This is a genomic window from Citrobacter cronae, assembly GCF_016893685.1.
Classification (GTDB): domain Bacteria; phylum Pseudomonadota; class Gammaproteobacteria; order Enterobacterales; family Enterobacteriaceae; genus Citrobacter; species Citrobacter werkmanii.
On sequence record NZ_CP069763.1, the window covers coordinates 4,843,012 to 4,900,682 of the forward strand.

Genomic DNA, 57,671 nt, shown 5'->3' on the forward strand with positions numbered 1-57,671 from the left:
GTATCTACTGTAAAGGAGAAGGTCTGCGTTGAGGTATTTCCCGCCCGATCCTGCACTTCCAGGATCATTTTATGATTGCCATCCGAAAGTGCCGATGGAGGCGTAAAGCTCCAGTTACCGCTGCCATCCTGCGTCAGCGTAATCGGCACCCCATCAAGCGTAATGACGGCATGCGTCACGTCGCTGTCCATGTTGCTTATCAGGAACGTGGGCTTATTGTTACTCGTCAAATGATCGGTAGCGTCATAACCCGTGTCATCACCCGCGTCGAACGCAATAGTCGGTACGGAAAGCTGGTTATCAAAGGTGATCGTTTTCGTGTCGCTGGTGGTGTTCCCTGCAGCATCTTCAACGGTAACGGTCAGCGTGTAATCTCCAGCGACAGAGAGTATCGGCGAGGTGACGGTCCAGTCACCGTTGGCATTTTTCACCACGGTACAGGCAAGACCGTTAATCGTTGCCGTCAGGCTGACGACATCATCAGAGGTGGTGACGTTAAATATCGGTTGGGCAGCATTCGTGATGCCATCGGAGGACGAATCCCCGGTATCTGTCGTCAGAGTGATGGAATTAATATCCACCGAGGTATCCACGGTGAAATCATATGTCGACGTTCTTTGGTTTCCTGCTTCATCAGTAACGCGTACATCCAGCGTATATTTCCCTTCAACAAGGGCGGTTTCTGGAGTATAGGTCCAACTGCCATCCGCTTGTTTCTTAATGGTTGTCGTCGCGCCGTTCAGCGTCACTTCGATGCTGTAAACATCTGCCGGCACATTGCCTAGTTCAAACGTAGGTTTTGTATCGTTGGTAACATTGTCGCCTACCACACCACTGTCATCCGCCGCCATCATCTTGACGGTGAGCGGCTCCAGGGTGGTGTCAATGGTGAATGTTTGCGCGCGATTCGCCGTATTGCCTGCGTCATCCGTAACGGTCACCGTAAGCGTATATTCACCGTCCGCAAGGGCAGATGGCAGAGTCACCACCCACTTCCCTTCCTGGAAAATGGCATCCTGAGTCAGTGAGCCTATGCTGACAGTGACAGCATGCGCATCAGCAGGCGCGGTGATCGCAAACGTTGGGGTGGAATCGTTGGTCATCCAGTCGTTTTGCACGCCGGTATCACTTTGCAGAGTAATACCGTCCACGCTGGTGGAGGTGTCAATGGTCACGGAGAGTGAGGTCGTCTTTTCATTACCTGCATCATCAACAACCGTCAATTGGGCCTGCCAAACCCCATCCGGCAGATCGGCGGGAACGGTAAAGGTAGCACTGCCATTTTCAACCGTAATAGGCCATGTCTGACCGTTAATCGTCAGTGAAACGCTGACAACGTCGCTATCGATATTGCCGATCACAAACGTTGGGCGCACATCCTGAGTGACATTATCTGAATCACTGTGCCCCGTATCGCTATCGCTTGAAAGCTGCAGCGTCGGCACAGAAAGGGTCGTATCAACCGTAAAATTGAGATCTTTATTACTGGTATTACCCGCTTCATCTGTTACGGTAACCGACACAGTATGTGCTCCATCGGCGAGCACCGCGGTGGAAAAATGCCACTTTCCATCGGTCTGTTTAGAAGCTTCACCAGCCGCTTTACCATCAATCATTATGCTGACATGCGTGACATCATCCGGCACGCCGATCGCAAACTCAGGTGTATTCACATTGGTTTGGTTATCGGTGGTGCTTGAACCGGTATCATCCAGAAGCACGATAGAGTCGATGTGAGTGACAGTATCTATTTCAAACCTGGCAGCGTCAGAGGTGCTCTGATTACCCGCCATGTCTTCAACCGTGACCGTTATCGTATATTGCCCATCGTCCAGCGCAACCGGACAGGCCCAGGCTCCGCTTTCGTAGGTTTCACTGTCCAGTGTCCAACTATCTTTATAGCTGCCATCGCTACTCACAATCGCTATCGTAATCGTATTGACGTCATCAGTATCCACGCCACTAATCTGGAATTGCGGCTTCGTCTCATTAGTCAGCCCATCGGTCTGGCTGTCACCCGAATCAGATACCGTCGCAAGTTCGACTGTCGGTTTATCGACAATGGTATCGATAGTAAAGCTAATCTTACTGTCAGCACTGTTACCTGCCACGTCAGTCACCGTCACAGTTGCAGTGTAACTGCCATCTTGCAACTCATCAGGTAGGGTGAAAGAAGTACTCTTGCTCAGATCTATTGTGTAGTGCTGCCCGGTGCTCAACGTCAGGGTAATAGTGGCGACATCGTCCGGAATATTGCTGAACTTAAACGTCGGTGTTGTGTCCGCAGTATAATTATCTGTCGAGCTCTCTCCCGTGTCAGACGTCTTATCCAGCACAATATTGACTGGCAGAACCTCTGTATCCACCGTGATAGCCAGCGCCGCCGAGGTCGCGGTGTTGCCGGCGTCATCGGTCACCTGCACGCTGATGCTGTAGTCGCCGTCCGCCAGTTCCGGGGCGGTAAAGGTCCACTTGCCCTCAGCCTTCACGGCGTCATAGGCGGTGCCGTTGATAAGAACCTGCACCTTCGTCACRTCCGCATCRATAYTSCCCAGCGTGAASGCYGGCGTGGTGTCGTTCGTGATGTTGTCGCTGTTGAGGCTGCCGCTGTCTGACGCATCCGCCAGRTCGATGGTCGGCACCGACAGCGTGGTGTCCACCGTAAAGGTCAGGGYGGCCGAGTCCGCGGTGTTGCCGGCSAGGTCGGTGACGGTGGCCACRATGGTGTGGTCGCCGTCGGCCAGCGCGGTGCTGTCAATATGCCACTGCCCGTCSGCGGCCTTCGTCGCCGCCACCGGCKTRCCGCCGTCRATGCTCACCATCACGCTGACGGCGTCGTTMTCCGTGGYRATGGYAAAGCCCGGSGTGGYGTCGTTAGTCTGGTTATCCCCYGCCGTRCCGGTGTCGTCRCTCAGGGCGATCACCGGCGCCGCCACGCKGGTGTCCACCGTSATGGCCAGCGCGGTGGAGGTCTGCACGTTCCCCGCGTCGTCAGTSACCTGCACGGTGAYGCTGTAGTCGCCGTCCGCCAGCTCCGGGGCGGTAAAGGTCCACCTGCCCTCTGACTGCACGACGTCATAGGCGGTATCATTGATAAGAACCTGCACCTTCGTCACATCGGCGTCGATACTGCCCAGCGTGAACGCTGGCATGGTGTCGCTGGTGATATTGTCGCTGTTGCTGCTGCCGCTGTCTGACGCATCCGCCAGATCGATGGTCGGCACCGACAGCGTGGTGTCCACCGTAAAGGYCAGTGAGGACGTTGCGGTGTTGCCSGCNAGGTCGGTGACGGTGGCCACRATGGWGTGGTCGCCGTCGGCCAGCGCGGTRCTGTCAATATGCCACTGCCCGTCSGCGKCCTTCGTCGCCGCCACCGGCTTACCGCCGTCGATGCTCACCATCACGCTGACGGCGTCGTTMTCCGTGGYRATGGYAAAGCCCGGGGTGGYGTCGTTGGTCTGGTTGTCGCCGGGGGTGCCGGTGTCGTCGCTCAGGGCGATCACCGGCGCCGCCACGCTGGTGTCCACCGTCACAGCCAGCGCCGTGGAGGTCTGCACGTTCCCCGCGTCATCGGTCACCTGCACCGTGACGCTGTAGTCSCCGTCCGCCAGCTCCGGGGCGGTAAAGGTCCACTTGCCCTCAGACTGCACGGCGTCATAGGCGGTGCCGTTGATAATGACCTGCACCTTCGTCACRTCSGCRTCRATACTGCCCAGCGTGAACGCCGGCGTGGTGTCGTTCGTGATGTTGTCGCTGTTGAGGCTGCCGCTGTCTGACGCATCCGCCAGATCGATGGTCGGCACCGACAGCGTGGTGTCGACGGTGAAGGTCAGTGAGGACGTTGCGGTGTTGCCSGCSAGGTCGGTGACGGTGGCCACRATGGTGTGGTCGCCGTCGGCCAGCGCGGTRCTGTCAATATGCCACTGCCCGTCSGCGKYCTTCGTCGCCGCCASCGGSKTRCCGCCGTCGATGCTCACCATCACGCTGAACGCGTCCGGATCGGTGCTGACAGTGAAGCCCGGCGTGGCGTCGYKRGTCTGGTTATCCCCYGCCGTGCCGGTGTCGTCGCTCAGGGCGATCACCGGCGCCGCCACGCKGGTGTCCACCGTCACAGCCAGCGCSGTGGAGGTCTGCACGTTCCCCGCGTCRTCRGTSACCTGCACCGTGACGCTGTAGTCSCCGTCCGCCAGTTCCGGGGCGGTAAAGGTCCACTTGCCCTCNGACTGCACGGCGTCATAGGCGGTGCCGTTGATAATGACCTGCACCTTCGTCACGTCCGCGTCGATATTCCCCAGCGTGAAGGCCGGGGTGGTATCCCGGGTGATGTTGTCGCTGTTGCTGCTGCCGCTGTCTGACGCATCCGCCAGATCGATGGTCGGCACCGACAGCGTGGTGTCCACCGTAAAGGCCAGTGAGGACGTTGCGGTGTTGCCCGCCAGGTCGGTGACGGTGRCTACAATGGAGTGATCGCCGTCGGCCAGCGCGGYGCTGTCAATATGCCACTGCCCGTCCGCGTCCTTCGTCGCCGCCACCGGGGTGCCGCCGTCAATGCTCACCATCACGCTGATGGCGTCGTTMTCCGTGGYRATGGCAAAGCCCGGGGTGGTGTCGTTRGTCTGGTTGTCGCCGGGGGTACCGGTGTCGTCGCTCAGGGCGATCACCGGTGCCGCCACGCGGGTGTCCACCGTCAYGGCCAGCGCGGTGGAGGTCTGCACGTTCCCCGCGTCGTCGGTSACCTGCACSGTGACGCTGTAGTCSCCGTCCGCCAGYTCCGGGGCGGTAAAGGTCCACTTGCCCTCAGCCTTCACGGCGTCATAGGCGGTGCCGTTGATAATGACCTGCACCTTCGTCACGTCGGCGTCGATAYTSCCCAGCGTGAAGGCCGGGGTGGTATCCCGGGTGATGTTGTCGCTGTTGCTGCTGCCGCTGTCTGACGCATCCGCCAGATCGATGGTCGGCACCGACAGCGTGGTGTCGACGGTGAAGGTCAGTGAGGACGTYGCGGTGTTGCCSGCCAGGTCGGTGACGGTGGCCACRATGGWGTGRTCGCCGTCGGCCAGCGCGGYGCTGTCAATATGCCACTGCCCGTCCGCGKCCTTCGTCGCCGCCACCGGGGTGCCGCCGTCGATGCTCACCATCACGCTGATGGCGTCGTTATCCGTGGCAATGGCAAAGCCCGGGGTGGTGTCGTTAGTCTGGTTGTCGCCGGGGGTACCGGTGTCGTCGCTCAGGGCGATCACCGGCGCCGCCACGCTGGTGTCCACCGTCATGGCCAGTGTGGTCGAGTTAGCGGTATTACCCGCATTGTCGGTGACGATAACACTGATGCTATAGTCGCCATCCGCCAGTTCCGGGGCGGTAAAGGTCCACTTGCCCTCTGACTGCACGGCGTCATAGGCGGTGCCGTTGATAATGACCTGCACGCTGATCACGTCAGCATCGATATTGCCCAGCGAGAATGTTGGCGTGGTGTCCCGGGTGATGTTGTCGCTGTTGAGGCTGCCGGTGTCTGACGCATCCGCCAGATCCAGCGTAGGGATAGAAACCTGGGTATCAATGGTGACCTGAATTTTTTCTGATGTCGCTGAGTTGCCGGCGACATCTGTTGCCGTGATATAAAAAATGTAGCTTCCATCGGTCAACGCCTGCGATCCCGTGAAGCTATAAGACCAATTTCCGTTAGCATCCGCGCTGACTTTCCCGATGGCCTTCCCGTCCTGATAAATAGTGATGCTGGAATAAGCCTCGGCTGAACCAGAGAAAATCGGGGAAGCGTTATTGGTAATGCGATCGGCATCACTTATGCCGCTATCGCTATCAAGATGGATTGTGGGTGTTTCCATCGTACTATCGACCACAATATCCAGCGTGGTCGAGTTTGCGCTGTTGCCGGCGGCATCTGTTGCACGTACAACGACGGCATGCTCGCCATCAGCTAAGCTCGCCTCTTCCGGGATACGATAGTTCCAGACGCCATTTTTATCAGAGACAACCTGACCGACTACGGTACCATCAATAAAGATCTCGATCGTCGCGTTGGCTTCAGCCGTTCCGGTTAACAACGGCTGCGTTTCCTTGGTGATACCATCATCATTCGACGATCCCGTATCTGAACCCGTGTCTAATTTAAGCGACGGCGTGACGGTGACGGTATCAATGACCAGATCGTAACTACTGCTCGATGTGTTCCCCACCTCATCCTGAGCCTGAATAGTCAGCGTATAATCGCCATCGGAAAGCGCCGGATTAGGGTCATATTCGAACTGCCAGTTGCCATTAGCATCAGCCTGGGTAGTGCCCACGGCTTTACCGTCAACCGTCACTGTAATGGTGGCGTATTTTTCAGCGGTCCCGTCAATTGTTAAATTATCATTTTGCCGGGTGATCCAGTCAGTCTGGCTTATCCCCGTATCATCTTCAGCCTGCAACGTGGCAACCGGTGACGTCGTGCTGGTATCGACAGTGAAAGTACAATCGGCAGATGATGGAGAAACGTTTCCCGCAAGGTCAGTCGCATAAGCCACTGCAGTATAGCTACCATCAGCCAGATCGCTTGGCAAGGTAAACGACCAGATACCATCGTGGTTTGCCGTCACCGTGCCACAGGCCTTGCCATCAATATAAATCGTCACCGTACTGCCCGCTTCTGCTGTACCGGTAAAGGCTGGCGTGGCGTCGTTTGTCAGAATATCGCCTGATTTTGAAACGGTGTATTTATCCAGTTCAATATCGGGCGATACGGGAGCAACCGTATCAATAGTATATTCGTAGCTGAAGGTTTGCTGGTTGCCCGCATAATCGGTTACGGTGATTGAGAGTTCGTTCAGCCCTTCTGCAGAGGCCTGCGCCAGGTTAAAGCTGAAATTACCACTCTGTGAAGCATCAATTTCAATCTTTTCCCCGGTCGTCAGGTTAGTGATCACAATATGACTATTTGGGTCAGTTTTACCGGTAAACGCTGGATAAATATCGTTGGTATAATTGTCCCCGGCAACTCCGCTGTCTGACTGGCTAGCCATTGCCAGTGTGAATGCATCAATATCGGTATCGACAGTCACATCTATTTGTGCGGTTGAGGTATTACCCGCACGATCGGAAGAGACCACTTCAAAAGTATAAATACCATCAGCGGTAATTTTATTTTCCGGCAGTGTATATTGCCAGTTCCCCATGGAATCCACGCTGATATCGGCCACTTTGTAGCCATTAAGATATAACTCGAGCGTTGAGTTCGGTTCAGCATTACCATGCAGAGAAGGCGTTTTATCATTAGTCAGGCTATCGGTCGAGGACATCCCCGTATCACTGGATTCATCAAGAATAATAACGGGTGTTTCTGGGGGAATCGTATCCAGCGTAATAACGCCGGTCGTTGATGCCGTGTTTCCCGCTTTATCCGTAGCATCAATCTCAATATTATTAATGCCTTCATTTAATTCTGAACCACTAAACTGATACGACCAGGCGCCATCAGAATCTACGGTGACTGTGGTAAGCAGAACGCCATTGGCATAGATAGCAACCTGCGATCCTGCTTCGGCTTCACCAATAATTTTCGCATCGGTAAAACGGGTAAGATTTTCACCCTCAATGCGATCGGCTGCAGGAATGGCGTACTGATCGTCGAGTTCAAAAGTGGGAGCCGCGATGACGGTATCAATGGTTACGATAATTTTCGCGCTACCGCTTCCCCCCTGCCCGTCCGTCACATCGACCTGGACGTTGTGTTGTCCGTCAGCCATCACCGTGCCGCTATTGAATGAAAAGTTGCCCATCGCATCGGAGGTCGTGACGGCGACAACCACACCATCAATGCGCAGTGAAACTGTCAATCCGGGATCGGTAGAACCAACAAACTGCGGCGTGGTGACGTTGGTAATATTATCGTTTTTTACCCCAGAATCACTGCCGTCATCAAGCTTAAGAGCCACATCAATAGGTTTTACGTCGATGGGCGTTTCATCAGATTCTGATGAACTTGAAGAACTGGACGAACTGGATGAGTAATCAGAGAAAACGAGTCGACTGGCCTCAGCCACAGAGTCATCGTCATATTTCTTATGGTAAAGGCTGGCATCCAGCTGCTCTTCTCCCTGGTTCTGAGAGGCTGCGCCATTTTGGCCATTGCTCTGCGCTTTATCATTGAGGAACTCCTCAAGCTGCTTTTGAACTTCTGCAGAAGCTTTTTGCGCCTCTTCAGCTTCAGCACGCATTTTTTCTGCTTCATGCTTCAGATCAGCAGCCTCTTTTTTAGCTTCCTCAAGGTCTTTCGCATTAATCTCGCTGATTTTATTAATATTATCTTTCAGCACGCGATCCTGACGCTGATCTGATAGTGCAGAGTCAAGCCGTTCAAGTTGAAGATTGCTTAAGTCGATCGTTTTCAGCAGTTGCTGACCTGAAACATCCTGCCCCTGGAATTTGAAGTGAACGTGGTTATTTTCAAGGCTTGAATAAAGAGCACCGTTAATAACGTTAACTACCACATTACCCGGAAAAATAAATTTAAAGTCGGTCCCACTAATGACGACTTTGGCACTATCCATAGCACCATACTGCTGTAAGTCGACAATTGAATCATTGCTTGCAAAAATAGTATTACTCATATTATCACCCTGAATTAATGAGTTGATTTACTGTCAGTGATGACCGGCTCACTGAAAACTTGTTGAAGGCCACGCAGCAATGGCGAGGCAAGGTATTTTAATATGCTGTGGTTGCCTGTAATAATGAAAGCATCTACCGTCATTCCAGGTTTGATAACATCACGTTCTTTTGTACCGATAGTGAACTCTACGATAGCTTTGTAATACCTCACTGTATTTCCATTAACCGTATCTTCGTAGGAGTCAGGACTGATTTGCTCGACTACACCGGTATAAGGTTTTGAACCCGAGAGAATAAATGAGAGAATTTTCACGTTAACCGAACCACCAACATAAATTTGATCGCGATCTTTAGGTTGAATTTTTACTTCCGCGAGCATTTTGGTTGACATTGGTTTAATCTCAAACAGCGAGTCAGCAGCCTGTATCACACCGCCTTTGGTGAAGGCATTTTTGTTAATTTGATAAATCACGCCATCAATGGGCGATCGGACGCGAGATTCTTTCATCTGCTTTTGTAATACACTCATGGCAGAGTCATTAAGCGCAGCTTCATGTTGAGCATCGACCAGGTTTTTCGACAAGGTATTACGAAAAGTAAAGACATCATCATTAATTTCGCTATGGATCACCTTTATCTCTTCTGATTTCGCTACTACCTGGCTTTCAAGATCGATAAGCTCAGACTTGAGACGCTCTGCTGCCTGTTTTTTTGCCAACAGAGTGGTATAAGAACTGATACCCTTTTTAACCAAAGGAGAAAGAAGATTAACCTCTTCCTGAACAAGCATTAGCTCGCTGTTCTTGCTGATTTTAGAAATACCTAAACGCTCAATTTCAGAATTGAGGCTGTTGATTTTATTATCCTTCGTTTTGGTCTGGCTAATTAACAATTGTATATTACCAATCAAGTCCTGATTCGTGATATTGCTAATATCAAAGAGAGTATAATCTTGCCTCCAGGCCAAAATGGACATCATTTCTTTGATATATAAGGCAAGATAGCGGTGCTGAGCTTGGGTACGTTCGTTTTCTTTCTGAATATCAAAGTTTGATGTTTCGGCAAGGACCTGGCCTTTGGTAACAAAATCCCCTTCCGCGACATGAATCGCATCAATCGTTCCTCCTTTAGAGAGAGAAACGACCTGAGTATTATCCTTGGTGATAATGACACCGCTGCCATGTACGACCGAATTTATCTTTATCAGGCTAAAAAGTAGGAGTATGACGAGGGTCATCACGACGATGACCATCATCAGATGGTCACACTGTTTCCTGTTCATTGCGACATAGAACCGCTTTTAGGCTGTATCTGGCCAGGTTCCAGATACAGTTCATGTAACAGATCGGCGAGTTGAGCCATCTGTTCAAGCTTCGCCTGATAGATAGAGAATTGTGACTCAATCATTGTCAGGTTAGCTTGATAATGTTCATTCCTGCTGGAAATAAAGTCGAGTAGCGATTTTTGACCTAATTTGAACTCTTCTTTATAGAGTTCAATGAGTTTCCCGGCATTTTCATAGGAGCGTTTAGATATTGCTAATGAATCTTTTCCTGTCATATATTTAGAGACAGAAGCATCAACACTATTGCGAGTTTTAAAAATAAAATCATCAAGCCCCAGTTTTGCCTGGGTATATTTTGCACTAAATTTGGCAGCTTCAGATTGGTTCTTAAAGCCATTAAAAATGTTAAAGCCTACTTTAACGCCAACCTGGAGTTCATCCTCATAATCATCCTGCTGCGCATCTTTGGAAGGATTATTGTCCGTGTAGTGGGCGTTGAAATCTACAACCGGATAATTAGCTGATTTTGCCGCCGAATATTCAGCATTTGCTGCAGATATTGCCTTCGTCAAAGAAAGATACGTCGGATTATCCTGCATGATTTTTTTATAAACGGCATCTTTATCAACATTAAAAGGGTATTTATTGAAAAAATCAGGCAGCTTACCCAGGTTTTCAGCGGTGACATTGTCTCCCGTAAGATTACGCAGCATCATTAACTGCGTATCCAGTTGCGCGCGGAAATTCAACTCCTGAGTGCTTAAAGAGTCGATAGATACCTGAACTTTACGAATATCCGATTGCATTGCTGCGCCTGCGGCGATGAGTTCGGAAAAATCATTCAGCATCTGCTTGTAAAAGATTTTCTCGTCGTCGATCACCGCAAGTATCTGCCGGGTTTTTTCCACTGACAAATAGGCATCGGCCGTTTTTTGTGCGGTTGTAAGCAACTCTTGTTGGAAATCGTACTTACTGGCCTCTTCCTGCTGCTCAGACTTAGAAATATTGCTGCTTCTGACGCCAAAATCCGCAATTCGGTAAGCGAGGGTTAATTTATTCTCTACGTTCTGCTCATTATCATGTTCGTCCGTTTTTTTATGGATGGCTTCTGACGAAACGTCCAACGTCGGATAGAGAGAAGCTTTGCTCATGTTTGTCTCCTGGTGACGCATTTCGGTCTCCCAGGATGCAATGGCCACAGAAGGTTGCGTGTTTAACGCATCCACAATTAACGTCCGCAGCGGCAACGTATGGTCTTCCGTTTCTGCATGAGCGCAGATGGCCAACGGCAGCGAACTCCCGAGGATAAGCAAAGCGATGACGGATTTATTCATGGCTTTTTTTCTCCTTAAGGACATTAATTTCTTTTTGCAGATTGCGGTGCATTCCGGCAATTTGTCCAAGCAGGGGTTCAAACGTCTGTGACTGGCTATCCAGCGTGGCGACGGTTTCATGATGGCGATCGAGGTTGACGCGTTCGGCGGTTTCCACAGCGTTGGAGATGCCATCCAGAAGTGAAGCCTGCTCGCAAAAGTGGCGCTCAGCAACGGTATGTAGTTCTCCCACGTTTGCATCAAGGTGTCCCATACCATCATTGACCTCCAGGACGGCATGATGGGTCTGCGCTTGCGCGACCAGTAATTCGTCCAACGTACCGCGCTGAGATTCAACCGTAGCCATCATTTGTAGCTGACTGGTCTGCAGCAAAGATTGACTTTCGGTTAGCGCTGCAAGGTGTGTTCCCTGGTTGACCAGAGCTTGCGTAGATGCGCCGAGCTCTTTCTCAATCCCGAGCAAAGCGGAATGATTCGACGTGATGCACTGGTCTATATGCTGTAACTGTTCAACCTGTTGATGAACCGCAGCAATAAGGGCATCATTAAATTTCTCCGTTTTGCTGGCCCCCTCTACAGTGCAGCTAAGAAGTGAATTCAGCATGTTGTTGCTGGCGTCAAATGCGTTAGTCAGGCGTTCCTGAAAGCCAAACATGCCCGCTTTGAACTCTTTGATCACATCGTCCAGATCGGTTATCAGACGCAGGGTTTTCGTTTTTCCGATCGCAGAGGTTTTACTGCGCTCATGACATTCTCTGACGAAATCAAGGCGCGCATTGCGTAAATCGATGGCTAAACGGGTGAATTCCCCACGCAGGAAAGAACACATCACATTAAGTAAAATAGCGCTCACCACCCCATAGATTGATGAAACGAATGCGGTATTCATTCCTTTCAGTGGTTCAGCAAGCGAGGAGACCACACTGACGATAATCCCTAACGTATCCGCCTCGTTACCGCCGGTGATTTGCGATTTCTCCAGCAACGAGATGACCGAGGCAATCGTCATAGATAAACCCGCGAAGGTTCCCAACAGGCCAATCATGGTAGACAGGTTTGCGCAGGTCATAACCCCTGCCAGACTCTGATTCTGCTTACGATTCACGCTGTTATCCATGCTTTCATACAGCGTGGCTACAGTATCATCATCAAGGCCATGACTTGCTGAGAAAACAATCTTGTTGGCATCACCAAGCAAATAAGAGTGTTTCTGCGCGTTCTTATTACGTAATACGCTTACACACTTACTTATTTCAATAAATGAGAAAATAACAATAAATGTACCGGTCAGATACATAATAATAATGATGGAACTGTAGAATGCCGCGACATGCCATGTTTCAAAAACATAGGCGCGTAAGCCAGGAATACACAGCAAAATAACAGGCAGAAATGCGAACACTAATGCAATAATAAATGCATGATACCGCTTTAAGTTATTCATTATTTATCATTCACTCTTGGTAATGACGGCACTATTCGTCAACGTTGTTGCATCATTAACGACTGAGATAGAAACTTCCGTGTTAGGATATTTGCTTTTGACGACCTTTAGCAGGATCACACCGCGCTCGTAGGCCAGACGCATCGCATCTGAAATAGCGATGGAGGGACTGACATAGGCATAAACCACAATGCTGACCGGCTTATCTTTGCCAAACCATTTAGCCATCTCATCAATGATTTCTTGCGGATAGCCTTGCTCCATTGATTTGAAATGAACAATGAACTGATTGCCCTGAGTCTCCCAGGATGGATTCGCTTTCGAGGTATCGAATTGACCGGAAGTTTGCCCTTTAATCGAGGTGGCAGTTTGGTTGTCGGCCAGTCTAATCACGTCACTTTTTTTATCTTCACGGCCCGCTTGCTCTGACTCGTCTGCAGGAGATGCTGCTGAAGCGGCAGTAGAATCAGAGGCGGTGGCGAAATCTGCACCGGTAGCAGCGCCAGCATCAGTTGAAGTTGAAGTTGAAGTTGAAGTTGAAGCAGAAGCAGAAGCAGAAGAAGCGGCCAACATATCAGCCTCAGCATCCTGGCTACGATTTTTATTATCGTCTGCCGCAGTTGCTTCAACTGGCTGTGTTTGATCACCCGTACGGGTTTGATTGGGTGTTGTGCTGACAGCACCACTGCTGGCTCCGCTACCACTTACCGAGGAGGCTACTGGCTGAACAGTTTGTTCAGCCAGTAAAGGGGCTTCATAACGTTTTTTAGAGCTTTCATACATGATTAACATACTGTTAAGTACGAAAACTAACATCAGAAATATAAAAATACATAAAACCGTTGAAAATGCATCAACGAATGTTGGCCATGGGTTACTCTCTTCCATAAAAGCACCATATAAAATAAATTAATCATTCCTCAGCGGACATTATATTCATCAAAAAATAGAAAAAATACTCGCAAATTATATTTTAAGAAAAAACCAATACACCAAACAATATAAATAAATTCATTTTCATTCATCAAAATAATATCGCCAACAAAAACAATAGCCATCCCCGAGCGACGTCTTTAATTTACCCGCTTGAATTCTAAATAATATAAGACATGCCGCACGCTTGTTTTTTAGATGAAAGAAAATCCGTTCATGTAAAAGCAATTCCAAGAATCATTAATATTATTTATGTAAGAAAACGCAGTTTATGGGGTGTAAAAAAAACGGCTCCTTATTACAGAAGCCGTTGTGGTATCGCCGTTTTAATCTGTTCAGCATTGCCCGCGGGCAATGCTGCTTAATAATAGTGCGACATTACAGTGCCATCAGTCGGTCCAGCGATGGAGCAAAGTAATAACCCCCGGTCACCGGTTTGGTGAAACGCAGCATCGCGTCGCGCTTACCGTCAGTGTCACCGAACATGCTTAGCAGTTGCTGCTCAATATTGTGCAGACGTGCGCAGTAGGCGCAGAAATAGAGACCGTGTGTGCCGCTGGCCGTGCCGTATGGCAGGCTCTGGCGCACAATTTTCAGCCCTTTACCGTCTTCTTTCAGATCGACACGGCTCAGGTGAGAGGTAACCGGACGGTCATCACCGTCGATCTCTTCGTTAGCTTCTTTGGTGCGACCAATCATCATTTCCTGGTCATGAATGCTCATGCGGTTAAGCTGCTTCAGGTTATGTTCCCAACGCTGCACAAACACATAGCTGCCGCCAGCATCCACGCCATCTTTGATCACCGCGACTTCACGGCGCGTTTCTTCACCAGCCGGGTTTTCCGTACCGTCAACAAAGCCGCTGAGATCGCGTTCTTCAACCCAACGGAAACCGTGGATCTCTTCTTTAACGTCAATGCAGTCACCAAATGCTTCCATTGCCGCCTGCGCGACGGAGAAATTCACGTCATGACGCAGAGAGAGTATATGGATCAGCACATCATATTGGGTAGCCGGCGCCAGGCCTTTACCATAAGGGATAAAGTCTTTTAACTCTTCCGCCCCAACGCCGCCGCTTAATGCACGCCAGGTGTTGTTGCCGAAAGCCACAACCGCGCCCAGATGCGCATCCGGGAACTTCGCTTCAAAGGTCGCCAGTTTATCGGCAAAGATTTTGCTGGCCGCACGCAGGGCCTCAACGTCGCCTTTAACATTGGCTTCAATCCAAATCGCCGCACGGCAATGTTCTGGCAAAATGCCACTCTGAACCTGAGACATTGTTCCTCCTGAAAAAAAGATGCCACGACCTCGTGGCATTGATTGGCGCTATTCTACCTGTTTTTTTAGCAAGTCGATTTGTTCAGACGCAAATTAACGCCGCCAGATGATTTTGCTGACTTTCCACGTTTTCAGCGTGTCGTCCGACGGCATTAAGCCCTCAGGCCCGCTCCATTCGCCGGAAAAAATATAGCTAATATGCTGACTTCCTTCAGCTTTACATTCAATGTTCGCGCTGTCATCGCCGGTTGCTTTCTGGCAATTACCAAAGGCTTTGGTGTAAAGGTCGCTAAACGGTGTACCGATTTCGACACCCGCGTCTGATGAAATATCGCTGTCCAGGACATCAATACGGCTGATAGTTCCCTGACTGCCATTGATGACCATTGCCAGCTTGTCATCTTTCATCGCTTCATAGAAGCGCACCACATTACCGTCATCGGTCTTCATCCCGCTGCGCAGGCGGTAATCACCGTCCAGCGCATCAGCAATAGCTTTTTCATCCAGCGGCGTAGCGCCAGTTAACGCGCCGACGCCCTGCTCAGTGACCTGCGTTGAAGAACCGAACCAGTTCCACGGATTGGCGGCAGACCAGTTCACCGACGACAGCGTGGAACACCCGGTCAATAGCAGCGGCATCGCGCATAAAGTCAAACGCAGTGATTTCATTTCACTTCCTTCCTTATTTATCAACGTTGCTTGGAGTCCGGTTTCGCCAAAAAGTGCCGTTATTCTTTCTCAAGGGAAAAACAGGCGCGCAGACGTTGATTGGTTAACAGCCAGACCAGCGCGACGATATCCGCAACCAGCAGCGCCAGTCCGATGCCGTTGACAGGATCGCCTGCCAGCCACATCGCCGGTTGCCAGCAAAGCAGCACCAGTTGCGCGAGAATCAGCAATCCGCGCAGCCAGCGCCACAAAACAGGAAACGCAAAACGCCGCCCGCTGAGTAAAAAAGCCACCACCGCGGGAACGCCGGGAAGCAACCCCAGCCAGAACGCGTTATGGTCGGGATAAAACAGATTCAGTAGCGTATTGCCCTGCTCCCGGGAAGAGCCGGCAATCACAAACAGTACCCAGGTGCGTGCCTGCAGCAGCAGTACGCACCAGAACAGAAAAGGCAGGCGCAGACGTCCGTGACCGTCATAGTCGGCGGGGTGAAATTCAGTACTCTTCATCTTCGATCAAGCGCTTACCGAGATTGAGTACATCCGCATGTTCATAGCCCAGGCGTTCATACATCCCCAACACCAGATCATTATCCTCACGCACCATGATTTGAATCTTCGGACACCCGCGGGCGATGAGTTTTTTCTCCAGTCGGTTAAGCAGCGCATTGGCGATGCCGCGACCGCGAAACTCAGGATGCACGCCCAGGTAATAGGCCGAGCCGCGATGGCCGTCGTAACCGCCCATCACCGTACCGACTACCTCGCCGTTCACTTCAGCGACCAGGAACAAGCTGACGTCATGATTTACTTTACGCTCAATGTCCATTTCCGGGTCATTCCATGGACGCAGCAAATCACAGCGCTCCCAGAGGGTGATCACCTCTTCGAAATCTTCCTGGCGAAAAACGCGTATTTCCATGGTATTGGTTACCTTTTCAGGACGTTAAAAAGCGATTATGGCGCGAACGGCTGATTTAGCCAATATCTGACGCGAAGCGGCGGAAAAAATGGCATAATACGGAATTGTCACGTATTGAAATGAAAAGTAAAACAATTCTTATCCCGATCCGTCGCAACGGACTACGCGATACGATATAACGTCTGGAACCTTTTTTTACAACTCAGGCCGTATGAGCACTTTTAAACCACTAAAAACACTCACATCGCGCCGCCAGGTGCTGAAAGCCGGGCTGGCCGCCCTGACGCTGTCAGGCATGTCGCAAGCCATCGCTAAAGAAGAAGCGCTAAAAACCAATAATGGACACAGCAAACCGAAAGCGAAAAAATCAGGCGCTAAACGCGTGGTTGTCCTTGATCCGGGTCACGGAGGGATAGATACCGGCGCAATTGGACGCAACGGTTCGAAAGAAAAGCACGTGGTACTGGCGATTGCCAAAAACGTGCGCTCTATTCTTCGCAATCAGGGGATTGATGCGCGCCTGACCCGCTCTGGCGATACATTTATTCCGCTTTACGATCGCGTCGAGATCGCCCACAAACACGGGGCCGATCTGTTTATGTCGATCCACGCCGACGGTTTTACCAACCCAAGCGCCGCGGGTGCATCGGTCTTCGCGCTGTCCAATCGCGGCGCCAGTAGCGCTATGGCAAAGTATCTGTCCGATCGCGAAAACCGCGCCGATGAAGTCGCCGGGAAAAAAACCACCGATAAAGATCACTTGTTGCAGCAGGTGCTATTTGATCTGGTGCAAACCGATACCATTAAAAACAGCCTGACGTTAGGCTCGCATATTCTCAAGAAGATCAAACCAGTACACCGTCTGCACAGTCGCAGCACGGAACAGGCCGCCTTCGTGGTGCTAAAATCACCCTCAATTCCTTCGGTACTGGTCGAAACGTCGTTCATTACTAATCCGGAAGAAGAACGTCTGCTGGGTACGGCGGCATTTCGTCAAAAAATTGCTACCGCTATCGCCAATGGCATCATCAGTTATTTCCACTGGTTTGATAACCAGAAAGCACACTCGAAGAAACGTTAATCATGAAGCCCGATGCACAGCGCGTAAAACAGTTCCTGCTTAGCCTGCAGGACGATATTTGCCAGCGATTATCCGCCGTAGACGGCGCCGAGTTCAGTGAAGATAGCTGGCAGCGTGAAGCGGGCGGCGGCGGGCGCAGTCGGGTGCTGCGTAACGGCGGTATTTTCGAGCAAGCGGGCGTCAATTTCTCTCACGTCCACGGCGACGCGATGCCGGCCTCGGCCACCGCCCATCGACCAGAGCTTGCCGGACGCAGCTTTGAAGCCATGGGCGTCTCGCTGGTGGTACATCCACTCAATCCCTACATTCCGACCAGTCATGCCAACGTGCGGTTTTTTATCGCGGAAAAACCGGGTGCCGACCCAGTCTGGTGGTTTGGCGGCGGCTTTGACTTAACGCCCTACTACGGCTTTGAAGAGGATGCGGTACACTGGCACCGTACGGCGCGGGATCTGTGTCAGCCGTTCGGTGATGACGTTTATCCCCGTTACAAAAAGTGGTGCGATGACTACTTCTTCCTTAAACACCGCAACGAGCAGCGCGGCATTGGCGGGTTGTTTTTCGATGATTTGAATACGCCGGGTTTCGACCACTGCTTCGCCTTTATGCAGGCGGTGGGGCAAGGTTACACCGAGGCGTATCTGCCCATTGTTGAGCGACGTAAAGCGATGAACTGGGGCGAGCGCGAGCGTGATTTCCAGCTTTATCGTCGCGGGCGCTATGTCGAATTTAACCTGGTGTGGGATCGCGGCACATTGTTCGGTCTGCAAACCGGTGGGCGCACGGAATCAATTCTGATGTCAATGCCGCCGCTGGTGCGCTGGGAGTATGACTGGCAGCCGGAAGCGAACAGCCCGGAAGCTGCCCTTAGCAAGTTTATTCAGGTCCGCGACTGGGTGTGATTGCCTGATGGCGCGACGCTTATCCGGTCTACAGCCCTTAGGCCGGATAAGACGCAAAGCGTCGCATCCGGCACCATAATCTTATCACGCCCACTGCCGCATACGCTGATGCAGCGTCAACGATGGTTTTTCCGCAAACAACTGCTGGTAGTCGGTAGCAAACTGCCCTAAATGCCAGAATCCCCACTGCATGGCGGCATCTTTCACCGTCGTACTCTGCGACCACGGGCTTATCAACTCGCGACGCACGGCGTTCAGGCGAATACGTTTTAACCAGGCATTCGGACCAATACCCAGTATCGCGTGAAAGGCGTTTTGCAACGTCCGGCGACTAACGTGCAGTTGGTTACACAAATCGAGCACGGTCAGCGGCTCTGACATGTTTTCCAGCACATATTCGCGCGCACGTGACAACAGACGACGATAGCTCTGATGGCTGATGCTCTCAGCGGTTATAATCGGCTGCGCTTCTTCCAGCATAGTCCCCATCGCCAGCAACAGGTTATCGCCCAATACCTTGCGTACCGCAGGTTGACGCAGGTTTTCCGGATTCTCGCTAAACGTCGCCAGCGCCTGCTGCACAAAGCCCCATAGCGCGGCTTTGTGCTGTTCTTTAACTTCCAGTGCCGACTGGTTACGCAGCATATGCAGCACCCTTTCCGGGTTATGCAGGAAGTTGGCCTGACGGGCAATCGCCTCTTCCGAAATGACAACCCCCAGAATGGTGTAATCATCCGGCGTACTCAGTTCAAACTCCGTCCCGCCTGGACGGGTGGCAATTTCAGCACTGCCCAGACATTGGGCGCCAATAAATCCCTGTTCGCCGCGCGTGGCCGGAATACCAAACCAGAACGAGTTCGGCCAGACAAGGCATGACTGGCGCAGCGCGAGTCCGGTGTATTCACGGAAAACCTGAATATCGTCGAGCAGGATTTCCGTGAACTCGCCATGAAATTTTCCCGGATGCAGCTGGTCGTAAATCTGCTGCCAGGCGGTAATCGTCAGCGCGTGTTCATATACATCCGTTGTTCGCCGCTGGTGAACGTTGTCCACCTCTACTTTCGGCGTAAGTTTAACGTCTTCGGGTAGTGCTTCATGATAAAGATGGTGCAAGTTTGCAGTACGGTTCTTTTTCATGATCTTTTAAGCCGGAAGCTTCAGGGAAGCCCCCGGCCCTCCGACAGGTTAATTTTTTAAGCGATAGCGACTACTACGTTTACGCAACGCTCCGTCAGAAAAGAGCTGTTCCAGCGCCTTTCTGGCTTCATCAAGTGACCAGCCAAAGTGGGCAGCCACTTCCCCTGCCGTCATTCCTTGACGGACCGATGCCAACAGTGTCAGAAGTTGTGCAGAGGATTCAGACGTCAACGGGGCGTCCTGCGTCTTCTCTGCTTTTACGTCTGTTTTTACATCTGGCTTCTGTTCTGGTTTCTTCGGCTGGCGCTTAAAACCGCCGATCAGCCACTGGGTGTCATCGTCCGGTCGGCCTATCTCTTTACGGCTGATAACACGGCCCGTACGCGCTGCGGCGGCGCTGCCGGCATCAAGCGCTGCGCGGCACGCCGCCAGATCGCCTTCCACCACCAGCGTCAGCCTGCCAGGATCGAGCACTTCGTGGCTCAGCAGGCGTACGTTCGCGGCTTTCAGCATGGCATCCGCCGCGTCTACGGCAGCCACCATGCCATCCACTTCCAGTAATCCCAGTGCATTGATCATCACAACCTCTCTTACGCGCGCTGGATTGGATTACGGGCAATATCCAGAACGGCATCGGCAAAGGCGTTACATGCGGCTTTACAAGCGGCCTGGCTACCGGTCAAAAACGCTGCTGAATAGTTGGTTTCTGACGGCGGCGGCACGTAGGTCACCAGTTGTACATCGGCAGATTTCAGCGCCGCATCAATACCAAATGTTGCTTCCAGCGGCGGCGCCACCAGATACGCCATCGGATCGCCAAGTCGGCATCCCGCCGTCGCGGAAAGATACGAACCGGTACGCGAAACCACGTGCGCCAGGAAAGCGGTATCTTCTGCGTCATTCGCCCACTGAAACGCTGCGCCGCTTTCAATGTTGGCCACCATCGCGTCCAGACCCGCGCGAACTTCAGCCGGGTTGGGTCCACCGAGCATAATCAGTACTTCGCCCGAGGTTGGAGAGGGACTATGCGCCGCCCCGGCATACAGCGAGCGGCCATAAACCACTTCCACCATCGCCTGTTTTGTCGCTTCGTCTGCGGCAATATACGCCACGTCATCAGAGTCTGCTGTGATGAGTCCGAGGCTACGGATATGTGGCGGTAACTTAAGCTCGCGGGCAAAACCGTCATTTACCGAGGCAATCACGCGCATTGCGGTGACTGAAGGTCTAATCAAATCTAATGCTGGCATGATGCCTCCTTAACGGGTCATATTGATGCCGGAGGCTTTTTGCTCCAGCATGCGCTTGGCCAAATCCACAATTACCGCCGCTGCTTCAACCGGTGGCGTACCGCCCTGGTGAATGTTCGAGATACAGGTACGGTCAGCTTCTACGGTCGTCGCAACGCGCGGCGAATAGACGGCGTAGCAGGAGAGACTTTCCGACTGACCGAGGCCCGGACGTTCACCCACCAGCAGGATCACCGCTTTCGCGCCCAGCAGCTCGCCAATCTGATCTTCGATTTTCACGCGACCATAGCGAACGAAGAACGGGGTCCCAACCTTCAGTCCGGCCTGTTTTAAGCCCGACAACAATGGCGGCAGAATCTCTTCGTAGTTGGCGGTGATAGCGTCGGTAGACAGGCCATCAGAGATAATCACCTGCACATCCGGGTTCATCACACACTGCGATTTCAGCGCATCAATGGCTTCCGCGCTCAGACGACGGCCAAGATCCGGGCGCGTCAGATACAGGTTTTTGTCGCTGATTTCCGAGCGCACTTCCAACAGTCCCTGCGCTTTTACCCACTCTTCCGGCACTTCTTTTAATACCGTATCTTTTGAACGCGAGTGGTCGGCCAGGAAGCGCAGTAACGCCTGGGTGCGCGGACGAGGGCCGGCGCGACCGGTACATACACGCGCCGCGGTACTGCGCCGCAGTTCAGTCAACACCTCTGCTCGGTGCGGATTCTCAACGCCTATCCACGCTTTGGCTTCGGCTGAACCTAAGTCCATCGCACAACTTTCACCAGTCGGCGCGGCGCACTGCGTGGTGCTGCATTTTGCTGGTGCTGACGATTCTTGAGCCTGCGGCTGCGACTCCCCCATTGACGCCATTACGCTGCGTACAATTTCTTCAATCTGTTTTTGATCCATCGTGTTTCATCCCCGCATCATCAAAAGAACAGTGACGGATCGCCCGCCCGTTTGGTCAGGCGACCGTTTGCCATAATGCCCATGGTTTCCAGCCAGCGTTCAAATTCCGGCGACGGGCGCAGGTTCAGCAACTGGCGGACGGTCGCGGTATCGTGGAATGCGGTGGTCTGATAGTTGAGCATGATGTCGTCGCCGAGCGGCATGCCCATGATGTAGTTGCAGCCAGCGGTGGCGAGCAGAATCATCAGGTTTTCGTTAAGGTTCTGGTCAGCATCAGCATGGTTGGTGTAGCAGCAGTCGCAGCCCATTGAGATGCCGCTCAGCTTGCCCATAAAGTGATCTTCCAGACCGGCGCGAATGATCTGACGGTCGTTGTAGAGATACTCCGGCCCGATAAAGCCCACGACGGTATTCACCAGGAACGGATCGTAGTGGCGCGCCAGCCCGTAGTTACGCGCTTCCATTGTTACCTGATCGGCGCCGAAGTTTGCGCCAGCGGAGAGCGCCGACCCTTGTCCGGTTTCGAAGTAAAGGCAATTTTCCCCGGCGATACGGTTGAATTCAGCGCCAACTGCGCGCGCTTCGTCGAGCATTGCCAGCTCAACACCGAACTCTTTTAAGCCTTTCTCGCTGCCGCAGATACTCTGGAAGATCAATCCACCCGGCGCGCCGCGACGAATCGCTTCAATCTGGGTGGTAACGTGCGCCAGTACGCAGCCCTGGGTCGGAATATTGAATTTATCGATAACGCCGTACACGGTATCGAGCACGCGGCTTAAGTTTTCCACGTCATCCGTTACCGGGTTTACGCCGATCACCGCATCGCCCGCCCCGAAAGACAGCCCTTCATAGATTTGCGCCGCAATACTCTGCACGTCGTCACGGGTGTCGTTCGGCTGCAAACGGCAGCTAAAGGTGCCCGGCAGACCGATGGTGGTGTTAGCCTTTTTGATCACCGGCATTTTCTTGCCGCCGTAGATCAGGTCCGCGTTGGAGCAGATTTTTGCTACCGCAGCGACCACCTCCGACGTTAACCCTTTGCGCGTAAACGCGATGTCATCAACGGAGGTTTCATCGCTCAGCACGTACTCGCGCAGCTCGCTGATACTCCAGTTTTTGATGCGGTTATAGGCCGTTTCATTGACGTCATCCTGAATCAGACGCGTCACGCAGTCCTCTTCATAGGAAATCACCGGGTTATTGCGGATATCCGCTACCGTCATTTCCGACAATACCTGCTTGGCCGCCACGCGTTCCTGTGAACTGGTTGCAGCTACCCCTGCCAGCACATCCCCCGAACGCAGTTCGTTGGCTTTGGCCAGCACCTCTTTAACATCCTTAAACTGATAAACATTGCCGAACAATGTGGTCTTTAGTTTCATAAGTCGTTCCCTCAGGAAGGAAATGCGAGTGATTTCACCGTCACCGGCACAACCGATCCGCCAAAAAGAGGCGTACCAATGTCGATATAGTCCCCCGCCCGGACAACCACCTCATCGATGACCGCCAGCGGGTGTTGCTGTAACTGTGGGCGTAACAGCATGCCCAGGGCTTTACCAAAATCCTGCTCGGCTACCACCAGCAGGGGATGCGGATTTGGATAACGCGCGACAAAAGCCAGCAGCGCATCAATTACCGTTAACAGCGCGGCGTAGCGCACCGGCAGAGAACCGGGCAACGCCAGCACGTAGGCGTCCGTTTGCGGATCCAGATCGAGCTGCATTAACGCCTGTTGCCAGGCGGCCACCAAATCAGCCTCATCAACCGGAATCGCCACCGGCAGATTGCGCAGCGGAAGCGCCACGCCTTCCAGCCAGATGGTGCTGCCCGAAAGCGACAGCGTATGCGCCCCGGCGCCAATCACCGTGGCGCGCACGGTTTGCGCCGGGAACTGCACGTTCATCTCACGCAGGCGCGGATGTTCATGCAGCGCCGTGGCGAGCAGCGGTCCAATGTCGGAAAAACAGAACGGATCGGCAGGTTGGTTGCGGTAGCACTCGCCTACCCCGCCGGACAACGTAATCACTTCCGGCTTCACGCCCGCAGGCAGCAGACCGGTTTGCATCAGCGCCTGTGCCAGCGGTGAAAGCGTGCCGTCAATCACCTCCACAATCAGCGCCGCCATGCGCCGCGCCACCGCAACCAGTTGCGCCGCATTGAGGGTTCGGGCGTCAAAGCCAGGACCAAATACGTCATCAACAATCATCTGTCCCGGCTGATGCGCGTGCACCACGTGCCCCTGACCGTCGGTTTCCAGCAGTCGCCCGCCGACGTTCAGACAGGCCGAACCACTGACTTTTCCGGCGTCGAACAGCGCATAGTTCGACGTCCCGCCACCGATGTCGATATTCAGTACACGGCACAACTTCTGCTCAGACAGCGTTTGCGCCCCCGCGCCGTGACCGGCGATCACCGACTCCAGATGCGGACCGGCGCTGGCAACCACGAAGTCCCCCAGCGACTGGGAGAGCGTCATTACCGCCGGGCGGGCGTTACGGGTTTTGGCGCTTTCTCCGGTGATGATGATCGCGCCGGAATCAACGGTCTCAGGTGCGATGCCTGCCGCCTGATACTGGGCAAGGATCAGTGCCTTAAGTTCGGCCTCTTTCAACCCGCCCTGCTTATCAACAGGGGTAAAGAACACCGGGCTTTGCCAGCTAATTTCGCGTTTGATGAATTCATAGCGCGGCACCTGCGACACAGCCGCACGGTTAACCAGCTCAAGGCGCGAGAAGATCACCTGAGTCGTGGTGGTGCCGATATCAATACCGACGCTCAGTAGCTGGCGAGTGTTCACGATTGCGCCTCCGGGTTGGTTTCCACTTCTGCTGGCACGTTTTCATCTTTCGGTACCAACAGCATAGCCACGCCAATCGCCGTTACGCCGCCAATCAGCTTGCCGACAATCATCGGGAAGATCATGGCGTTCATGTTGGCGGCAGCGAAACCTAAGTGGTCACCCAGGGCGAAGGCCGCGGAGACCGCAAAGGCGCAGTTGATCACTTTCCCGCGGGTATCCATATTCTTCATCATGCCGAACATTGGGATGTTGTTGGCCAGCGTCGCCACCATGCCAGCAGCCGCAATATTATTAACTTTTAACAGGTTACCGACGCTCATCAGCGGCTTTTCAAACCAGCGGGTCAGCAGCAGCACCATCGGGTATGCTCCAAGCAGCACGCAGGAGATAGAACCGATAACTTCGATGGCGCGCATTACTTCACCCGGCTTGTCGCCCGGCGCCATGAAGATAGGGTCCAGACCCGGGATCAGCTCCCAACCAAGCAGGAATTTGATGACTGCCGCCGCCAGACCGAGGGTGATCAGCGCCACCAGAAATTTCGCGAAGATCTGGAAACCGTTGATCATTTTTTCCGGGATAAATTTCAGCCCCAGCGCCACCAGCACAGCAACGATGATCACCGGGATCATGTTCATCAGGATCAGCGCGAAGGTAAACTCCACCGGCTGCCCGTTGATTTCGACGCCGGAGTACATCGCGACCAATCCCCCCGCGATACAGCCAATCGGAATGGTGACGATACCGGCCAGCACGCCCAGCGCCAGATAACGACGGTCAGACGGTTCAATAATCCCCAGCGCAACCGGAATAGAGAACACCAGAGTCGGCCCCATCATCGCCCCAAGGATCAGGCCAGAGTACAGCCACGCCGCAACGTCGCCGCCCGCCAGTTCTTTCGCCAGGAAGAAGCCGCCCATGTCGCACGCCAGCAGCGTTCCGGCAAACATCGACGGGTTCGCGCCCAGCATTTCGTACAGCGGAATAATCACCGGTCCGAGCAAATGCGCCAGTACCGGCGCCAGTGCGGTCATACCGACCATCGCCAGGCCCAACGCGCCCATCGCCATAAAACCTTCTTCAAACTGACCGCCCGATCCCTCAATACTCTTACCGAATTTACCGAGGAAGCGCGCTGAACCGCCGAACTGCGACAGGATCCTGTCCACGGCGGCAATCAGCATAAAGAACATCATGATGTACATGATGATTTCGTTAATTCCCATAGCCCCTACTCCCTGTCATTTGTGATTTGTAGGCCGGATAAGACGTTTCCGTCGCCTCCGGCATTAACGCCGTGTTATTGCCGGATGGCGGTGCGAGCACCTTATCCGGCCAACAGGCATTACCCGGCAACCGCGTACAGGTCGATAATCTGCGCCTGCGTGGCGGTGCGAGGGTTACTGCGAATACAAATATCCTCCAGCGCGGCGTCAGCCCATGCGCTGTAATGCTCGGGCTTTGCCCCAACGTCAGAGAGCCGTTTGGTCTGGCCCACTTCGCTAATCAGCTCGCTGACGGCGTTGATGGCATCGCGATCGTCCGCCTTCTTGTTGGTTAACGCCCGTCCGATATGGCTGAAACGCTCGCGACACACCATGCGGTTGAACCCCATTACCGTGGGCAGCAACATGGCGTTAGCCTGTCCGTGCGGGATGTGCAGCGTAGCGCCCGGCTGGTGCGCCATCGCATGACACAGGCCCAGCCCGGCGCTGGAAAACGCCATCCCGGCCATACAGGAGGCCAGCAGCATACTCTCCCGCGCCGCCAGATCCTGCCCATAGCCGACGGCCTTCGGCAGCGATTTACCGATCATCGCAATCGCACCAATCGCCAGGCTGTCGGTAAACGGCGTCGCGTTCAGGGCGCTGTACGCTTCAACGGCGTGCGTCAGCGCATCGATACCCGTCATCGCCGTAACGTGCGCGGGTACACCTTCCGTTAGCGCTGCATCAAGAATCGCCACGTCCGGCATCAGAGACGCATGCGCCAGTACTTTTTTAAGTCCGCTCGCGGCGTCGATAATCACCGTGACATTAGTGGTTTCCGACCCCGTTCCGGCGGTAGTCGGTACGGCAATCAGCGGCAAACGCGGGCGTAACGCGCTGTGCTCGGTCATGTCAGCCAGGGTCTGCGTGGGATTAGTCACCAGCAACGCCACTGCCTTAGCGGCATCCAGTACGGAACCTCCGCCAAAGGCCACCACGCCGTTGCACTTCGATTCACGCAGTTGCGCGACCGCGGCGCAGACATCCGTAATGCACGGTTCGCCCACCGGGCACGGCCACAGCGTCATCGCCACACCTTTCATCGCCAGGCTACGCTCCAGCGCGGCGGTCATTCCCGCCTGATGCAGGAAGCTGTCGACCATGACAAACATGTGCGTCAGTCCGCGCGTTTGTGCTTCCTGTCCGCAGGTACTGAGCGCTCCCAGCCCACAAAGGGTGACCGGTGGAACGCTAAACGTTTTTACGCGTTGCAGATTCAGGGTATCGAATGCCTGAAAGAGCGCGGTCTGCAATTCAGCTTGCATAGATTCCTTCCGCTTTTTCTTTTCCGCTGTTGGCAATCGCCAGCGGGGTCATAAACAGGCTGTGCTGAGGTAAATGCACCTGCAGTTCCGGGAAGCGCTTACGGAACAGCTCATCCACGCCCGGCTGCATGCAGGAACCGCCGGCCAGCCATAAATCGGTGACACCCTGCCCGGCAATATGGTGAGCCACGATTTCCGCCATTTTTTCGTAGACTGGCTTCACCACCGGCCAGATCTCCTGACCGTTGCTGCGTTTGTACTGTTCGGCTTCTTCCAGTTGGATACGGCGGTTCCCAGCCAGCGTCAGAGAAATGTGGTGCCCGCCGGTCGCTTCATCGGCGGAATACGTCACTTTGCCCTGCTTAACAATGGCTATCCCGGTGGTGCCACCGCCGATATCCACCACGCCAGCGTTATCGAGCTGCAACAGATCCGCCACGGCGGTCGGCTCGTCGAGCACATGACTCACTTCAAGTCCGGCTGACTCCAGCACGTTGATGGAGATACGTGGGTCCGTTCCCGGTGGAAATGAGGTTGCCGCATGGGTAAATCGACAACCCAGTTGTTGCTCAAGCGTATCGAGATGGCGACGAACAATGGTCACTGCGCCGAAGAAATCCCAGACGATGCCATCGCGCACGACATCGGCCCAGTCGAGGCAAACCGCTACCGGCTGCCCGTCACCGTCGACGACCATCGACACCACATCACACGTCCCCAAATCAACGCCCAGCCATAGCGGTGATTCGCTCTCAGCAGGCGTCTGGTTGCATAGCGTGGCTGCTTTTTGCAGTCTGGGTGTCAGCCAACGTTGTTCGTCGTGCGCCATCTCTTTTACTCCTTATACAATTCTGAAGGCGTCCACCAACACACAGCGACGCAGACGCACAAACGTACGCGCGCTGGTCACCCCTTCCCCGGTTGGCGTGGTAATGGTCATCGTGGTCCAGCCTTCGCCGCCAAGTCCCAGACCGGCAATACACGGCCCGTTCTTAACGAAAATGCTGGTATCAATGGCGTTCGCCATGCGGTTCATGTTGTCGATGTTGCGTGAGTGCATCGCCGCCGTATGGTGACAACCGCCTTCAAGCCTGACCGCCAGTTCAATGGCGTCATCGACGTTAGCGACTCGCACGACCGGTAGAACCGGCATCATCAGTTCGGTGACGGCAAACGGATGCGTCGCGGAGGTTTCGACGAATAACAGCCGGGTTTGCTCCGGTACGTTCAGACCAATCGCCGCAGCGATTTTTCCTGCGTCGCGCCCTACCCAGTCACGACTGACCGTGCCTTTACCGCGCTCATCGATATTTTTCAGCAGCACTGGTTGCAGCTGTTCAGCCTGGGCCGCGGTCAGTTTCACCGCATGCTGGCTTTCCATCAGACGCATCAGCTCATCGGCGACGCTGTCGACCACAATCAGCACTTTTTCGTCGGCGCAGATGATGTTGTTGTCAAACGACGCGCCTTTGACAATCGACTGCGCCGCGCGGGCCAGGTCGGCCGTTTCATCGACCACCACCGGCGGGTTACCCGCACCGGCGGCAATCAGACGTTTGTTGGTGTGTTTACGCGCGGCATCTACTACGGCTTCGCCACCGGTGACGACCAGCAGGCCGATGCCTGGGTACTTGAACAACCGCTGGGCGGTTTCGATGTCCGGGTTAGCAACGGTCACTAGCAGGTTTGCCGGACCGCCTGCAGCGACCACCGCCTGGTTAAGCAGGGTGATCGCGCGCTGAGAGACTTTTTTGGCCGCCGGATGCGGCGCGAAGACCACGCTGTTGCCAGCGGCGATCAGGCTAATGGCGTTGTTAATAACGGTTGCGGCCGGGTTGGTGGACGGTGTCACCGAAGCCACCACGCCCCACGGTGCGTTTTCAATCAGCGTCAGGCCGTTATCGCCGGTCAGGACCTGTGGAGACAGGCATTCCACTCCCGGCGTGCCGCGCGCCTGCGCCACGTTTTTGGCAAATTTATCTTCTACGCGTCCCATGCCGGTTTCTGTAACGGCAAGCTCCGCTAATTCTCTGGCGTGCTTTTCGCCCGCCTCACGTAGCGCCGCGATAGCCAGTTGGCGCATGGCGACGCTTTTCAGCCCTTGCTGGGCCAGTTTTGCTGCCGCCACTGCGTCATCCAGGGAGGCAAAAACGCCCATTTCTTGAACGGCACTGACGGGTTGGCTGCTGTCTTTCATTTTCAGCAGTACCGCTTTCACGACCTGTTCAATATCCTGTTGATTCATGATTTTCTGCCTTATTTATGGAAGATCACCTGACCACCTGCCACCACTTCATCGACAATGCCAATCACGCACAGATCGACAGGTGATGATTCGTTACGGTGCGCCTGACGGGCTGAGCTTCCGCTGACCAGCAGCACCCACTCTCCGGTTCCCGCCCCGATGCTGTCGATAGCAACAGCACATTGCCCGTCGGGATTACCCTGGGCATCAATCATTTCCACCATCAGCAACTTGTCGTGCGCGAGCCCCTGATGGCGTACGGTACAAACAATTTGTCCTGTGACGATTGCCAGTTTCATACGCGCCTCCGTGGCATATTTCAGGTAAAACCTCCCCCTACCCTCCGCAGAAGGTAATGTGAAAAGGAGAGAGGGTGACGCCAGCAATGCAGTCTGTGGCGTCACATGGACGACTTACATGTCGTTGCTGTCGCCTTTAAAGCTGATCGGGAATACTTCTTCCAGATCGCCATGCGGACGCGGGATCACATGTACGGAAACCAGCTCGCCAATACGCTGTGCAGCCGCAGCACCTGCGTCCGTTGCGGCTTTGCATGCCGCTACGTCGCCACGGACCATGGCAGTGACCAGACCGCCACCGATCTGCTTCACGCCAACCAGTTTCACGCGTGCCGCTTTAACCATTGCGTCAGAAGCCTCAATCAGTGCAACCAGGCCCCGGGTTTCAATCATTCCTAATGCTTCCATTATGCTTTCCTCTCATTAAGGGGTCCAGAACGGGACCTATACAACCAGTGTGTGCGAGGCGTTTTCACGACTCACGTCAGTCTGGCGCGGCACTGCTGCCACCAACGCCAGTTCGATAATTTCCTGTACGCTACAGCCGCGAGAGAGGTCATGAAGCGGTGCGGCAAGCCCCTGGATCAGTGGCCCGACTGCACGATAACCTCCCAAACGCTGGGCGATTTTGTAACCAATATTGCCTGCTTCAAGCGACGGGAAGACCATAACATTGGCATTGCCCTTTAACGGACTTGCAGGCGCTTTTTGCGCGGCGACATCCGGAACAAAGGCGGCATCAAATTGCAGTTCGCCATCCACCATAAGCTGCGGCGCACGTTCACGAACGATCTCCGTGGCCTGCTGCACGTTAGCGACGTTGGGATGACGGGCACTGCCATTACTTGAAAACGACAGCATGGCCACGCGCGGTTCTTCCCCCGTAATTGCCTGCCAGGTCTGCGCGCTGGCAATCGCAATATCCGCCAGTTGTGCGGCGGTGGGCTGGGGTACGACGCTGCAATCGGCAAAGCCTAATGACGGTCCGAGATACTGCGGCAGCATCAGGAAAATTGACGACAGCGTTTTACAGCCAGGCTGTAGCCCAATAATGCGTAACCCGGCGCGCAGCACGTTTGCCGTCGACGAAAGATTGCCGGCAATACAGACATCCGCTTTTCCCGCGCTAACCATTGCGGCGGCGAACATTAATGGGTCATTGAGTTTTTCCAGCGCATCGGCTGGCGTTTTATCTCCCGCGCGGGCCAGCCAGCGCAGCGCAAACTCTTCGCGCATTGCCAGATTGCTTTGCGGATCGATAACCTGGATACCATCCATCGCCACCCGATGGCTGAGAGCAAACTGGCGCAAGGCAAATGGACTGGCGACGAGAATGGGGCGCGCCAGACCGTGCTGATGCAGATAATTCGCCGCTTTCAGCACCCGGGCATCCAGCGCATCCGGGAACACCACCCGGGCAGGTGAGCGTTGGGCGAGTTGACGAGCACGTTCAATGATCATGGCTTCTCCCCCAGTCGCTGTTGAATTTGGCTAACCGTCAGCGGATGCTTCGCCACGCTCAGAATCATCATCACGTAGACTGTACTGGAAAGGCGGTTAAGCGCCTGCATGATGTCCGGTCGCATAACGTCAAAACTGCGGGTGATGAAGACCTGCGCCGCCACCGTCTCCGTTTCACGGACTTTGGTACGCAGCAGATTCAGCAGCGCGCAATCACGTCCGTGGCTGGCCTCAGGTACCAGATGATCGTGATCCAGATAACGCAGCGGATGATGTGAAAGCCGGTGTAAATCTTCGTCGCTCAAACCGACGATAGCTTGTGCGGTCAGCGACTCGTCCATAGCATCGGCGCGCATAATATTGCCCAGGCGTGAACGAATATCCGCCAGCCATGGCTGCCACGGTTCCGCCAGCTCGATCTGCAACCACACGGCCAGTGCGATGGTGCTGTCCAGCGCGGCGCGAAATCCCAGACGCGGATCGCTTTTGGCTACCATCTTGTCTGCCGTCAGATGCGTCAGCGTGTCTGGTTTCTTCGCCACCGGTTGATGACACAGTTCGCAGCTGGCCTGGGGATGGGTAGCGCTGCTGGTTAAACCATGCACCGGCTGCGGCTGCTGTTCTTCGTCATCAATAAACAGGCTGCCCTGCTCGTCGATAAACTTAATGCGCAGATGTCGGCTTTCCAGTAATTCCCGGGCAGACGGCGTCAGGCGAGCATCAGCGGGGAGATGAATTTCAGCCCCTTCGCTGAGCGTATGATTCGCTCTGAGCCATGCTTCGGTAATGAAATCCTTCATACATCCGCCTTAGCAGGACTGCCAGTTCGCAGGCCAGGCCACATACAGAAACTTCACCGTCGATGGCGTACCAAATTCAATGCTGGAGCCTTTCGGGATAAACATGACGTCCCCGGCTTTAGCAATCATGGTTTCGCCTTCGTGACGAACGTGCAGCTCGCCTTCCAGAATCATGTCGATTTCGTCGTAGTTCAGCGTCCATGGGAAAAAGGCGTTATCCCACTGCATGAACCCGGCGGCCATGCTGCTACCGTCCTGGTCGGTCACCAGGTCGGTTAAGCCAACGCAGTGCGGTTGCGCGCCGTCAAAACGCCCAAACTTCACGCTGCTACCGTCGATGACTTTGACGCCGCCTTTGCCGGTGACCGATTTAAAGCTCGGCTGCATTCCGCCCTGCTCCAGCGACTGTTTCTCCTTCATGACTTTGTCCATCAGCTGCGCGACCAGGCTTTCGGTAAATTGCCCTTCGGGCAATTGCGCAATGATGGTTTCACGAATGCGCTGGCTCTCCGTTTTGCCATCATCCCCCGCAGCCGGTGCTGCAGCGGCGGCAGTTGGCGCGGATTCGTCGCATTCACGGATAGTGACGCCCAGCAGCTCCGCCACTTCGCGTGCCTCCGGGGTGATGATGCTGGCGCGCAGAACAACCGACATTTCCTGTTCGCCGCGTGCGTGGGCCGCACGAATATCGTTAGCTGTGATGAGTTTTTTCACCTGCCCTTTCCTCCTTTTGGCTGAGCTCAGTCAGATAATCCACCAGGTGCTGCACGCTGCGCGGGTCATGGCTATTGAGCTCGAAAATCGGCTCCTGAAACCCCATCCCGCGAAGTAGTTGTCGCGTTGCGGCGACGTCGGCATCCGGCATGTCCGTTTTGCTGATAACGGCGATTTGTCGTTTACTGGCGCCGATATCCAACAGCCCGGCAGGTAAGCGACTTTCTTTATCATTTGCCGCGTGTATATAAATCAACGTATCGACATCCTGCAGTGTGGTAATTAAGGCGTGGTACCAGCGCGGATGGCTAAAATATTCTCCCGGCGTATCGATATCGCCATTTTCATTAAACTCAACGGCCTGTGTTTTTCTGGCGAGGGAATAATTCCCCTGTAGCGCATTAAAGAGCGTTGTTTTCCCCGCGCCCACCGTACCGACAAACGCAATACGTTTCATCGCCGCCTCTGATTAACTTTTTGTCAGGTTGCACAACGTGAAATTTAATAACCGACCCAGACCGCTCACCGTCTGTAATAGCGCTTCTTCTACCGCGCCTACCGAGCCATAAATCACCAGTGCCCCGCTGAATCTATCGAGAAAGCCGATATGTACATCCGCCGCCTTCATGGCTAAGTCACCGGCAATCATCGCGGTTTCGCCTGGCGTCAGCGTCATAATGCCGATGGCGCCCGCCTCGGGAACGCCGATCTTTTTCGCCAGTTCTTCGCCAGGGTGCGCAATGAGATGCGCCAGCGTGACCTGTTTCCCCGGCACAAATTCCTGAATGATGCGTTCTTTTTCCATTGCTCACCGCCTCCGCTGAAACTGCCCTCATCGTGGCAATTTTTTGTCAGAGTAAATAACAAAATTCGGCAACCAGGTTTAAAAGGTGAAGTGGATCACTAAGAAAAGGAAAATAAAAAGGCGCGGGAGAGACCCGCGCCAGAAATAATTAAAGCGAAATTACAGCGGCTGTGTTTGAGCTTCTACAACGGCCAGCGCCACCATATTAACGATACGACGAACAGAGGCGATCTGCGTTAATACGTGCACCGGTTTCGCTACCCCCATCAACACTGGGCCGACCGTTACGCCTTCGGAGCTGGAAACACGTAGTAAGTTGTAACTAATACGAGCAGCCTCCATATTCGGCATCACCAGAATATTGGCTGAGCCTTTCAGTGGGCTATCCGGCATACGGTCGTTACGGATACTTTCCACCAGCGCGGCATCACCGTGCATTTCACCGTCAATCATCAATTCTGGCGCACGCGCCTTAATCAGCGCCAGTGCTTCACGCATTTTGCTGGCAGACGGACAATTTGATGAGCCAAAGTTGGAATGTGACAGTAATGCCACCTTCGGTTCGATACCAAAGCGACGCACGGTTTCTGCCGCCATCACGGCGATTTCAGCCAGTTGCTCCGGCGTTGGGTCATCGTTGACGTAGGTGTCGGCGATAAAGGTGTTACCGCTTGGCAGCAGCAGTGCGTTCATCGCCCCGGCCGTATGCACGCCATCACGGTGACCAAACACCTCTTTCACCACGCTGAAGTGCTCATGATAGTCACCAATCGTACCGCAGATCATCGCATCGGCTTCACCGCGCTGCACCATGATCGCGCCGATAACCGTAGTGTTGGCAATCACCGCACGCTGCGCCTGCTCCTGGGTAATACCACGGCGCTTCATGATCTGGTAGTACTCGTTCCAGTACTCTTTAAAGCGCGGATCGGACTCATTGTTAACGATTTCAAAATCGACGCCGGCTTTGATCTGCAGTCCCAGTTTCTGGATACGCATTTCGATCACACTCGGACGACCAATCAGGATCGGCTTCGCCAGACCTAAGGTGATCAGCTCCTGAGTCGCATGCAGCACACGCGCCTCTTCCCCTTCCGTCAGCACCACACGCTTCGGCGCTTTACGTGCCTGGGAGAAAATCGGCTTCATGAACAGGTTGGTTTTGTAGACAAATTCGGTCAGCTTATCGATATAAGCGTCAAAGTCAGCAATCGGACGCGTTGCCACACCGGAGTCCATCGCCGCTTTTGCTACCGCCGGGGCGATTTTAACAATCAGACGCGGGTCGAACGGTTTAGGGATGATGTATTCCGGGCCAAAGCTCAGGTCCTGGTCGCCATAGGCGGAGGCCACCACTTCGCTCTGCTCGGCGTGCGCCAGCTCAGCAATGGCGTGTACCGCGGCCAGTTTCATCTCTTCGTTGATGGCGGTAGCGCCGACGTCCAGCGCGCCGCGGAAGATGAACGGGAAGCAGAGAACGTTGTTAACCTGGTTCGGGTAGTCGGAACGACCGGTACAAATGATAGCGTCCGAGCGCACCTCTTTTGCCAGCGGCGGCAGGATTTCCGGTTCCGGGTTGGCAAGTGCCAGGATCATCGGCGCACGCGCCATCTTCTTGACCATTTCCTGGGTCAGCACTTTGGGACCGGAGCAGCCGAGGAAAATGTCTGCGCCGTCAATCACGTCATCCAGCGTACGTTTACCGTCATCCACTACCGCGTAAGCCGCTTTGGTTTCCGCCATGTTCGGTTCGCGGTCTTTGTAAATCACGCCTTTGGAGTCGCAGACCACAATATTGTGTTTCTGCATCCCCAGCGCCACCAGCAGGTTCATACAGGCAATCGCCGCCGCACCAGCGCCGGACACCACCATGCGTACGTCAGAGATATTTTTCTCTACCACCCGCAGACCGTTAAGAATTGCGGCGGTGCTGATGATCGCCGTGCCGTGCTGATCATCATGGAATACCGGTATATTCATACGCTCGCGCAGTTTTTGCTCAATGTAGAAGCATTCCGGCGCTTTGATGTCTTCGAGGTTGATGCCGCCAAACGTTGGCTCAAGGGCCGCCACGACATTGATAAATTTATCCGGATCAAGCTCATCCACTTCGATGTCGAACACGTCAATCCCGGCGAATTTCTTAAACAGAACGCCTTTTCCTTCCATCACCGGTTTGCCAGCCAGTGCGCCGATATTGCCCAGGCCCAGCACCGCTGTACCGTTGGAGATAACCGCAACCAGGTTGCCGCGCGCGGTGTATTTGTAGGCCGCCAGCGGGTCCTTTTCAATTTCCAGACACGGCGCGGCAACGCCTGGCGAGTAGGCCAGAGCAAGATCGCGCTGTGTTGCAAGAGGCTTGGTCGGAGAAACCTGAATTTTACCTGGTACTGGAAATTCGTGGAAATCGAGGGCGCTTTGTTTTAACTGGTCATCCATCTTGTTGTTCCTTTCACGTGTCGATCAAAAAAGTGGCGCGGGTAACCATGCTACGAGCCGCACATTATCACCTCAGTCAGCGGCCCAAACTTTGAAGGTCCCCAAACTCTCGCCATTCAAAGAAAGAATTTGTTATCAACTTATAACAGCCATGTTACCTGCTTAATCCAGCAATGCCATGCTTGTCTGCTATGCTTTTTGCGTGTGCAGCCCGCAATTTTCCCAAAAGTGTGAATTAACACACGCATCTAACGCTTTACTTTTCAAGGAGTATTTCCTATGACCCGTAAAGAGCTTGCCAATGCCATTCGTGCGCTAAGTATGGATGCCGTACAAAAAGCTAACTCAGGCCACCCCGGCGCACCAATGGGAATGGCCGATATCGCCGAAGTACTGTGGAATGATTTCCTCCGCCATAACCCGACCGATCCCACCTGGTACGATCGTGACCGGTTTATTCTGTCCAATGGTCACGCTTCAATGCTGCTTTACAGTCTGCTGCATCTTTCCGGCTACGATTTGCCGTTAGAGGAGTTGAAGAACTTCCGCCAACTGCATTCGAAGACGCCAGGGCACCCGGAAATCGGCTACACGCCGGGTGTGGAAACCACCACCGGCCCGCTGGGTCAGGGTTTAGCCAACGCGGTTGGCCTGGCGATTGCCGAACGCACGCTGGCGGCGCAATTTAACCAGCCGAATCATGAGATTGTTAACCACTATACCTGGGTGTTTATGGGCGACGGCTGCCTGATGGAAGGGATTTCCCACGAGGTTTGTTCCCTGGCGGGAACCCTGGGACTGGGCAAACTGATCGGCTTCTACGATCACAACGGCATCTCGATCGATGGCGAAACCGACGGCTGGTTTACCGACGATACCGCGAAACGCTTTGAGGCCTATCACTGGCATGTGGTGCATGAGATTGACGGTCATGATCCTGAGGCGGTGAAAAAAGCGATTCAGGAAGCGCAGGCTGTTACCGATAAGCCATCGCTGATTATCTGCCGCACGGTGATTGGTTTTGGCTCACCGAATAAAGCCGGGAAAGAAGAAGCGCACGGCGCCGCGCTGGGCGAAGAAGAAGTGGCGCTAACCCGACAGAAGCTGGGGTGGCACCATCCTGCTTTTGAGATCCCCAAAGAGATTTACCGGGCGTGGGATGCACGGGAAAAAGGTGAGAAAGCGCAACAGGCCTGGAACGAGAAATTCGCGGCGTATCAACAAGCACACCCGCAGCTGGCGGCTGAATTTACCCGTCGAATGAGCGGCGGGCTACCGGAACAGTGGGAAGAAACGACCCAGAAGTACATTACCGACTTACAGGCTAATCCGGCCAAAATCGCCACCCGTAAGGCCTCGCAAAATACCCTGAACGCCTACGGTCCGATACTGCCTGAGCTGCTTGGCGGCTCAGCGGATCTGGCGCCGAGCAACCTGACCATTTGGAAAGGATCTACGTCGCTTAAAGAGGATCCAGCCGGAAATTACATCCACTATGGCGTGCGGGAGTTTGGCATGACCGCGATTGCCAACGGTATCGCCCATCACGGTGGCTTTGTGCCGTACACTGCCACGTTCCTGATGTTTGTCGAATATGCCCGTAATGCCGCGCGCATGGCGGCGTTGATGAAGGCCAGACAAATAATGGTTTATACCCACGACTCGATTGGTCTGGGGGAGGATGGTCCTACGCACCAGGCCGTCGAACAGCTCGCCAGCCTGCGTCTGACGCCTAATTTCAGCACCTGGCGACCGTGCGATCAGGTTGAGGCGGCAGTAGGCTGGAAGCTGGCGGTCGAACGCCATGACGGGCCAACGGCGCTAATCCTCTCCAGACAAAATCTGGCGCAGGTTGAGCGTACACCTGAACAGGTGCAGCAGATTGCCCGCGGGGGATATGTGCTGAAGGACAGCGGCGGTAAACCGGATGTTATTTTGATTGCTACCGGTTCAGAAATGGAAATTACGCTGCTGGCGGCGGAAAAACTGACCGGTGAAGGTCGTAACGTGCGTGTGGTTTCTCTGCCCTCAACCGATATTTTTGACGCTCAGGATGAGGCGTACCGGGAATCGGTCTTACCGGCAAACGTCAGCGCCCGGGTGGCGGTGGAAGCAGGCATTGTCGATTACTGGTACAAATATGTCGGTCTAAAGGGGGCAATTGTCGGCATGACCGGTTATGGAGAATCGGCTCCGGCAGATAAATTGTTCCCGTTCTTCGGCTTTACGGTGGATAACATCGTCGCCAAAGCGCATAAAGTGCTTAACGCGTGATCCACAATGTGGGCCAGGCATCTGGCCCATGCCAGTTATCGCAACTTGGTTCCTGGGCATAACGCGCCAGGCGAAACCGCTGTCCGTCGTAGCGCCAGCGCGTCTGGATACCGCAATCAGCCAACCCTCGTCCTTTAGCGAGGGTGACCAGTTCCCGCGACTTCTCGTCAAACGTGGCGTTGGTCAGTTCCATATCCCGACTTTCGGCATCCGTTTTAAATGGCAGACTCAAACGGACGGCACTGGAGGTTAACGGTTTTGCGCGTGAAACAATCCACGCCAGATCGATGGTGTTATACGCCCCGGCTTCACAGCCGATCATCAGTAGCGCTTTGTCATCCGTCAGGGCCGTGACGCGCATCTCGCGACGCAGTGGATCGATCGAGCAGCGAATACCATTGATGCGCCAGTTACCATAATCCAGCAGCTCACTGCGCTCTTGTTGCGTTAAGGGCGTTGGCGTTGGGTTAATGACAGCCACGCCTTTCAGGGCCGGGGCTGGCGGTACGCTGAGCGGCGGCTCATCACCTTTTTCTATCCAGGCGGTTTCGCTCCCCACGCGTTTTTGCTGGGCGTCGATAAACAGTAATGCGGCTTTTAATCCGATCAGTGAAAGATTTTGCGCGCCTTTTTGCAGGGTTATTGCCTTCGCGTCCTGTACGGTTTGTAAAAATGCGCTAATAGTGACCGGATCATCGGTCATCAGTTGCCAGGGCGTAATACGCCAGTGCTCACCGCTAAGCGCAAGCGGTGCGCCATCCAGCAACAGGCGCGGCGCAATTTCGCTCTCTTTAGCATGGGAAGGCTCCAGCCCTCCCAGTTCAATACGCAACACCGCATCGGTGTGCGCCCCGGCGCTGCGGCTGAGGGTCATGACCAGGCCGTGATGTTCTCCGGTATTGCGCGCCACGCAAAAATTCTGGTTATTACACGTCACCTGCCAGTCAGAAAACGCCTGCTGCGCGGGCGCGGCCCACAGCAAACGGACGGGAATCAGCCCGAGCAGAAAAATGAAAATGACGCGATAGCGCATGGACGGTACAACCCCGGAATTAAAACACACAGCCTAAGCGGTATCTTCCTTGCGCGACTGATGTGGCTCAATAAGAATCGTCGGATTGGCCGTCTATTTGTAAAGAAATATTAATACTCAGGGTTAATCCATAAGGTGCGACGACTGCAGGTAGTTCAACAACAGCACCGTTTTGCCGTCACGGATCTCACCCGTTTTAATCATTTCCAGCGCCTGCGTGAAGGGCAACTCCAGAACCTCAATATCTTCATCTTCAACACCGCCGCCTGCATTTGCCCGCTGACTGTCGCTGTATTGCGCGATAAAGAAATGGATCAGCTCCGTCACGCCGCCCGGCGACATGTAGAGTTCGAACAGTTTACGCACTTCCCCCACTTCATAGCCGGTCTCTTCAATCGCCTCTTTACGAATACACGCTTCTGGTTCGTCGTTATCCAGTAGTCCGGCGCAGGTTTCAATCAGTTGGCCGTCTTCGTTACCGTTGACCCAGGTCGCGACGCGGAACTGACGGATGAGCACCACGGTTTTCTTCTCCGCGTTATACAGCAGAATTGTGGCGCCGTTGCCGCGATCGTAAACCTCGCGCTTGTGACGAATCACCTCACCGTTACTTCGGGTCAGATCATAGGTAATATTGCGCAGGATGAAGTAGTTATCAGAAAGGACTTTATCTTTGATGAGGGTAATTTTTTGCGACATACCGGCTCCACGGCGAGAAGTGAGAAATAATACTACGCCGTGAAACCGGGTTTGTCTTGACCTTCGGCTAGTGAGATTTGACTGATTTTACGCCCAGCCAGTCGACGATCCCTTGGGCAGCATGCCGCCCTTCAGCCATCGCCGTGACCACCAGGTCCGCACCGCGTACCGCATCTCCGCCGGCAAAGATTTTCGGGTTACTGGTTTGATAACGGTACGCGCTCTCAACGTTGGCGGCAATGCGTCCCCAGTTATCGACCTTAACGCCATGTGCCTCCAGCCACGGCATACCGTGCGGGTGGAAACCAAACGCCATGATCACCGCGTCTGCGGGCATAACAAACTCACTCCCGGCGATCGGCACCGGGCGTCGACGCCCATTCGCGTCCGGCTCGCCAAGCTGGGTACGTAAGAAACGCACGCCGCTGACTCGTCCATCGGCATTCAACACCAGCTCAACCGGCTGGACGTTAAACTCAAAGTTCGCCCCCTCTTCGCGCGCGTTTTTCACCTCTTTTTTCGAACCCGGCATGTTGGCTTCATCACGACGATAGGCGCAGGTAACCTGGCTTGCCCCGTGACGCAGCGCGGTACGCACGCAGTCCATCGCCGTATCGCCTCCGCCCAGCACCACAACGTTCAGCCCGGCGGTATCGATAAACGGTTCTTCAGGCAGTTCATCCAGCCCCATCACCTGTTTGGTGTTGGCAATCAGGAACGGCAGCGCATCATAAACGCCCGGCGCGTCTTCATTCGGCAGGTCCGCCTTCATGGAACGATAGGTCCCCACGCCCACAAATACGGCATCGAACTCTTCCAGCAGCGTCGCCAGCGCCACATCCCTACCCACTTCACAGTTAAGTTCGAAATGAATGCCCATGGCGCTGAAGATTTCACGGCGACGCGCCAGCAGCGTTTTGTCCAGCTTGAAGGCCGGTATGCCAAACGTCAGCAAACCGCCGATTTCAGGATGGCGATCGTATACGGTGGCGCTAACGCCGTTTCGCGCTAACACATCCGCACAGGCCAGGCCTGCCGGACCCGCGCCGATAATCGCGACGCGCCTATCCACTTTCTGTACGTGGCTTAAGTCCGGTCGCCAACCTTTGCTCAGCGCCCGGTCAGAAATATAACGCTCAATATTACCGATAGTCACCGCGCCATGCTCGTTACGCACCGTGCATGCCCCTTCGCAGAGCCGGTCCTGGGGACACACGCGCCCGGTCACTTCCGGCAGGCAGTTGGTCTGATGAGAAAGCTCAACCGCCGCGTCGATGTTCCCGGCTTTGACCAGTTCTATCCACTGCGGAATATGGTTATGCAGTGGGCAGGTCCATTCGCAAATACTGTGGTCGCCGCATTTCAGACAGCGGGATGCTTCCCGTTCCGCCTGCGCCGTGCGAAACGGCAGATAGATCTCTTCAAAGCTGGTTTTTCGGGCTTCAATCGCCAGCTTATCTGGCTCACCACGCGCAGGCGTCGCCTGCATTTGCTCACGTTTGGTGATGGCATCCTGAACAAAATCGGTAGCGCTACTGTGCCAGGGCTGACTCTCCAGACTGGCTGTACGCAGTCTGCGCGCTTTTGACAGGCCGGTAAGCGCGTTTTCCGTCACCAGCTGTAACGCCTGTGCCGGACAGTTTTCCACGCAGGCGGGGCCTTCTTCACGCCCCTGGCACAAATCGCATTTATGCGCTGTCGCTTTCACCTTTCCTTTAGCCACGGGAGTGAGTACGATCTGCATCGTGCCAAAGGGACAGGCCACGACGCACGATTTGCAGCCAATACACTTTTGCGGGTTCACCTGCACGCTGTCGTTATCATGGCTGATTGCCCCGTTTGGGCAACTTCTGGCGCAGGGAGCATCTTCACAGTGGTGGCAGGTCACCGCACTGCGCTGTTGCTGATGTTTGATGACGGTAATTCGGGGCTGAAAATGCCGCGGGCTCAGGACATGCTGCTCGCCATTGTGGGCCATGACGCAAGCGACCTCACAGGCATGGCAACCCAGGCACTGCTGGCTATTGACCATAATAAAACGATTCATGGCTTCCTTCTTTTTTGGTTGCAAAAACCTTATTCTTTATATGACTGTTGTTATTAACCGACACGGAAGGAAGCGGCAATGTTCATTTGCCCAGGAAGCACAACTATTTATCCAGAACCTGTGGCAGATCAATTTATTTCATCGCATATGAAATTGTGTTTCAGTTACCATCCAGTTTCATGGCGTTTTATTAACATTTATCAAATACACCGCATCGTTCGGGCTGTATCAAGGCGCGACGTGTATTGTGTGAGGATGCACAAGTGACGGTAAAGCGTCCGGTCTCGGCCAGCCTGGCCAAGGCTTTTTTCTACATCGTGCTGTTGTCGATTCTCTCAACGGGTATTGCGTTGCTCACGCTGACCAGCAGCTTGCGGGATGCTGAAGCCATCAACGTTGCTGGCTCATTGCGCATGCAAAGCTACCGTCTGGGTTACGATCTGCAAAGCCAAAGCCCGCAGCTCAACGCCCACCGCCAACTTTTCCAGCAGGCGCTAAACTCGTCGGCATTACAAAATCTGAATGCGTGGTATGTACCGCAAGCGGTGAAAAGTCGCTATGGACGACTGCATGCAAACTGGCTGGAAATGAACGCCCGTCTGATCGATGGCGATTTAAAATGGTACCAGGCCAATATCAATAACTATGTCGATCAAATCGATCTCTTCGTGCTGGCGTTGCAACATTACGCCGAACGCAAAGTGATGCTGGTTTTTGGTATTTCGCTGGCAGGCGGGATTGGCATATTCACGCTCGTCTTCTTTACCCTGCGGCGCATTCGCCAGCAGGTGGTGCGGCCGCTAAATAAGCTGGTAATGGCCAGCCAGCATATTGAACACGGTCAGTTTGATATCCCACCGCTGGATACCGGTTTACCCAACGAACTGGGGCTGCTGGGCAAGACCTTTAGCCAGATGTCGAGTGAATTACACAAGCTGTACCGTTCACTGGAAGCCTCGGTCGCAGAGAAAACCCACGATCTCCACGAAGCCAATCGCCGTCTGGAGGTGCTGTATCAGTGCTCTCAGGCGCTGAATACCAGTCAGATTGATGTGTACTGCTTCCGCCATATTTTACAGATTGTCCGCGAACATGACGCCGCGTATTTCCTGGAGCTTACCGTCGGTGATAACTGGCGGATTAGTGAAGGGAGCAAAAGCCCCGAGCTGCCAATGCAAATCCTGCCGGTCACGATGCAGGAAACCGTCTACGGCGAACTGCACTGGCAAAGTCCAAACGTCAATGCCTCGACCCCGCTGCTCAACAGCGTATCTTCTATGCTGGGACGCGGGTTGTACTTCAACCAGGCGCAAAAACATTTTCAGCAGCTGTTGTTAATGGAAGAGCGCGCGACCATTGCACGCGAACTGCACGACTCGCTGGCGCAGGTGCTCTCTTATCTACGCATTCAGCTCACGCTGCTGAAGCGCTCGATTCCAGAGGATAACGCTCCGGCGCAAAATATTATGGCGGATTTCTCTCAGGCGCTGAATGATGCCTATCGTCAACTGCGCGAGCTGCTGACCACCTTCCGTCTGACCTTACAGCAGGCTGATTTACCCTCCGCCCTGCATGAAATGCTGGAAACGCTGCAAAATCAGACCTCAGCTAAACTGGTGCTCGATTGCCGGTTGCCTACGCTGGCGCTGGATGCGCAAATGCAGGTGCATCTGCTGCAGATTGTTCGTGAAGCGGTGCTGAACGCAATTAAGCATGCTAACGCAACCGAAATTGCCGTCAGTTGCGTCACCGCGCCGGATGGCAATCATACGGTTTATATTCGCGATAACGGCATCGGCATTGGCGAACCGCATGAGCCCACCGGGCACTATGGATTAAATATTATGCGTGAACGAGCGGAAAGACTGAGCGGCACGTTGACCTTCTCGCAGCCCTCCGGCGGGGGAACGCTGGTAAGCATCAGTTTTCGTTCGGCTGAATCCGACAGTAAGCTAACGTAAAGAACCGCAAAGCGCCGTCGGGCCTGGATCCAGGTCTGACGGCGCTGGCACAAAAGGTATGCTGTAAACGGGCATGATAATTTACATTATCTTCTTTTTTTCTCCACGTTTGCCCCGTACCTTGCCGCTAAAGTGAAGCAAGTCATACCCATAACGATACGCAGAAACACGAGGTCCCCTTTTAATGGCGAATTTTTTCATCGATCGCCCCATTTTTGCCTGGGTGTTAGCTATCCTGTTGTGTCTGACAGGAGCCCTGGCTATTTTTTCGCTACCCGTTGAGCAATATCCCGATCTGGCCCCGCCCAACGTGCGGGTAACCGCCAACTATCCTGGTGCATCTGCACAAACGCTGGAAAACACCGTGACCCAGGTCATCGAGCAGAATATGACCGGTCTCGATAATCTGATGTATATGTCATCACAGAGCAGCGGGACAGGCCAGGCGACGGTTACGCTGAGTTTTGTCGCCGGGACCGATCCTGATGAAGCCGTACAGCAGGTGCAAAACCAACTGCAATCGGCAATGCGTAAGCTGCCGCAGGCGGTACAGGATCAAGGGGTCACGGTACGCAAAACCGGGGATACCAATATTCTGACCATCGCCTTCGTCTCTACCGATGGCTCCATGGATAAGCAGGACATCGCCGATTATGTGGCGAGTAATATTCAGGACCCGCTCAGTCGTATAAACGGCGTGGGGGATATCGACGCCTACGGTTCACAATACTCCATGCGTATCTGGCTCGACCCGGCCAAACTTAACAGCTTCCAGATGACCGCCAAAGATGTGACCGACGCTATCGAGTCACAGAATGCGCAGATTGCCGTTGGGCAACTTGGCGGCACGCCTTCAGTGGACAAACAGGCGCTGAATGCGACGATTAATGCCCAGTCGCTGCTGCAGACTCCGGATCAATTCCGCGATATTACTCTGCGCGTTAACCAGGATGGTTCGGAAGTTAAACTGGGCGACGTGGCGACGGTCGAAATGGGGGCTGAAAAGTATGATTATCTCAGCCGCTTTAATGGTAATCCCGCCTCCGGTCTGGGCGTGAAGCTGGCCTCCGGCGCCAATGAAATGGCAACGGCAACGCTGGTTATTAACCGCCTGAACGAGCTGTCGCAATATTTTCCGCACGGGCTGGAATATAAGGTGGCGTATGAAACCACCTCCTTCGTAAAAGCCTCAATTATCGACGTGGTAAAAACGCTGCTGGAAGCGATCGCGCTGGTATTTTTGGTCATGTACCTGTTCCTGCAAAATTTCCGCGCCACGCTGATTCCCACTATCGCCGTTCCCGTCGTGCTGATGGGTACCTTCTCCGTGCTCTACGCCTTTGGCTATAGCGTGAACACGTTAACCATGTTTGCGATGGTGCTGGCGATCGGCCTGCTGGTGGATGACGCCATTGTGGTAGTGGAAAACGTCGAGCGTATTATGAGTGAGGAGGGCCTCTCACCGCGTGAAGCCACGCGAAAATCGATGGGACAAATCCAGGGCGCGCTGGTCGGTATCGCCATGGTACTGTCGGCGGTGTTTATCCCAATGGCCTTCTTCGGCGGCACTACCGGGGCTATTTATCGCCAGTTCTCGATTACCATTGTTTCCGCGATGGTGCTGTCCGTTCTGGTGGCGATGATCCTCACCCCTGCGCTGTGCGCCACGCTGCTTAAACCGCTGCATAAAGGCGAACAACACGGGCAGACCGGTTTCTTCGGTTGGTTTAACCGCATGTTTAACCGCAATGCCGAACGCTACGAAAAAGGCGTTGCCCGGATCCTGCATCGCAGCCTGCGCTGGATCCTGATCTACGTTCTGCTGCTCGGCGGTATGGTCTTCCTGTTCCTGCGTCTGCCGACTTCCTTCCTGCCGCTGGAAGACCGCGGAATGTTTACCACCTCGATACAGCTCCCCAGCGGCTCCACCCAACAACAAACGTTGAAAGTGGTAGAGGAAGTAGAGAAGTATTACTTCACCCACGAAAAAGACAACATCATGTCGGTCTTTTCCACGGTAGGATCCGGCCCCGGCGGGAACGGACAAAACGTGGCGCGTATGTTCGTGCGTTTAAAAGACTGGGATGAGCGTGACACCACCACCGGGACCTCCTTCGCCATCATCGAACGCGCGACCAAAGCGTTTAATAAGATTAAAGAGGCTCGCGTCTTCGCCAGCAGCCCTCCAGCCATTAGCGGCCTCGGAAGTTCGGCTGGTTTTGATATGGAACTGCAGGATCACGCCGGCGCGGGCCATGACGCGTTAATGGCCGCACGCGACAAGCTGATTGAGCTGGCCGGGAAAGACGCGTCCCTCACCCGCGTTCGTCATAACGGACTCGACGACAGTCCACAATTGCAAATTGATATCGATCAGCGCAAAGCCCAGGCGCTGGGCGTGTCCATTGACGACATCAACGACACATTGCAAACGGCCTGGGGCTCCAGCTACGTTAACGACTTTATGGACCGCGGCCGCGTGAAGAAAGTCTACGTCCAGGCGGCGGCAAAATACCGCATGCTCCCGGACGATATCAACCTGTGGTACGTTCGCAATAATAGCGGCGGCATGGTGCCTTTCTCGGCCTTTGCCACCTCGCGCTGGGAAACCGGCTCACCGCGCCTGGAGCGTTATAACGGCTATTCTGCCGTCGAGATTGTCGGTGAAGCCGCGCCCGGCGTCAGTACCGGTACGGCGATGGACGTGATGGAGTCGCTGGTCCGTCAATTGCCGACCGGATTTGGCCTGGAATGGACGGCGATGTCTTATCAGGAACGACTGTCGGGTTCTCAGGCCCCCGCCCTGTACGCCATCTCTCTGCTGGTGGTGTTCCTGTGTCTGGCAGCGCTGTACGAGAGCTGGTCGGTGCCCTTCTCCGTCATGCTGGTCGTGCCGCTGGGGGTTATCGGCGCGCTGCTGGCCACCTGGATGCGCGGTCTGGAAAACGATGTGTATTTCCAGGTCGGGTTATTAACCGTTATCGGACTCTCAGCGAAGAACGCGATATTGATTGTTGAATTCGCCAATGAGATGAACGAGAAAGGACACGATCTGCTTGATGCCACGCTGCATGCCTGTCGCCAGCGCTTACGCCCGATTCTGATGACGTCGCTGGCGTTCATCTTTGGGGTGTTGCCGATGGCCATCAGCAATGGCGCAGGTTCCGGCGGTCAACATGCGGTGGGGACCGGTGTAATGGGCGGGATGATTTCAGCCACAATCCTGGCAATTTACTTCGTTCCCCTGTTCTTTGTGCTGGTCCGTCGACGCTTCCCATTGAAGCCACGCCCAGAATAATCGGACACAAAAAAGGCGACTTACGTTGAGTCGCCTTTTTTTATCCTTTGCAGGATATGAATTTCTTCCAGAAAATTATTTACGAAGCATGACTTCGATAAAGTCTTTCCAGTTCCCCAGTTCACGTTCAATCATAACAACCTCTCTTATTATTATGAGCATTCTACGAAATCATCATCATCAAAAGAAGATCATTTAACCGATGGTTGTGATTACATCCTCCCGTGTTTGGGGTATATGTGATCACTATGCGCTAAACCCATAAATTTTATGTGACTTACTGCAACATTTTGAAATATTCATACATCATCTACTACTTTGACAATTCTGATGGAAAAACAGGCTGATGCAAACAGGCAAATTCTGATTTTCATTTATACGATAGTTTTGGAACTTTCAGGAATCATTATTCACCCTTGTTCAACAATGTTATATTTCTCTATAACGCCTGAATGACAATATGTATTATTCATGTTCACAAAACATAGGCATAAATATTCAAATTCCATCAATAAGGATTCAGATGATTACTCTCTACGGCATTAAGAATTGCGATACGATTAAAAAAGCCAGACGCTGGTTAGAAGAACGAGGGATCGACTACCGCTTCCATGATTATCGCGTCGACGGCCTGGACAACACGCTATTACAGTCCTTTATCAGCGAATTAGGTTGGGAGCCGCTGCTCAATACGCGTGGAACCACCTGGCGGAAACTGGATGAAGCCACGCGTAGCCAAATCACTACTGCGGACGCCGCCGCCGCGTTGATGATTGAAATGCCTGCAATTATCAAACGCCCATTGCTCTGCGCGCCGGGTAAGCCTATGCTGCTTGGTTTCAGTGATTCCAGTTATACGCAGTTTTTTAATGAGGTGTAATCTATGTCGTGCCCGGTTATTGAGCTGACTCAGCAGCTTATTCGCCGTCCTTCTCTGAGCCCGGATGATGCCGGGTGCCAGGCGTTAATGATTGAACGCCTGCGCGCGGTAGGTTTTACCGTTGAGCGAATGGATTTTGGTGACACGCAGAATTTTTGGGCATGGCGCGGTAAAGGTGAGACCCTGGCATTTGCCGGTCACACTGACGTAGTGCCTGCCGGCGATGTCGATCGCTGGATTAATCCGCCGTTTGAACCGACCATTCGCGATGGCATGTTGTTTGGGCGTGGCGCTGCCGATATGAAAGGTTCACTGGCGGCGATGGTCGTGGCCGCAGAACGCTTTGTCGCCCAACATCCTAATCATCAGGGCCGCCTGGCATTCCTGATAACCTCTGACGAAGAGGCCAGCGCCAAAAATGGCACCGTGAAGGTGGTTGAAGCGCTCATGGCGCGGAACGAACGCCTCGATTATTGTCTGGTTGGCGAGCCGTCCAGCACGGAAATCGTTGGCGACGTGGTGAAAAATGGTCGTCGTGGTTCACTGACCTGCAACCTGACCATTCACGGCGTGCAGGGGCACGTAGCCTACCCGCATCTGGCTGATAACCCGGTACACCGCGCAGCGCCTATGCTCAATGAACTGGTGGCGATCGAGTGGGATCAGGGTAACGAGTTCTTCCCGGCGACCAGCATGCAGATTGCCAATATTCAGGCAGGAACCGGCAGCAACAATGTTATCCCGGGTGAGCTCTTTATTCAGTTCAACTTCCGTTTCAGCACCGAATTAACCGATGAAATGATTAAAGCCAGGGTGCTGGAACTGCTGGATAAACACCAATTGCGTTATACCGTCGACTGGTGGCTCTCCGGTCAGCCGTTCCTGACCGCACGCGGTAAACTGGTGGATGCAGTAGTGAACGCCATTGAGCACTATAATGAAATTAAACCGCAGTTACTGACTACAGGCGGGACATCCGACGGGCGTTTTATTGCCCGCATGGGGGCACAGGTAGTAGAGCTTGGGCCGGTCAATGCGACCATTCATAAAATTAATGAATGCGTTAATGCCGCCGACCTGCAACTGCTGGCCCGTATGTATCAACGTATCATGGAGCAACTCGTCGCCTGATGAGTGTTCCTGTAAGAGGAAATGAGCATGGACTGGCTGGCAAAATACTGGTGGATTTTAGTGTTGGTGTTTCTGGTAGGCGTATTGCTGAACGTGATTAAAGATCTCAAGCGTGTCGACCCTAAGAAATATCTCGCCAATAAGCCGGAGCTTCCCCCGCATCGTGACTTTAACGATAAGTGGGACGACGACGACGATTGGCCAAACAAGGATCAACCGAAGAAATAATTTCCAGGCCGATAAATCCCGTAGGCCCGGTAAGCATTAGCGCTACCGGGTATTAAGTGCCGGATGGCAACGCTTCGCGTTTTGTCCGGCCTACTGTGATCAATCAGATCATCTCAATCACATCATCATCGTGAGGCTTACCACCGCTCAGCGCTTCATCAAAGTAGTGTTTCGGTACGGTAAAACGCAGATGATCGAGCGCAAACTGCATGCTGTGTTCATCAATGGCGTGCCCCAGATTTTCGACGATATCCAGCGTCACATCTCCACCGGCGCGAATTAACGCTTCCTGCGCAGCAACGGCGTGAGATAACTCAATCACCCGGTCTTCACCGCCGTGAATCAAATGTACCGTCGTAGCCGTGGTTGCAATCTCTGGTAAGGTGGCGTAGCGACCATTAAAGGCGATGACCCGCGATGCCAGCCCCGGCTCGGCTTTAATACTCTCAAGCGACATAATCGCCCCCTGAGAAAAACCAATCAGCGCGGTAGCCTGCGGTGAAACGCCGCTGTGTTTTTGCCAGTAGCGCACGGTTTCAATAAAGACCGGCATAATGGCGTCAACACGCGCCTGCCGGTTCTCCTCCGTTACACCCTGAACCGAAAACCACTGACGTCCGGAAGGAGAACCATAAGGCTCAGCCCCGCCAATGCTGACGATGAGCGCATCCGGAAACAGCGGTGCAAACCAGGAGCCGATTTCGCCCATGGCAACCGGGTTATCGCCGACGCCATGAAACAGCAGCAGTAGCTGTTGAGCGGGTTTATCAGGACTTTGAACAACAAAATGGTCATGTTTCATGGCGATCTCCTTAACTGATGAGAATCATTCTACGCCGCTTAACCGCAATGACCATGTCAGTAAATTGAAGAAGTTAGTGAAAATTTTGCCATTGCATAATGCGATTTTGTAGCCGCTGTATACGTTCAGCATACAGCTGCTTTAGCGCCTGCGCCGCCTCGGCCCGCTGAACGACCAGCAGTGCTTTACGCCCGGGGATCTTCAACTGCTGGCACAATTCGACATCGCTGCGTTTAGCCTGTAAGCGGCCCCGCAAGGCCGGGAGAGGTAACTCGCTATGCTGAAGCAGACGAGTCAGACAGCCAAGCGACGTCAGTAATGGCCGATGGGCGAAGGCAAATCCCGCCAGATCATTCCAGTCATGCTCATTAAGCGTAGACTCTTTCAACGGGTCCAGCGGAATGCCCTCACCGTTCCACTGCGTAAGTATCTCCGCATCGCGCCGCAGACGCAGGTGTTCGCGCCCGGCGAGGCGTTTTCCCGCTTCGCTAATAGGCAGTAACGCCATGGCGGTATAGCACCCGCTGCTGGCTTCGCGGTGATTGCCCATTCGCACCAGAACAAAACCACAGCGCTGCCAGAAACGCCAGAGTTCGACCGTATACCCAAAACTGACGGACAGATAGTCACATTGCGTGGAGTAACGCCGGGCCTGCATAATCAACTGCTGCCCGATACCTTCTCGCTGGCGAGCAGGATGAACCGCAATTCGGCTTACCCGCCGTCCAATGAGCGTTGCCGCCAACGGATCACCGCCGTGCGCCGCCAGTGACTGTGCAACCAGATTTCCTCGTGGTCGGCGATATCCTGCCCAAACGGCCTGGCTTAATTCCGCAGACAGTCCCCCTTCATCCACCAACCAGACGGCTCCCGCCACCGAGTCTGCACACGATGCCTGAAGGAAATGCTGGCCAGGCGCGTCCATCATTCGCCGGAGATCCAGTGGCGAAGTGCGATAGTGCGCCCCGGAAAGCAGTTGATATACCGCTACCGGCAGCGCCGGGTTGTCATACCAGGATTGTTGTTCAAATGCACTGAAATGGAGATCGCCCGACGGGGCATGCGTAAACGTTTCGTCGTCAAACAGCAGCGCATCGCTGACGATTTTCTCCAGCGGACATCCCAGCGCCCAGCGTACGGGCTGTTGTAACTCAAAACGTCGAAGATGGGGAAAGCGGGCGCAGAACTTCAACAAGAAGCCTCTGCCGGTTCCCTCATAGCCCTGAACGGTGGTGGTTAATAGCGTGCGGGGAAAACGCGCGACTAACTGATGCAGTAGCGGCGCGGGGATTGCGGCGGCTTCATCAACGATAAGCCAGTCTGCGGTTGCAGAACTGCTTAACAACGCGTCCGGGGCCATAAAGCGGTAACGTTCTGCGGCAAATTGCGCCAGCACATCGGTTGCCGCTTTGGCAGGCGCGGTAACAATTGCAGTCCCGTTGATACGTGCAATCAGTTGCCCCGCCAGCGCGGATTTTCCCCGACCACGCGCGGCCGTCACGGCAACCACGCCAGAAGGCATAGTCAGTAACTGCGATAAAATCAGCGCCTGTTCAGGCTGAGGTTCACCGGTTGCCGCGTGCCAGTCGGCGCGAGCAGCAAAGTGGGGATATGTAGCAGGCTGATGCTGCTGCCAGTGCAACGCCTGTCCATCACGGGAAATGACCCGTTTGACGTGTTCAACAAAATGCGGCGTTGGAATCGGGTCAGCGCAGTCACTCCAGCGCAGTGAATCCGCGTCAGGATGCGTGTGCCAGCTATGCCAGGGGGGAGTCAGCAACACCAGCCAACTGCCGGCGATCAGCGTGCCGCTTAAGGCGGCAAACGCCGCAGCGTCAAATCCCTGCCCGGCGTCAAAAACTGCATGATGGAATTCGCGCCCTAGTAATGTTTGCAGCGCCTGCGGCGTACAGTTCGGCTCAGCAGGGGCTTGCGCCCCTACCCATAGCCAGTCACCGGGTAACGCGTTGCGTAGCGCTAAAGCTTGCGCCTGACGCCAGCTATTCTCGCCGCTGATAACCAGCAGACGGCGGATGCCTTCGCGGGTCATCTGTTCAGTTAACGCCCTCAGCGCCGTGTTATCAGACATCCCTGCCTCGGTATTTTAAATGCCTTTTCCAAAAGTATTGCACTGCCCCGGATCGCCGCTGTCAAAGCCGCGTTTGAACCAGGTAAAGCGCTGTTCAGAGGTTCCGTGGGTAAAGCTGTCCGGTACAACGCGGCCTTGTCCTTGCTGCTGCAGGCGATCGTCGCCAATAGCTTGCGCGGCGTTCAGCGCCTCTTCCAGATCGCCGGACTCCAGCACGCCCTGCTGCTGCATACTATGGCCCCAGACGCCGGCAAAGCAATCCGCCTGCAGTTCCATACGCACGGAAAGACGGTTCACTTCAGCCTGTGAGGCATTCTGTTGCATCTGACGAACTTTCGGTTCAATACCCAGCAGTTTCTGCACGTGGTGGCCCACTTCATGGGCGATAACATAGCCCTGAGCAAAATCACCATCGGCGCCCAGCTTGTTTTTCATATCGTCGTAGAAGGAGAGGTCGATGTACACGGTGCCATCCGCCGGGCAGTAAAACGGGCCCATCACGGACTGGCCTGCGCCGCAGCCGGTACGCGTAGCGCCCCGATACATCACCAGCTTCGGCTGTTGATAGGTCCGGCCCATTTTTTCAAACTGCTGTCCCCAGGTATCCTCCGTGGTGGCCAGAATCACCGAGGTAAATTTTGCCGCTTCATCATCATTTGGGCTGATGGAGTGTGATGATTGCTGTTGGGAAACGGGTTGACCGGTCATTAATCCGGTGAGATCCACGCCATAATAACCTGCGACCAGCACCACTATCAGCAGGATGATGCCGCCTTTACCACTGGGCAAACGAAAACCAGGCCCGCCCATAGAAGGGCCGCCGGAGCTGTTTCGTCTGTCTTCTACATTGTCACTTTCACGACGCCCTTGCCAGCGCATAATCACCTCAACTTTTTATTCATTATGATGATGATCGTAGGCGGTTCGGAACAGGATTACCATAAGAAACAGTAATCAAAATCGGCGAGATTGATGAGCCGGTGAGCGATCGCCGGCTCAAAGGGGAATTAGTCTAACTTGACACCCAGGCGATGCGCGACGGCTTCATAGGCTTCGATCAGACCGCCCAGGCTCTGGCGGAAGCGATCTTTGTCCATTTTATCCAGTGTTTCTTTGTCCCACAGACGGCTACCGTCCGGTGAGAATTCATCGCCCAGCACCACTTCACCTTTATACAAGCCAAACTCAAGTTTGAAATCGACCAGAATCAGGCCCGCATCATCAAACATCTTTTTCAGCACGTCGTTCGCTTTGTAGGTCAGCTCTTTCATACGCGCCAGATTCTCTTTGCTCACCCAACCAAAAGTTTCGCAATAGGAATCGTTAATCATTGGATCGTGCATAGCATCGTTTTTCAGGAACAGATCAAACAGCGGCGGATTAAGTTCAATACCTTCCTCAACGCCTAAACGCTTAACCAGTGAGCCCGCCGCGCGGTTACGCACCACACATTCAACCGGTACCATCTCCAGTTTTTTCACCAGACATTCGGTATCGGAAAGCAGTCGCTCCATCTGGGTAGGAATGCCCGCTTCTTGCAGTTTAGTCATAATGAAATGGTTGAACTTATTATTCACCATGCCTTTACGGTCAAACTGTTCAATGCGCGCGCCATCCCCTGCTGACGTATCATTGCGGAATTCGAGCACCAACAGGTCCGGGTTTTCCGTGCTGTATACGGTCTTCGCTTTACCACGATACAACTCAGCTTGCTTTTGCATCTTTATTACTCCTGGGTGTGAATTAACGATAAATATTGCGTTTTTCTGCCGACGCACACGTTTGCGTATCATATCAGAAAAAAAGGGCTGGAGTTATCCAGCCCTTCATTTTTACTTACTGAACGCTGCCTGGAAGACGGCGACCAGCGCGTCGTTCTGGCTTTGCGTCAGGGTATGCCCCTTCGGATCGATAAACTGCATACTACTGCGGTTATCTAAATCACCGACCTGCAGTTTATAGTCGCCAGACACTAAACCTGGATCGCTTGCGCCCAGTTCCTGCCAGCTGCTATCAGACAGTGGTTTGTAGGTCACGGCGATGCTGCCCTGAGAACGGGTGCTGTCGGTCACTTTCATGCCCACTTTCTCAAGCGCTGCCGGCAGACGCTGCCACACCACGTTGAACGGTCCACGCACCACCAGCATTGGTAAACCAGTGTCGTCGGCGGCGCTCTGAACATCCATGGTTGCTGCAGAGCGGTTCTGCGCGGCATTCGCAGCATCTGTGGCGTTCTTATCCAGACCAGCAGAGATGACGTTCATCATCTCAGCGCTGTAACGCTGCATAGATGCCGCATCGGCTACAGGTTTACCCGCCTGCTCGAGGTTAGTCAGTTTCACCGTTACCGCTTGCTGATAGCCCTGCGGTTTAACCGAGATTTGATAACGTCCACGGTACTGCTCGTCTTCATCCAGACGGTTCCAGTCAACCCAGTCGGTGGTCAACGTCTGGCTGGCATCATCACGCTTAGCGATCGTGTAGTTTTTAGACTGAATGACGCTAACGACCTGTGGCCACAGCGTGTTGCCACGACCATTTTCCACCAGTAATGTCGACGTATCACCTGCGATCTGGGTACGAGCGCCAGTGACTAACGCTAACGGCTGGGCCGGTGGGCGAATATCCAGCGCTTTACCCACGGCACCGCTACCGTTGGTTACCGGGATATTATAATCACCTGACATAACCGGCAGAATCATCCCAGCTGGCGCATGAAGCTCAGCAAGCGGTGCGGCCTCCAGATAGGATTCATCACCGCTCACCTGGCGCTTATAGCGCGAGTCAGAACTACAGGCCGCGAGCAACATAACAAGCGAAACACCCGCAACCTTGGCCAGGCGCGACTTTTGTACTGAGTAAGCCATCAAATCTCCCTAAACTTTACAGCAAACCGGCATGCTTAAGCGCCGCCTTGACGATTTCACGAGCATTGTCCGTGATTGGCGTCATCGGCAGACGCAGCGTATCGGTCGCCACAAGTCCCAACTCCTTACATGCCCATTTCACTGGGATAGGATTGGGTTCGACAAAAAGTTTGTTGTGTAACGGCATCAGACGCTGGTTAATTACCCGCGCCTCGGCAAAATGCCCTGCAGCCGCCAGTTTGCACATTTCAGCCATGTCACGCGCCGCAACGTTAGACGTTACGGAAATCACGCCATGACCACCGAGCTGCATAAAATCCAGTCCGGTCGCGTCATCACCGCTGAGCAGAATGAAGTCATCTGAAACCAGCTCTTTGATCTGGTGAACGCGACTTAAGTTCCCCGTGGCCTCTTTAATAGCGATAATATTTTTTACTTTCGCCAGACGGCCAACGGTTTCTGGCAGCATATCGCAGCCAGTACGGGACGGCACATTATACAGAATTTGCGGCAGGTCAGTATGTTCAGCGATGGCTTTGAAATGCTGGAACAAACCTTCCTGGGTTGGGCGGTTGTAATACGGCGTCACCGTCAGGCAGCCGACAACACCGCTATCGTTGAAACGCTGCGTCAGACTAATGGCTTCTGCGGTCGCATTGGCGCCCGTTCCGGCAATTACCGGAATACGCCCGTCGGCCAGCTCCAGCGTCATCATCACCACATCGCCATGTTCATCATGACTCAGGGTGGCAGACTCACCGGTGGTGCCAACCGAAACGATCGCCGAGGTGCCGCTGGCGACATGATAATCAATCAGTTTTTTCAGGCTCGACCGGCAGACTTTACCTTTCTCATCCATCGGCGTAACAAGCGCGACAATACTTCCCGTGAACATGGGCCATCCTCTGTGCAAACAAGTGTCTCAATGGTACGTTTGGTACGACAATAAAAGCAAGCGACCAGAGCCGTTCTGATTGTTGTATGCATGTTTTTTTTATGCTTTCCTTATGATTACCTCACCGCTCAAAGGAAGAACAGGTTTGACATCGTCATCGCAACACTATCTGGTCATTACTGCGCTGGGTGCCGACCGCCCAGGAATTGTGAACACCATCACGCGTCATGTCAGCAGTTGCGGCTGTAATATCGAAGACAGCCGACTGGCGATGCTAGGTGACGAATTCACATTTATCATGCTGCTGTCAGGCACCTGGAATGCCATCACCCTGATTGAATCAACCTTGCCGTTGAAAGGCGCTGAGCTGGATTTATTGATTGTCATGAAGCGCACGACTGCGCGTCCCCGCCCAGCAATGCCCGCCACGGTATGGGTGCAGGTCGATGTCCCCGATTCTCCACATTTGATTGAACGCTTTACCGCCCTGTTTGATAGCCACCAAATGAATATTGCGGAACTGGTTTCACGCACGCAACCGGCTGAGAATGGAAAGACGGCGCAGTTGTTTATTCAAATTACCGCACATAGTCCTGCGTCACATGACGCGGCAAATATTGAAGATGCGTTTAAAGCACTCTGTACAGAACTCAATGCGCAAGGCAGTATTAACGTCGTCAATTACTCACAGCATGATGAACAGGATGGAGTTAAGTAATGAACCCACTGAAAGCCGGTGATATCGCACCGAAATTTAGCTTGCCGGATCAAGACGGAGAACAAGTAAATTTAACCGACTTCCAGGGACAGCGTGTTCTGGTTTATTTTTACCCGAAAGCCATGACACCCGGCTGTACCGTACAGGCCTGCGGCCTGCGCGATAACATGGATGAGTTAAAAAAAGCAGGTGTTGAAGTGCTGGGAATCAGCACCGATAAACCGGAAAAACTTTCCCGATTCGCGGAGAAAGAAGTTCTTAACTTCACGCTCTTGTCCGACGAAGATCATCAGGTTTGCGAGCAGTTCGGCGTCTGGGGTGAGAAGTCATTTATGGGCAAAACCTACGATGGCATCCACCGCATCAGCTTCCTGATTGATGCTGAAGGGAAAATTGAGCATGTGTTTGATAACTTCAAAACCAGCAATCACCACGACGTGGTAATGAACTGGCTGAAAGAGAACGCCTGATTCACGTTTTTCTGAAAAAAGCCTGATGGCGCTTCGCTTATCAGGCCTACAGTTTGCACACTTTGTAGGCCTGATAAGGCGTTTACGCCGCCATCCGGCATCAACCTCGGTTATTCAAACGTCCCTTTGACACAGGCTTTTTTCTCTCTGACTACCGCTTTTCCCTTCGCCCACAGGTGATTCACCTCCAGCGCGTCGGTCAGCACCAGAATATCCGCATCGCATCCCACAGCCAGACGCCCTTTATGCTCCAGCCCTAAAAATTCTGCCACCGTACGCGTCAGCGGACACAGCGCCTGTTCCAGCGGTATAGCATGAACCTTCACCAACTGGCGCACCGTTTCCGCCAGTGATTCAAACCCCGCGACGCCAATCCCGGTGAGATTACCTGACTCATCAAATTCCGGTTGGCTGCCGTTGCCGTCCGAGCTCAGGG

48 protein-coding genes and 1 pseudogene (1 of these 49 running past the window's edge) are annotated in these 57,671 nt (G+C 53.9%); 11 read left to right on the top strand and 38 right to left on the bottom strand.

Annotated features, from left to right (window positions below; translation table 11 throughout):
* The 9 genes from JSN25_RS20990 to JSN25_RS21030 all read right to left on the bottom strand — a co-directional run.
* Positions 1 to 8,606: Ig-like domain-containing protein (locus JSN25_RS20990; RefSeq protein ID WP_204525325.1), on the bottom strand; the 8,606-nt coding region annotated here is incomplete at its 3' end.
* A gap of 14 nt (positions 8,607 to 8,620) precedes the next feature.
* Complete coding sequence (locus JSN25_RS20995; protein ID WP_159121833.1) at positions 8,621 to 9,862, bottom strand: HlyD family type I secretion periplasmic adaptor subunit; 1,242 nt, start codon at positions 9,860 to 9,862, stop codon at positions 8,621 to 8,623.
* A 23-nt stretch (positions 9,863 to 9,885) separates the two neighbouring features.
* Entirely contained in the window at positions 9,886 to 11,226 is a 1,341-nt protein-coding gene (locus JSN25_RS21000) for a TolC family protein (protein ID WP_204525326.1), read from the bottom strand.
* Complete coding sequence (locus tag JSN25_RS21005) at positions 11,219 to 12,670, bottom strand: MotA/TolQ/ExbB proton channel family protein (protein ID WP_085049236.1); 1,452 nt, start codon at positions 12,668 to 12,670, stop codon at positions 11,219 to 11,221. Before JSN25_RS21005 ends, JSN25_RS21000 begins: the two co-directional genes overlap by 8 nt.
* 6 nt (positions 12,671 to 12,676) lie before the next feature.
* Entirely contained in the window at positions 12,677 to 13,558 is an 882-nt protein-coding gene (locus tag JSN25_RS22530) for a hypothetical protein (RefSeq protein ID WP_204525759.1), read from the bottom strand.
* A 423-nt stretch (positions 13,559 to 13,981) separates the two neighbouring features.
* The gene (yfeX, locus tag JSN25_RS21015; protein WP_042306924.1) at positions 13,982 to 14,881 is read right to left on the bottom strand and encodes a porphyrinogen peroxidase; all 900 of its coding nucleotides are present in this window, start codon (positions 14,879 to 14,881) and stop codon (positions 13,982 to 13,984) included.
* A gap of 93 nt (positions 14,882 to 14,974) precedes the next feature.
* Positions 14,975 to 15,550 carry an RpoE-regulated lipoprotein gene (locus JSN25_RS21020; RefSeq protein ID WP_038642508.1) on the bottom strand — a complete coding sequence of 192 codons (576 nt, stop codon included), beginning with the start codon at positions 15,548 to 15,550 and terminating at the stop codon, positions 14,975 to 14,977.
* 59 nt (positions 15,551 to 15,609) lie between these two features.
* Positions 15,610 to 16,059, bottom strand: a complete 450-nt coding sequence (locus JSN25_RS21025) for a DUF2919 domain-containing protein (RefSeq protein ID WP_038642510.1) — start codon at positions 16,057 to 16,059, stop codon at positions 15,610 to 15,612.
* Positions 16,046 to 16,471: a GNAT family acetyltransferase gene (locus JSN25_RS21030; protein ID WP_006683546.1), complete on the bottom strand. Its 426-nt coding sequence runs from the start codon at positions 16,469 to 16,471 to the stop codon at positions 16,046 to 16,048. Before JSN25_RS21030 ends, JSN25_RS21025 begins: the two co-directional genes overlap by 14 nt.
* Positions 16,472 to 16,682: 211 nt before the next feature.
* Between JSN25_RS21030 and amiA the strand changes: the two genes are divergently transcribed.
* Positions 16,683 to 17,552: an N-acetylmuramoyl-L-alanine amidase AmiA gene (gene amiA, locus JSN25_RS21035; protein WP_085049240.1), complete on the top strand. Its 870-nt coding sequence runs from the start codon at positions 16,683 to 16,685 to the stop codon at positions 17,550 to 17,552.
* A 2-nt stretch (positions 17,553 to 17,554) separates the two neighbouring features.
* Positions 17,555 to 18,454 (top strand): oxygen-dependent coproporphyrinogen oxidase, encoded by a 900-nt coding sequence (gene hemF / locus JSN25_RS21040; RefSeq protein ID WP_150345287.1) that lies wholly within the window; start codon positions 17,555 to 17,557, stop codon positions 18,452 to 18,454.
* A gap of 84 nt (positions 18,455 to 18,538) precedes the next feature.
* Here the strand turns inward: hemF and eutR are convergent, their stop codons facing one another.
* From eutR to maeB, 18 genes are all read right to left on the bottom strand, one after another.
* Positions 18,539 to 19,591, bottom strand: a complete 1,053-nt coding sequence (gene eutR / locus JSN25_RS21045; protein WP_038642516.1) for an HTH-type transcriptional regulator EutR — start codon at positions 19,589 to 19,591, stop codon at positions 18,539 to 18,541.
* A 48-nt stretch (positions 19,592 to 19,639) separates the two neighbouring features.
* Positions 19,640 to 20,170 (bottom strand): ethanolamine utilization microcompartment protein EutK, encoded by a 531-nt coding sequence (eutK, locus tag JSN25_RS21050; protein ID WP_038642518.1) that lies wholly within the window; start codon positions 20,168 to 20,170, stop codon positions 19,640 to 19,642.
* 11 nt (positions 20,171 to 20,181) lie between these two features.
* Complete coding sequence (eutL, locus tag JSN25_RS21055; RefSeq protein WP_003838537.1) at positions 20,182 to 20,841, bottom strand: ethanolamine utilization microcompartment protein EutL; 660 nt, start codon at positions 20,839 to 20,841, stop codon at positions 20,182 to 20,184.
* Positions 20,842 to 20,850: 9 nt separating this feature from the next.
* Positions 20,851 to 21,747, bottom strand: a complete 897-nt coding sequence (gene eutC, locus JSN25_RS21060) for an ethanolamine ammonia-lyase subunit EutC (protein ID WP_085049242.1) — start codon at positions 21,745 to 21,747, stop codon at positions 20,851 to 20,853.
* 20 nt (positions 21,748 to 21,767) lie between these two features.
* Entirely contained in the window at positions 21,768 to 23,129 is a 1,362-nt protein-coding gene (gene eutB / locus JSN25_RS21065; RefSeq protein ID WP_003038029.1) for an ethanolamine ammonia-lyase subunit alpha, read from the bottom strand.
* 11 nt (positions 23,130 to 23,140) lie between these two features.
* Positions 23,141 to 24,544, bottom strand: coding sequence for an ethanolamine ammonia-lyase reactivating factor EutA (gene eutA, locus JSN25_RS21070; protein ID WP_038642524.1), 1,404 nt, complete (start codon positions 24,542 to 24,544; stop codon positions 23,141 to 23,143).
* Complete coding sequence (gene eutH / locus JSN25_RS21075; protein WP_038642526.1) at positions 24,541 to 25,773, bottom strand: ethanolamine utilization protein EutH; 1,233 nt, start codon at positions 25,771 to 25,773, stop codon at positions 24,541 to 24,543. The genes eutA and eutH overlap by 4 nt, the downstream gene beginning before the upstream one ends.
* A gap of 119 nt (positions 25,774 to 25,892) precedes the next feature.
* Positions 25,893 to 27,080, bottom strand: a complete 1,188-nt coding sequence (gene eutG, locus JSN25_RS21080) for an ethanolamine utilization ethanol dehydrogenase EutG (protein WP_204525327.1) — start codon at positions 27,078 to 27,080, stop codon at positions 25,893 to 25,895.
* Positions 27,070 to 27,909 carry an ethanolamine utilization protein EutJ gene (eutJ, locus tag JSN25_RS21085; RefSeq protein WP_038642530.1) on the bottom strand — a complete coding sequence of 280 codons (840 nt, stop codon included), beginning with the start codon at positions 27,907 to 27,909 and terminating at the stop codon, positions 27,070 to 27,072. Before eutJ ends, eutG begins: the two co-directional genes overlap by 11 nt.
* Before the next feature lie 12 nt (positions 27,910 to 27,921).
* Complete coding sequence (locus JSN25_RS21090) at positions 27,922 to 29,325, bottom strand: aldehyde dehydrogenase family protein (RefSeq protein ID WP_038642532.1); 1,404 nt, start codon at positions 29,323 to 29,325, stop codon at positions 27,922 to 27,924.
* An 11-nt stretch (positions 29,326 to 29,336) separates the two neighbouring features.
* Positions 29,337 to 29,624, bottom strand: a complete 288-nt coding sequence (eutN, locus tag JSN25_RS21095; RefSeq protein WP_003038011.1) for an ethanolamine utilization microcompartment protein EutN — start codon at positions 29,622 to 29,624, stop codon at positions 29,337 to 29,339.
* Positions 29,625 to 29,738: 114 nt separating this feature from the next.
* A complete protein-coding gene (eutM, locus tag JSN25_RS21100) occupies positions 29,739 to 30,032 on the bottom strand; it encodes an ethanolamine utilization microcompartment protein EutM (protein ID WP_003835054.1) in 294 nt (97 codons plus the stop codon).
* Positions 30,033 to 30,068: 36 nt separating this feature from the next.
* A complete protein-coding gene (gene pta, locus JSN25_RS21105; RefSeq protein WP_199980360.1) occupies positions 30,069 to 31,085 on the bottom strand; it encodes a phosphate acetyltransferase in 1,017 nt (338 codons plus the stop codon).
* Positions 31,082 to 31,885 (bottom strand): ethanolamine utilization cob(I)yrinic acid a,c-diamide adenosyltransferase EutT, encoded by an 804-nt coding sequence (gene eutT / locus JSN25_RS21110; protein WP_110497214.1) that lies wholly within the window; start codon positions 31,883 to 31,885, stop codon positions 31,082 to 31,084. The genes pta and eutT overlap by 4 nt, the downstream gene beginning before the upstream one ends.
* Positions 31,886 to 31,894: 9 nt before the next feature.
* On the bottom strand, positions 31,895 to 32,599 hold the full coding sequence (gene eutQ / locus JSN25_RS21115; protein WP_038642538.1) for an ethanolamine utilization acetate kinase EutQ: 705 nt from the start codon (positions 32,597 to 32,599) through the stop codon (positions 31,895 to 31,897).
* Positions 32,577 to 33,056, bottom strand: coding sequence for an ethanolamine utilization acetate kinase EutP (gene eutP / locus JSN25_RS21120; protein ID WP_003037998.1), 480 nt, complete (start codon positions 33,054 to 33,056; stop codon positions 32,577 to 32,579). The genes eutQ and eutP overlap by 23 nt, the downstream gene beginning before the upstream one ends.
* A 12-nt stretch (positions 33,057 to 33,068) precedes the next feature.
* The gene (gene eutS / locus JSN25_RS21125; RefSeq protein ID WP_003037995.1) at positions 33,069 to 33,404 is read right to left on the bottom strand and encodes an ethanolamine utilization microcompartment protein EutS; all 336 of its coding nucleotides are present in this window, start codon (positions 33,402 to 33,404) and stop codon (positions 33,069 to 33,071) included.
* 159 nt (positions 33,405 to 33,563) lie between these two features.
* On the bottom strand, positions 33,564 to 35,843 hold the full coding sequence (maeB, locus tag JSN25_RS21130; protein WP_038642540.1) for an NADP-dependent oxaloacetate-decarboxylating malate dehydrogenase: 2,280 nt from the start codon (positions 35,841 to 35,843) through the stop codon (positions 33,564 to 33,566).
* Between the two features lie 279 nt (positions 35,844 to 36,122).
* Here maeB and tkt point away from each other — a divergent pair, with 279 nt between their 5' ends.
* Positions 36,123 to 38,117 (top strand): transketolase, encoded by a 1,995-nt coding sequence (gene tkt / locus JSN25_RS21135; RefSeq protein ID WP_204525328.1) that lies wholly within the window; start codon positions 36,123 to 36,125, stop codon positions 38,115 to 38,117.
* On the opposite strand, the gene JSN25_RS21140 is transcribed toward tkt, so the two are convergent.
* From JSN25_RS21140 to aegA, 3 genes are all read right to left on the bottom strand, one after another.
* Positions 38,107 to 39,150, bottom strand: coding sequence for a DUF1176 domain-containing protein (locus tag JSN25_RS21140; RefSeq protein ID WP_085049248.1), 1,044 nt, complete (start codon positions 39,148 to 39,150; stop codon positions 38,107 to 38,109). The two genes, tkt and JSN25_RS21140, sit on opposite strands and share 11 nt — an antisense overlap.
* A gap of 123 nt (positions 39,151 to 39,273) precedes the next feature.
* On the bottom strand, positions 39,274 to 39,849 hold the full coding sequence (gene nudK / locus JSN25_RS21145) for a GDP-mannose pyrophosphatase NudK (protein ID WP_006683526.1): 576 nt from the start codon (positions 39,847 to 39,849) through the stop codon (positions 39,274 to 39,276).
* 67 nt (positions 39,850 to 39,916) lie between these two features.
* The gene (aegA, locus tag JSN25_RS21150; protein WP_204525329.1) at positions 39,917 to 41,896 is read right to left on the bottom strand and encodes a formate-dependent uric acid utilization protein AegA; all 1,980 of its coding nucleotides are present in this window, start codon (positions 41,894 to 41,896) and stop codon (positions 39,917 to 39,919) included.
* Positions 41,897 to 42,159: 263 nt separating this feature from the next.
* On the opposite strand from aegA, the gene narQ reads away from it, so the two are divergent.
* Complete coding sequence (gene narQ / locus JSN25_RS21155; RefSeq protein WP_085049250.1) at positions 42,160 to 43,857, top strand: nitrate/nitrite two-component system sensor histidine kinase NarQ; 1,698 nt, start codon at positions 42,160 to 42,162, stop codon at positions 43,855 to 43,857.
* A 184-nt stretch (positions 43,858 to 44,041) separates the two neighbouring features.
* Positions 44,042 to 47,155 carry a multidrug efflux RND transporter permease AcrD gene (gene acrD, locus JSN25_RS21160; protein ID WP_069324476.1) on the top strand — a complete coding sequence of 1,038 codons (3,114 nt, stop codon included), beginning with the start codon at positions 44,042 to 44,044 and terminating at the stop codon, positions 47,153 to 47,155.
* 75 nt (positions 47,156 to 47,230) lie between these two features.
* On the opposite strand, the gene ypfM is transcribed toward acrD, so the two are convergent.
* The gene (gene ypfM, locus JSN25_RS21165) at positions 47,231 to 47,290 is read right to left on the bottom strand and encodes a protein YpfM (RefSeq protein WP_001386977.1); all 60 of its coding nucleotides are present in this window, start codon (positions 47,288 to 47,290) and stop codon (positions 47,231 to 47,233) included.
* A gap of 388 nt (positions 47,291 to 47,678) precedes the next feature.
* Here ypfM and JSN25_RS21170 point away from each other — a divergent pair, with 388 nt between their 5' ends.
* From JSN25_RS21170 to JSN25_RS21180, 3 genes are read left to right on the top strand one after another with little or no spacing between them, the layout of a single operon-like run.
* Entirely contained in the window at positions 47,679 to 48,035 is a 357-nt protein-coding gene (locus JSN25_RS21170) for an ArsC family reductase (RefSeq protein WP_069324475.1), read from the top strand.
* Positions 48,036 to 48,038: 3 nt separating this feature from the next.
* The gene (gene dapE / locus JSN25_RS21175) at positions 48,039 to 49,166 is read left to right on the top strand and encodes a succinyl-diaminopimelate desuccinylase (protein ID WP_038642554.1); all 1,128 of its coding nucleotides are present in this window, start codon (positions 48,039 to 48,041) and stop codon (positions 49,164 to 49,166) included.
* Positions 49,167 to 49,193: 27 nt separating this feature from the next.
* A complete protein-coding gene (locus JSN25_RS21180; protein WP_003037974.1) occupies positions 49,194 to 49,394 on the top strand; it encodes a membrane protein in 201 nt (66 codons plus the stop codon).
* A 103-nt stretch (positions 49,395 to 49,497) separates the two neighbouring features.
* On the opposite strand, the gene ypfH is transcribed toward JSN25_RS21180, so the two are convergent.
* The 6 genes from ypfH to dapA all read right to left on the bottom strand — a co-directional run bounded on the left by ypfH (position 49,498) and on the right by dapA (position 56,047).
* Positions 49,498 to 50,196 (bottom strand): esterase, encoded by a 699-nt coding sequence (ypfH, locus tag JSN25_RS21185; protein WP_150345292.1) that lies wholly within the window; start codon positions 50,194 to 50,196, stop codon positions 49,498 to 49,500.
* A gap of 73 nt (positions 50,197 to 50,269) precedes the next feature.
* Positions 50,270 to 52,285, bottom strand: coding sequence for a tRNA(Met) cytidine acetyltransferase TmcA (locus tag JSN25_RS21190; RefSeq protein WP_204525330.1), 2,016 nt, complete (start codon positions 52,283 to 52,285; stop codon positions 50,270 to 50,272).
* Between the two features lie 15 nt (positions 52,286 to 52,300).
* On the bottom strand, positions 52,301 to 53,164 hold the full coding sequence (ypfJ, locus tag JSN25_RS21195; protein ID WP_085049253.1) for a KPN_02809 family neutral zinc metallopeptidase: 864 nt from the start codon (positions 53,162 to 53,164) through the stop codon (positions 52,301 to 52,303).
* Between the two features lie 128 nt (positions 53,165 to 53,292).
* Positions 53,293 to 54,006 (bottom strand): phosphoribosylaminoimidazolesuccinocarboxamide synthase, encoded by a 714-nt coding sequence (gene purC / locus JSN25_RS21200; RefSeq protein ID WP_003835086.1) that lies wholly within the window; start codon positions 54,004 to 54,006, stop codon positions 53,293 to 53,295.
* Positions 54,007 to 54,117: 111 nt separating this feature from the next.
* Positions 54,118 to 55,152 carry an outer membrane protein assembly factor BamC gene (gene bamC, locus JSN25_RS21205; protein ID WP_038642564.1) on the bottom strand — a complete coding sequence of 345 codons (1,035 nt, stop codon included), beginning with the start codon at positions 55,150 to 55,152 and terminating at the stop codon, positions 54,118 to 54,120.
* Positions 55,153 to 55,168: 16 nt separating this feature from the next.
* On the bottom strand, positions 55,169 to 56,047 hold the full coding sequence (gene dapA, locus JSN25_RS21210; RefSeq protein WP_006683510.1) for a 4-hydroxy-tetrahydrodipicolinate synthase: 879 nt from the start codon (positions 56,045 to 56,047) through the stop codon (positions 55,169 to 55,171).
* Positions 56,048 to 56,192: 145 nt separating this feature from the next.
* Between dapA and JSN25_RS21215 the strand changes: the two genes are divergently transcribed.
* From JSN25_RS21215 to JSN25_RS22535, 3 genes and pseudogenes are all read left to right on the top strand, one after another.
* A complete protein-coding gene (locus tag JSN25_RS21215) occupies positions 56,193 to 56,765 on the top strand; it encodes a glycine cleavage system transcriptional repressor (protein ID WP_038642566.1) in 573 nt (190 codons plus the stop codon).
* Positions 56,765 to 57,235: a thioredoxin-dependent thiol peroxidase gene (gene bcp, locus JSN25_RS21220; RefSeq protein WP_038642568.1), complete on the top strand. Its 471-nt coding sequence runs from the start codon at positions 56,765 to 56,767 to the stop codon at positions 57,233 to 57,235. Before JSN25_RS21215 ends, bcp begins: the two co-directional genes overlap by 1 nt.
* A 21-nt stretch (positions 57,236 to 57,256) precedes the next feature.
* A pseudogene (locus JSN25_RS22535) lies at positions 57,257 to 57,415 on the top strand (hypothetical protein); the annotation flags it as partial.
* Here the strand turns inward: JSN25_RS22535 and iadA are convergent.
* A protein-coding gene (gene iadA / locus JSN25_RS21225) for a beta-aspartyl-peptidase (protein ID WP_159121849.1) crosses the window boundary here: on the bottom strand, positions 57,346 to 57,671 show its 3' portion. The gene runs 838 nt beyond the window's last position; 326 of the gene's 1,164 nt are visible here — the last part of the coding sequence; its start codon lies off the right edge, out of view; the stop codon is at positions 57,346 to 57,348. The pseudogene JSN25_RS22535 and the gene iadA sit on opposite strands and share 70 nt — an antisense overlap.

What these genes read in the sequence shown, in the direction of transcription:
- JSN25_RS20995 (WP_159121833.1), bottom strand. Translation starts at nt 9,862, where the DNA reads ATGATGGTCATCGTCGTGATGACCCTCGTCATACTCCTACTTTTTAGC.
- JSN25_RS21000 (WP_204525326.1), bottom strand. Translation starts at nt 11,226, where the DNA reads ATGAATAAATCCGTCATCGCTTTGCTTATCCTCGGGAGTTCGCTGCCG.
- JSN25_RS21005 (WP_085049236.1), bottom strand. Translation starts at nt 12,670, where the DNA reads ATGAATAACTTAAAGCGGTATCATGCATTTATTATTGCATTAGTGTTC.
- JSN25_RS22530 (WP_204525759.1), bottom strand. Translation starts at nt 13,558, where the DNA reads ATGGAAGAGAGTAACCCATGGCCAACATTCGTTGATGCATTTTCAACG.
- yfeX (WP_042306924.1), bottom strand. Translation starts at nt 14,881, where the DNA reads ATGTCTCAGGTTCAGAGTGGCATTTTGCCAGAACATTGCCGTGCGGCG.
- JSN25_RS21020 (WP_038642508.1), bottom strand. Translation starts at nt 15,550, where the DNA reads ATGAAATCACTGCGTTTGACTTTATGCGCGATGCCGCTGCTATTGACC.
- JSN25_RS21025 (WP_038642510.1), bottom strand. Translation starts at nt 16,059, where the DNA reads ATGAAGAGTACTGAATTTCACCCCGCCGACTATGACGGTCACGGACGT.
- JSN25_RS21030 (WP_006683546.1), bottom strand. Translation starts at nt 16,471, where the DNA reads ATGGAAATACGCGTTTTTCGCCAGGAAGATTTCGAAGAGGTGATCACC.
- amiA (WP_085049240.1), top strand. Translation starts at nt 16,683, where the DNA reads ATGAGCACTTTTAAACCACTAAAAACACTCACATCGCGCCGCCAGGTG.
- hemF (WP_150345287.1), top strand. Translation starts at nt 17,555, where the DNA reads ATGAAGCCCGATGCACAGCGCGTAAAACAGTTCCTGCTTAGCCTGCAG.
- eutR (WP_038642516.1), bottom strand. Translation starts at nt 19,591, where the DNA reads ATGAAAAAGAACCGTACTGCAAACTTGCACCATCTTTATCATGAAGCA.
- eutK (WP_038642518.1), bottom strand. Translation starts at nt 20,170, where the DNA reads ATGATCAATGCACTGGGATTACTGGAAGTGGATGGCATGGTGGCTGCC.
- eutL (WP_003838537.1), bottom strand. Translation starts at nt 20,841, where the DNA reads ATGCCAGCATTAGATTTGATTAGACCTTCAGTCACCGCAATGCGCGTG.
- eutC (WP_085049242.1), bottom strand. Translation starts at nt 21,747, where the DNA reads ATGGATCAAAAACAGATTGAAGAAATTGTACGCAGCGTAATGGCGTCA.
- eutB (WP_003038029.1), bottom strand. Translation starts at nt 23,129, where the DNA reads ATGAAACTAAAGACCACATTGTTCGGCAATGTTTATCAGTTTAAGGAT.
- eutH (WP_038642526.1), bottom strand. Translation starts at nt 25,773, where the DNA reads ATGGGAATTAACGAAATCATCATGTACATCATGATGTTCTTTATGCTG.
- eutG (WP_204525327.1), bottom strand. Translation starts at nt 27,080, where the DNA reads ATGCAAGCTGAATTGCAGACCGCGCTCTTTCAGGCATTCGATACCCTG.
- eutJ (WP_038642530.1), bottom strand. Translation starts at nt 27,909, where the DNA reads ATGGCGCACGACGAACAACGTTGGCTGACACCCAGACTGCAAAAAGCA.
- JSN25_RS21090 (WP_038642532.1), bottom strand. Translation starts at nt 29,325, where the DNA reads ATGAATCAACAGGATATTGAACAGGTCGTGAAAGCGGTACTGCTGAAA.
- eutN (WP_003038011.1), bottom strand. Translation starts at nt 29,624, where the DNA reads ATGAAACTGGCAATCGTCACAGGACAAATTGTTTGTACCGTACGCCAT.
- eutM (WP_003835054.1), bottom strand. Translation starts at nt 30,032, where the DNA reads ATGGAAGCATTAGGAATGATTGAAACCCGGGGCCTGGTTGCACTGATT.
- pta (WP_199980360.1), bottom strand. Translation starts at nt 31,085, where the DNA reads ATGATCATTGAACGTGCTCGTCAACTCGCCCAACGCTCACCTGCCCGG.
- eutT (WP_110497214.1), bottom strand. Translation starts at nt 31,885, where the DNA reads ATGAAGGATTTCATTACCGAAGCATGGCTCAGAGCGAATCATACGCTC.
- eutP (WP_003037998.1), bottom strand. Translation starts at nt 33,056, where the DNA reads ATGAAACGTATTGCGTTTGTCGGTACGGTGGGCGCGGGGAAAACAACG.
- eutS (WP_003037995.1), bottom strand. Translation starts at nt 33,404, where the DNA reads ATGGAAAAAGAACGCATCATTCAGGAATTTGTGCCGGGGAAACAGGTC.
- maeB (WP_038642540.1), bottom strand. Translation starts at nt 35,843, where the DNA reads ATGGATGACCAGTTAAAACAAAGCGCCCTCGATTTCCACGAATTTCCA.
- tkt (WP_204525328.1), top strand. Translation starts at nt 36,123, where the DNA reads ATGACCCGTAAAGAGCTTGCCAATGCCATTCGTGCGCTAAGTATGGAT.
- JSN25_RS21140 (WP_085049248.1), bottom strand. Translation starts at nt 39,150, where the DNA reads ATGCGCTATCGCGTCATTTTCATTTTTCTGCTCGGGCTGATTCCCGTC.
- nudK (WP_006683526.1), bottom strand. Translation starts at nt 39,849, where the DNA reads ATGTCGCAAAAAATTACCCTCATCAAAGATAAAGTCCTTTCTGATAAC.
- aegA (WP_204525329.1), bottom strand. Translation starts at nt 41,896, where the DNA reads ATGAATCGTTTTATTATGGTCAATAGCCAGCAGTGCCTGGGTTGCCAT.
- acrD (WP_069324476.1), top strand. Translation starts at nt 44,042, where the DNA reads ATGGCGAATTTTTTCATCGATCGCCCCATTTTTGCCTGGGTGTTAGCT.
- JSN25_RS21170 (WP_069324475.1), top strand. Translation starts at nt 47,679, where the DNA reads ATGATTACTCTCTACGGCATTAAGAATTGCGATACGATTAAAAAAGCC.
- dapE (WP_038642554.1), top strand. Translation starts at nt 48,039, where the DNA reads ATGTCGTGCCCGGTTATTGAGCTGACTCAGCAGCTTATTCGCCGTCCT.
- JSN25_RS21180 (WP_003037974.1), top strand. Translation starts at nt 49,194, where the DNA reads ATGGACTGGCTGGCAAAATACTGGTGGATTTTAGTGTTGGTGTTTCTG.
- ypfH (WP_150345292.1), bottom strand. Translation starts at nt 50,196, where the DNA reads ATGAAACATGACCATTTTGTTGTTCAAAGTCCTGATAAACCCGCTCAA.
- JSN25_RS21190 (WP_204525330.1), bottom strand. Translation starts at nt 52,285, where the DNA reads ATGTCTGATAACACGGCGCTGAGGGCGTTAACTGAACAGATGACCCGC.
- ypfJ (WP_085049253.1), bottom strand. Translation starts at nt 53,164, where the DNA reads ATGCGCTGGCAAGGGCGTCGTGAAAGTGACAATGTAGAAGACAGACGA.
- purC (WP_003835086.1), bottom strand. Translation starts at nt 54,006, where the DNA reads ATGCAAAAGCAAGCTGAGTTGTATCGTGGTAAAGCGAAGACCGTATAC.
- bamC (WP_038642564.1), bottom strand. Translation starts at nt 55,152, where the DNA reads ATGGCTTACTCAGTACAAAAGTCGCGCCTGGCCAAGGTTGCGGGTGTT.
- dapA (WP_006683510.1), bottom strand. Translation starts at nt 56,047, where the DNA reads ATGTTCACGGGAAGTATTGTCGCGCTTGTTACGCCGATGGATGAGAAA.
- bcp (WP_038642568.1), top strand. Translation starts at nt 56,765, where the DNA reads ATGAACCCACTGAAAGCCGGTGATATCGCACCGAAATTTAGCTTGCCG.